The organism is Burkholderia sp. Bp8992, assembly GCF_003853705.1.
Lineage (GTDB): Bacteria > Pseudomonadota > Gammaproteobacteria > Burkholderiales > Burkholderiaceae > Burkholderia.
In genome coordinates, this window is the sequence record NZ_QTQI01000001.1 from 112,502 (window position 1) to 170,172 (window position 57,671).

General features: G+C 66.5%; 44 protein-coding genes and 1 tRNA gene (1 of these 45 cut by a window edge). 19 read left to right on the top strand and 26 right to left on the bottom strand.

Going from position 1 to position 57,671, the window contains the following annotated elements; translation table 11 throughout:
- Window positions 1-660 carry the 5' portion of a phosphatase PAP2 family protein gene (locus DIE03_RS00545; RefSeq protein WP_124446472.1) on the bottom strand. Its footprint begins 42 nt before the window's first position, so only the first 660 of its 702 coding nucleotides appear in the window; its start codon is at window positions 658-660; its stop codon lies off the left edge, out of view.
- Window positions 661-920: 260 nt separating this feature from the next.
- Here DIE03_RS00545 and DIE03_RS00550 point away from each other — a divergent pair, with 260 nt between their 5' ends.
- Window positions 921-2,030, top strand: a complete 1,110-nt coding sequence (locus DIE03_RS00550; RefSeq protein ID WP_124446474.1) for a PHB depolymerase family esterase — start codon at window positions 921-923, stop codon at window positions 2,028-2,030.
- An 81-nt stretch (window positions 2,031-2,111) separates the two neighbouring features.
- Window positions 2,112-2,288, top strand: coding sequence for a DUF3563 family protein (locus tag DIE03_RS00555; RefSeq protein WP_124446476.1), 177 nt, complete (start codon window positions 2,112-2,114; stop codon window positions 2,286-2,288).
- Between the two features lie 108 nt (window positions 2,289-2,396).
- Here the strand turns inward: DIE03_RS00555 and DIE03_RS00560 are convergent, their stop codons facing one another.
- The 5 genes from DIE03_RS00560 to DIE03_RS00580 all read right to left on the bottom strand — a co-directional run bounded on the left by DIE03_RS00560 (window position 2,397) and on the right by DIE03_RS00580 (window position 5,910).
- Complete coding sequence (locus tag DIE03_RS00560; protein ID WP_124446478.1) at window positions 2,397-2,816, bottom strand: organic hydroperoxide resistance protein; 420 nt, start codon at window positions 2,814-2,816, stop codon at window positions 2,397-2,399.
- Window positions 2,817-2,968: 152 nt separating this feature from the next.
- Window positions 2,969-3,421, bottom strand: a complete 453-nt coding sequence (locus tag DIE03_RS00565; protein ID WP_124446480.1) for a MarR family winged helix-turn-helix transcriptional regulator — start codon at window positions 3,419-3,421, stop codon at window positions 2,969-2,971.
- 193 nt (window positions 3,422-3,614) lie between these two features.
- Entirely contained in the window at window positions 3,615-4,424 is an 810-nt protein-coding gene (locus DIE03_RS00570; RefSeq protein ID WP_124446482.1) for a BPSS1780 family membrane protein, read from the bottom strand.
- Window positions 4,415-5,413: a homoserine kinase gene (locus tag DIE03_RS00575; RefSeq protein WP_124446484.1), complete on the bottom strand. Its 999-nt coding sequence runs from the start codon at window positions 5,411-5,413 to the stop codon at window positions 4,415-4,417. Before DIE03_RS00575 ends, DIE03_RS00570 begins: the two co-directional genes overlap by 10 nt.
- A 101-nt stretch (window positions 5,414-5,514) precedes the next feature.
- Entirely contained in the window at window positions 5,515-5,910 is a 396-nt protein-coding gene (locus tag DIE03_RS00580) for a hypothetical protein (RefSeq protein WP_021160838.1), read from the bottom strand.
- Between the two features lie 129 nt (window positions 5,911-6,039).
- On the opposite strand from DIE03_RS00580, the gene DIE03_RS00585 reads away from it, so the two are divergent.
- Window positions 6,040-7,566, top strand: coding sequence for an AMP nucleosidase (locus tag DIE03_RS00585; RefSeq protein WP_124446486.1), 1,527 nt, complete (start codon window positions 6,040-6,042; stop codon window positions 7,564-7,566).
- Between the two features lie 114 nt (window positions 7,567-7,680).
- Here the strand turns inward: DIE03_RS00585 and DIE03_RS00590 are convergent, their stop codons facing one another.
- Both DIE03_RS00590 and DIE03_RS00595 read right to left on the bottom strand, forming a co-directional pair.
- Entirely contained in the window at window positions 7,681-7,971 is a 291-nt protein-coding gene (locus tag DIE03_RS00590; protein WP_124446488.1) for a hypothetical protein, read from the bottom strand.
- 391 nt (window positions 7,972-8,362) lie between these two features.
- The gene (locus DIE03_RS00595; protein ID WP_124446490.1) at window positions 8,363-9,121 is read right to left on the bottom strand and encodes a TIGR00730 family Rossman fold protein; all 759 of its coding nucleotides are present in this window, start codon (window positions 9,119-9,121) and stop codon (window positions 8,363-8,365) included.
- A 1-nt stretch (window position 9,122) separates the two neighbouring features.
- Between DIE03_RS00595 and polA the strand changes: the two genes are divergently transcribed.
- The 3 genes from polA (at window position 9,123) to DIE03_RS00610 (ending at window position 14,713) form a co-directional block, all read left to right on the top strand.
- Complete coding sequence (polA, locus tag DIE03_RS00600) at window positions 9,123-11,876, top strand: DNA polymerase I (RefSeq protein WP_124446492.1); 2,754 nt, start codon at window positions 9,123-9,125, stop codon at window positions 11,874-11,876.
- Between the two features lie 279 nt (window positions 11,877-12,155).
- Complete coding sequence (locus DIE03_RS00605; protein WP_124446494.1) at window positions 12,156-13,499, top strand: NAD(P)/FAD-dependent oxidoreductase; 1,344 nt, start codon at window positions 12,156-12,158, stop codon at window positions 13,497-13,499.
- Window positions 13,500-13,837: 338 nt separating this feature from the next.
- Window positions 13,838-14,713: a dienelactone hydrolase family protein gene (locus DIE03_RS00610; RefSeq protein WP_124446496.1), complete on the top strand. Its 876-nt coding sequence runs from the start codon at window positions 13,838-13,840 to the stop codon at window positions 14,711-14,713.
- Window positions 14,714-14,767: 54 nt separating this feature from the next.
- Here the strand turns inward: DIE03_RS00610 and DIE03_RS00615 are convergent, their stop codons facing one another.
- A complete protein-coding gene (locus DIE03_RS00615; RefSeq protein WP_124446498.1) occupies window positions 14,768-15,637 on the bottom strand; it encodes a sulfurtransferase in 870 nt (289 codons plus the stop codon).
- Window positions 15,638-15,754: 117 nt separating this feature from the next.
- Complete coding sequence (locus DIE03_RS00620; RefSeq protein ID WP_124446500.1) at window positions 15,755-16,861, bottom strand: aromatic ring-hydroxylating dioxygenase subunit alpha; 1,107 nt, start codon at window positions 16,859-16,861, stop codon at window positions 15,755-15,757.
- Between the two features lie 270 nt (window positions 16,862-17,131).
- Here DIE03_RS00620 and DIE03_RS00625 point away from each other — a divergent pair, with 270 nt between their 5' ends.
- The 4 genes from DIE03_RS00625 to folE2 all read left to right on the top strand — a co-directional run bounded on the left by DIE03_RS00625 (window position 17,132) and on the right by folE2 (window position 21,257).
- Window positions 17,132-17,425 carry an exodeoxyribonuclease VII small subunit gene (locus DIE03_RS00625; protein ID WP_040139363.1) on the top strand — a complete coding sequence of 98 codons (294 nt, stop codon included), beginning with the start codon at window positions 17,132-17,134 and terminating at the stop codon, window positions 17,423-17,425.
- Entirely contained in the window at window positions 17,422-18,306 is an 885-nt protein-coding gene (locus DIE03_RS00630; protein WP_006479426.1) for a polyprenyl synthetase family protein, read from the top strand. The genes DIE03_RS00625 and DIE03_RS00630 overlap by 4 nt, the downstream gene beginning before the upstream one ends.
- Before the next feature lie 81 nt (window positions 18,307-18,387).
- Window positions 18,388-20,292 carry a 1-deoxy-D-xylulose-5-phosphate synthase gene (gene dxs / locus DIE03_RS00635; RefSeq protein WP_124446502.1) on the top strand — a complete coding sequence of 635 codons (1,905 nt, stop codon included), beginning with the start codon at window positions 18,388-18,390 and terminating at the stop codon, window positions 20,290-20,292.
- 155 nt (window positions 20,293-20,447) lie between these two features.
- Window positions 20,448-21,257, top strand: a complete 810-nt coding sequence (gene folE2 / locus DIE03_RS00640; RefSeq protein ID WP_124446504.1) for a GTP cyclohydrolase FolE2 — start codon at window positions 20,448-20,450, stop codon at window positions 21,255-21,257.
- Window positions 21,258-21,345: 88 nt separating this feature from the next.
- Here folE2 and tsaD read toward each other — a convergent pair whose 3' ends face one another.
- Window positions 21,346-22,386 carry a tRNA (adenosine(37)-N6)-threonylcarbamoyltransferase complex transferase subunit TsaD gene (tsaD, locus tag DIE03_RS00650; protein WP_124446506.1) on the bottom strand — a complete coding sequence of 347 codons (1,041 nt, stop codon included), beginning with the start codon at window positions 22,384-22,386 and terminating at the stop codon, window positions 21,346-21,348.
- A 130-nt stretch (window positions 22,387-22,516) separates the two neighbouring features.
- Here tsaD and DIE03_RS00655 point away from each other — a divergent pair, with 130 nt between their 5' ends.
- The 7 genes from DIE03_RS00655 (at window position 22,517) to DIE03_RS00685 (ending at window position 31,215) form a co-directional block, all read left to right on the top strand.
- On the top strand, window positions 22,517-23,737 hold the full coding sequence (locus tag DIE03_RS00655) for an NAD(P)/FAD-dependent oxidoreductase (RefSeq protein ID WP_124446508.1): 1,221 nt from the start codon (window positions 22,517-22,519) through the stop codon (window positions 23,735-23,737).
- A gap of 105 nt (window positions 23,738-23,842) precedes the next feature.
- A complete protein-coding gene (gene rpsU, locus DIE03_RS00660) occupies window positions 23,843-24,055 on the top strand; it encodes a 30S ribosomal protein S21 (RefSeq protein WP_006479415.1) in 213 nt (70 codons plus the stop codon).
- Window positions 24,056-24,249: 194 nt separating this feature from the next.
- Entirely contained in the window at window positions 24,250-24,696 is a 447-nt protein-coding gene (locus DIE03_RS00665; protein WP_124446510.1) for a GatB/YqeY domain-containing protein, read from the top strand.
- Between the two features lie 70 nt (window positions 24,697-24,766).
- On the top strand, window positions 24,767-26,641 hold the full coding sequence (gene dnaG / locus DIE03_RS00670; protein ID WP_124446512.1) for a DNA primase: 1,875 nt from the start codon (window positions 24,767-24,769) through the stop codon (window positions 26,639-26,641).
- An 88-nt stretch (window positions 26,642-26,729) separates the two neighbouring features.
- On the top strand, window positions 26,730-29,147 hold the full coding sequence (rpoD, locus tag DIE03_RS00675; protein ID WP_124446514.1) for an RNA polymerase sigma factor RpoD: 2,418 nt from the start codon (window positions 26,730-26,732) through the stop codon (window positions 29,145-29,147).
- A gap of 138 nt (window positions 29,148-29,285) precedes the next feature.
- A tRNA-Ile gene (locus tag DIE03_RS00680) sits at window positions 29,286-29,364 on the top strand.
- Window positions 29,365-29,664: 300 nt separating this feature from the next.
- Window positions 29,665-31,215, top strand: a complete 1,551-nt coding sequence (locus DIE03_RS00685) for a phospholipase D family protein (protein ID WP_124446516.1) — start codon at window positions 29,665-29,667, stop codon at window positions 31,213-31,215.
- 7 nt (window positions 31,216-31,222) lie between these two features.
- Here DIE03_RS00685 and DIE03_RS00690 read toward each other — a convergent pair whose 3' ends face one another.
- Window positions 31,223-32,689 carry a PLP-dependent aminotransferase family protein gene (locus DIE03_RS00690; RefSeq protein ID WP_124446517.1) on the bottom strand — a complete coding sequence of 489 codons (1,467 nt, stop codon included), beginning with the start codon at window positions 32,687-32,689 and terminating at the stop codon, window positions 31,223-31,225.
- Window positions 32,690-32,924: 235 nt separating this feature from the next.
- Here DIE03_RS00690 and DIE03_RS00695 point away from each other — a divergent pair, with 235 nt between their 5' ends.
- Entirely contained in the window at window positions 32,925-33,575 is a 651-nt protein-coding gene (locus DIE03_RS00695) for a pyridoxamine 5'-phosphate oxidase family protein (protein WP_124446519.1), read from the top strand.
- A gap of 52 nt (window positions 33,576-33,627) precedes the next feature.
- On the opposite strand, the gene DIE03_RS00700 is transcribed toward DIE03_RS00695, so the two are convergent.
- From DIE03_RS00700 to DIE03_RS00760, 12 genes are all read right to left on the bottom strand, one after another.
- Entirely contained in the window at window positions 33,628-35,286 is a 1,659-nt protein-coding gene (locus DIE03_RS00700) for a DUF3300 domain-containing protein (RefSeq protein WP_124446521.1), read from the bottom strand.
- A gap of 379 nt (window positions 35,287-35,665) precedes the next feature.
- The gene (locus DIE03_RS00705; protein WP_124446523.1) at window positions 35,666-37,498 is read right to left on the bottom strand and encodes a protease pro-enzyme activation domain-containing protein; all 1,833 of its coding nucleotides are present in this window, start codon (window positions 37,496-37,498) and stop codon (window positions 35,666-35,668) included.
- A 610-nt stretch (window positions 37,499-38,108) separates the two neighbouring features.
- Window positions 38,109-39,131, bottom strand: coding sequence for a HAMP domain-containing sensor histidine kinase (locus tag DIE03_RS38600; RefSeq protein ID WP_260434767.1), 1,023 nt, complete (start codon window positions 39,129-39,131; stop codon window positions 38,109-38,111).
- Window positions 39,128-39,820 (bottom strand): response regulator, encoded by a 693-nt coding sequence (locus tag DIE03_RS00720; RefSeq protein WP_124446525.1) that lies wholly within the window; start codon window positions 39,818-39,820, stop codon window positions 39,128-39,130. The genes DIE03_RS38600 and DIE03_RS00720 overlap by 4 nt, the downstream gene beginning before the upstream one ends.
- 100 nt (window positions 39,821-39,920) lie before the next feature.
- A complete protein-coding gene (locus tag DIE03_RS00725) occupies window positions 39,921-41,351 on the bottom strand; it encodes an efflux transporter outer membrane subunit (protein WP_124446527.1) in 1,431 nt (476 codons plus the stop codon).
- A gap of 4 nt (window positions 41,352-41,355) precedes the next feature.
- The gene (locus tag DIE03_RS00730) at window positions 41,356-44,499 is read right to left on the bottom strand and encodes a multidrug efflux RND transporter permease subunit (RefSeq protein WP_124446529.1); all 3,144 of its coding nucleotides are present in this window, start codon (window positions 44,497-44,499) and stop codon (window positions 41,356-41,358) included.
- Window positions 44,500-44,519: 20 nt separating this feature from the next.
- Window positions 44,520-45,680 carry an efflux RND transporter periplasmic adaptor subunit gene (locus tag DIE03_RS00735; protein WP_124446530.1) on the bottom strand — a complete coding sequence of 387 codons (1,161 nt, stop codon included), beginning with the start codon at window positions 45,678-45,680 and terminating at the stop codon, window positions 44,520-44,522.
- 400 nt (window positions 45,681-46,080) lie between these two features.
- Complete coding sequence (locus DIE03_RS00740; RefSeq protein ID WP_124446533.1) at window positions 46,081-46,692, bottom strand: ankyrin repeat domain-containing protein; 612 nt, start codon at window positions 46,690-46,692, stop codon at window positions 46,081-46,083.
- A gap of 86 nt (window positions 46,693-46,778) precedes the next feature.
- The gene (locus DIE03_RS00745) at window positions 46,779-48,314 is read right to left on the bottom strand and encodes a catalase (RefSeq protein ID WP_124446535.1); all 1,536 of its coding nucleotides are present in this window, start codon (window positions 48,312-48,314) and stop codon (window positions 46,779-46,781) included.
- A 226-nt stretch (window positions 48,315-48,540) separates the two neighbouring features.
- Window positions 48,541-50,028, bottom strand: a complete 1,488-nt coding sequence (locus tag DIE03_RS00750; RefSeq protein WP_124446537.1) for an efflux transporter outer membrane subunit — start codon at window positions 50,026-50,028, stop codon at window positions 48,541-48,543.
- 13 nt (window positions 50,029-50,041) lie between these two features.
- Window positions 50,042-51,628 carry an MDR family MFS transporter gene (locus tag DIE03_RS00755; RefSeq protein ID WP_124446539.1) on the bottom strand — a complete coding sequence of 529 codons (1,587 nt, stop codon included), beginning with the start codon at window positions 51,626-51,628 and terminating at the stop codon, window positions 50,042-50,044.
- The gene (locus DIE03_RS00760) at window positions 51,621-52,745 is read right to left on the bottom strand and encodes an HlyD family secretion protein (RefSeq protein WP_124446541.1); all 1,125 of its coding nucleotides are present in this window, start codon (window positions 52,743-52,745) and stop codon (window positions 51,621-51,623) included. The genes DIE03_RS00755 and DIE03_RS00760 overlap by 8 nt, the downstream gene beginning before the upstream one ends.
- 91 nt (window positions 52,746-52,836) lie before the next feature.
- Here DIE03_RS00760 and DIE03_RS00765 point away from each other — a divergent pair, with 91 nt between their 5' ends.
- A complete protein-coding gene (locus tag DIE03_RS00765; protein ID WP_124446543.1) occupies window positions 52,837-53,673 on the top strand; it encodes a CerR family C-terminal domain-containing protein in 837 nt (278 codons plus the stop codon).
- A 27-nt stretch (window positions 53,674-53,700) separates the two neighbouring features.
- Here the strand turns inward: DIE03_RS00765 and DIE03_RS00770 are convergent, their stop codons facing one another.
- Both DIE03_RS00770 and DIE03_RS00775 read right to left on the bottom strand, forming a co-directional pair.
- On the bottom strand, window positions 53,701-56,166 hold the full coding sequence (locus tag DIE03_RS00770; RefSeq protein ID WP_124446545.1) for a mechanosensitive ion channel family protein: 2,466 nt from the start codon (window positions 56,164-56,166) through the stop codon (window positions 53,701-53,703).
- Between the two features lie 333 nt (window positions 56,167-56,499).
- Complete coding sequence (locus tag DIE03_RS00775; RefSeq protein ID WP_124446547.1) at window positions 56,500-57,459, bottom strand: LLM class oxidoreductase; 960 nt, start codon at window positions 57,457-57,459, stop codon at window positions 56,500-56,502.
- Between the last annotated feature and the right edge of the window lie 212 nt (window positions 57,460-57,671).

The following is a 57,671-nucleotide window of genomic DNA, read 5'->3' on the forward strand; positions in this document are numbered from 1 at the left end:
CAGCGACGACGGCTGCGACGCGGGACGGTAGTTCGGGTTGGCCTTCCAGCGCGCGCGGACGAACGGGCGCTCGTGGCCAGACAGTTCCAGCGCGACCTTGGTGACCCAGCGATGCGACGGCACCGTGATGCCGTGCAGCGCGACGGTGACGATCGCGAGGCTCGCGACGACCGCCGGCACCGACCAGCGGTGCGGCACCGCATGCCACGAGCCGGCGATGAACACGAGTGCGGCGATCGCGCCGACGATGCAGCCGGTGATCGATTCGGATGGCGAATGCGCATCGAGCGCGACGCGCGACACGCCGACCGCGACGCCGGCCGCGAGCCCGAGTGCGATCCCAGCGAGCCGCGCCGGCGTGCGCGTGCGGATCAGCGCAAGGAAGATCGCGACCGGATACACCGACGTCGACAGCATCGCATGGCCGCTGAACCCCGTGAAATCCCACGCGCGGATGCCGATGCCCCAGCCGAGGAACGCGATCTTCGTGAGCGCCACCACGCCGATCGCGGCCGCGAGCACGCCGAGCCACGCGGCCGCGCGCCGCCACGAGTAGCCGAGCGCGAGCCAGACGGCGATCGTGATCGCGAGCGGCAAGGTCAGGCCCGCGCCGCCGAACGCGGTGATCATGATCCACAGGTGAGACGACAGGTCGAACATCGGGAAGGGGACGAACGAAGGCGGGGAGAATGCTCAAATCAACGCGCGAGCCGGGAAGAACGACTACAACGGATACAAGCGGCGAAACTCCAGTATAGCGCCGCATATGCATGAGGCCCGATTTTTGCGCCGCCGGGAACTATCCGCATGCAGGAAAAATCCCAGAAACAATGTTATGGTGCATTGCACAAAGTCGAACGATGCACCCGTTGCGGTGCCTTCATGGCGCCCCTATTTTTTCCTGACTGCGAGCCCGATCGATGACCAAAAGTCTGACCAAGGTGTGGCTGGGCGGCATGAAACGCATGCTGTCTCCGGCCGCCAAGCGCGCGGCGCGCGATGCGCAGCGCATCACTCGCGACGCACTCGAAGCTGCCGCCGCTCCGGCCGCATCCGATCTGTCCCCGCCACGCGAATCGCGCGTGCGTCCGCGCGCTGCCGCATGGGCGGCGGGGGAATGGACGCGCGGCGAACATCCGATGGCCCCCGCACTGGGGCGCCTCGTCCAGAATCTCGCCTACGGCCTGTACGTGCCGCCCGGTCGCCGGCGCGGCGCGATGCCGCTCGTCGTGATGCTGCACGGCTGCCAGCAGTCCGTCGACGAATTCGCGCAGGGCACGCGGATGAACCTGCTGGCCGACCAGCACGGTTTCGCGGTGCTGTATCCGGAGCAGTCGCTGCGCGCACACGCGCATGGTTGCTGGCACTGGTATGAAGATACCGACCGCGCCGGACGCGGCGAGGCGAACACGGTGGCGTCGCTGGTCGACGCGCTCGTCGACGAGCATGGTTTCGATGCGTCGCGTGTCTACGTGGCGGGGCTGTCGGCCGGCGCGGGTCTCGCGTCGCTTCTTGCACTGCACCATCCGGACCGTTTCGCGGCGGTGGCGCTGCATTCGGGTCCCGCGCTCGGCGAGGCGAATTCCGGCATCACCGCGATGGACGTGATGCGGCGCGGCCTGCGGCAGAACCCGGCGGCGCAGGTCGATGCGCTGGCCGATGCGGCTACGTATCCCGGCATGCCGGCGCTGATCGTCCACGGTGACGCCGACCACGTAGTCGCGCCGAAGAATGCCGACCAGCTGACGGTGCAGTTCATGCGCCTGAACGGGCTGGCCGATGCGCGCGGCGCACTGCGCGGCGGCGAACGTGTCGAGACGCGCGAGGCAGGCGCGCAGATCACCGACGTCTGCCGCGACGGCGAGCCGGTCGTGCGGCTTTGCCATGTGAAAGGGCTCGCTCATGCGTGGGCCGGCGGCGACGAAGCCGTGCCGTTTCATGCGGCGGCCGGCCCCGATGCGAGTGCGATGATCTGGGCCTTTTTCGAGGCGAATCAACGCACTGTGGCGACGGAACGACGCACCGTCTGATCAACGCTGGCCAAAGCCTAGGGTTTTCCCTATAATTCGGGAAAACCCTAGTCAAAGAACCTTTGGATTGCGAGATCGAACATGTACCTGCTGAGCCACCTCTTCCTGATGCTGACCAAGAACGCTGAAAAGGCCTCGAAAGAGCGCGCGGACGCGTACCTGGCCGATGCCACCGACATCTACGATCTCGAATTCCGCATGCGCAAGATCGATCGCGAAGCGGCGATGAACCGCCCGTATTCGTTCGGCTCGCGCTAAGCAGCGCAGGCGGGCACGCTGGCCCGCCGCTTCGACGAATCGCGCAAAAGGGGCGCGTGCGGCACCATGCCGCACGCGCCCTTTTTGTATTGGCGGTCCAGCGTCGCGTCAGACGACCGTCAGGCGCACCGGCACGTTGTTACGAGTGGCGTTCGAATACGGGCACACGTGGTGGGCCTTTTCGACCAGCGCTTGCGCGTCGGCTTTGTCGAGCCCCGGCAGCGACACGCGCAGCTCGATGTCGAGCCCGAAGCCGCCTGCGTCGTTCGGGCCGATACCCACTTCCGCCGTGACCTGCGTATCGGCCGGCAGCGCCTGCTTGTTCTGGCCGGCGACGAATTTCATCGCGCTCAGGAAACAGGCCGAGTAACCTGCGGCAAACAGCTGCTCCGGATTCGTGCCTTCCGCGCCCGTGCCGCCGAGTTCACGCGGTGCGGCCAGCTTCACTTCCAGCTTGCCGTCGGCGGAAACTGCGCGGCCGTCGCGGCCGCCCGTGCTCGTGGCGCTGGTCTTGTACAGAATGTTCATCGTGCAGCTCCTGTCGGGAAAAGGGGAAAAGCGGTCCGGTCAAACGGGATGTCGCCGGCCACGTAGAAAATATAGAACACAAATAATTAGTGTGCAAATGAAATTTGCAAGAAAAAGCCCGGCAGCACCGGGCTGGTCGATCGGCGCGCGCGTCAGCGTTCGTTGGCCGCCGACAGCGCGTCGCGCAACTGCTGGAGATCGGCACGCAGCCTGATCAGGAAGTCGGGTGTCTGCTGCATCGCGCAGAAGAGATCGGCGGGCACCGAGCGCGCGCGATCCTTCAGCGCGCGGCCTTCCGGCGTGACGAGCACGTTCACGACGCGTTCATCGGCCGCGCTGCGCACGCGTTCGACGTAACCGAGTGCTTCCAGCCGCTTGAGCAGCGGCGTGACGGTGGCCGGGTCGAGATCGAGCCGCGCGGCGATGTCCTTCACCGCGATGTCGTCGCGTTCCCACAGCACGAGCATCGCGAGATATTGGGGATAGGTCAGCGACAGCTTGTCGAGTAGCGGCTTGTACGCCTTCGTCATCGCGTGCGAAGTCGAATAGAGCGCGAAGCACAGTTGCTCGTCGAGCGTCTGGGGCAGTGCGGGTGGGCGGTCCATGATTCGGGTGGCGCGGCGGACGCGCGAACAATTTGTACGCAAATTATTTTGCGCGCAAAAGATCGGATTGAACAGGGGCACCCGGCGCGGGTTGCCGGCGGTCGATGCGGGAAAGGGGGGCAGAAGCGCGCCGGGGGCAACCCGGCGCGGTGAGCGGCGTGACGGCCGGCGGTGTGCGCCGGCCGGGGAAGCTTCAGCGGCCCGACGTGGCCGTCGGTGCGCCCGGTTCCTGGACGCCGAAGCAGCCGCGATAGGTCGCGTAGAACGAGCAGTACAGCATCGTGACGATGATGATCGTCACCGGCATCATGATCGTCAGCGCATACGCGCCGGCGCCGAGCGCCTGCAGCAGCAGCGACAGCGCGAGCGACGTGCCGAGCGCGACGGCGAACCACAGCACGCCGTACACGACGAACGCGCCGCGATTGCGCCAGCAGCTGACGACGCTGAAGAACAGCGCCTTCGCGGGCGGCACGTCATGCCACGCGACCAGCACCGGCGCGAACCAGAACAGCATCGCGATCGGCAGATAGAGCAGCGTCGCGAAGAACAGTGCGCCAAGCGTGCCCTGCGCGGCCAGCGCTTCCGGCGTCGTGCTCGCTTCGTCGGCCGCGCCCATCATCGCGTGGAACAGCGCGCCGCCGTCGACGAACGACGAAGCGGCGAACACCAGCACCATCGCCGCGACGTAGATCACGCCGAGCACCAGCAGCCGCTGGGTCGCGACGGTGCCGTAAGAGCGGAAGCCGTCGACGAGGATCGTCGGCATCACGGGCTTGCCGGCCACCGTGTCGCGGCACGCGGCCATGAAGCCGACCGCGACGCCGGGAATGAACACCAGCGGCAGCGCCGAGCCGATCACGGGCACCATCGACACCAGCGTGATCGCCAGCAGGTACGTGAAGAACAGCGTGATGAACGCGAGCGGATTCCGGCGGAACAGCCAGACGCCTTGACGGAACCAGACATAGCCCGTTTTGGCGGGCACTTCGATCAGTTGCATGCGGTTTGGATCTCGGGAAGCGCGGGCGCATGCGCGATACGCTCGCGCAGGATGCGTTCGAAATGGCCGGGGTCGTGCGGCTTGAGCATCTCGGCCGCACGCGGCAGGTAGAAGTCGTACAGGCGCGACACCCAGAAGCGGTACGCGCCCGCGCGCAGCATGTCGCTCCAGTGACGGCGCTCCTCGGCCGTGAACGGGCGAACCGTCTGGTACGCGCGCAGCAGCGCATCGGCGCGCGCGACGTCGAGCACGCCGGTCGCGAGGTCGACGCACCAGTCGTTGACCGTCACCGCGACGTCGAACAGCCACTTGTCGCAGCCCGCGAAATAGAAGTCGAAGAAACCGCCCAGCCGCACGTCGTGGCCGGTGCCGGGCGCCGCGTGCGCGAACAGCACGTTGTCGCGGAACAGGTCGCAATGGCACGGCCCGGCCGGCAGCGCCGCGTAGTCGTCCGACGCGAAGAAGGCCGCCTGGTGCGCGAGTTCGCCTTCGAGCAGCGCGCGTTGCGCGTCGGTGATGAATGGCACGATCGCCGGCACGTTCTCCTGCCACCATGGCAGGCTGCGCAGGTTCGGCTGGTTGCGCGGATAGTCGCGCCCCGCGAGGTGCAGGCGCGCGAGCATCTGCCCGACCTCGATGCAGTGTTCGACCCCCGGCGCGAGTTCGGCCGCGCCGTCGAGCTTCGTGACGATCGCGGCCGGCTTGCCGTGCAGCTCGCCGAACAGCGCGCCGTCGTCACGCGGGACCGGATCCGGCACCGGCACGCCGTGGCCGGCCAGATGACGCATCAGGTCGAGGTAGAACGGCAGCTGCTGCGCCGAGAGCTTTTCGAAGATCGTGAGGACGTACTCGCCGCGCGTCGTCGTCAGGAAGAAATTGCTGTTTTCGATACCGGACGGAATGCCGCGGAACGCAAGCACGTCGCCCAGTTCGTAGTGGCGCATCCATTGCGCGAGATCGGAGTCGGAAACAGCAGTGAAAACGGCCATGCGGGATGCGTCAGGTCAGGGTGTCGGCACGCGGGCGGCGTGCGTCGCGACAGCAGGTGAAGGGAGGCGGCGCGCCGCGAACGATGCGGCGCGCCACGGAATCAGTAGCGCAGGTTCAGCGACGGCAGCCGCGTGATCGGGATGCCCGCGTCGTGCGGCTTCGGCGACGTGTCCGGCGTCGAGCTCATCTGGTAGCGCGTGCCGAAGTTCGACTTCACGTCGATCTCGACCGGCTTGCCGCGATCGCGGTACTCGGTGACCTCGGTGCCGTTCTTGCTCTTTTCGTGGAAGCTCGGCGTGCGGCGGATGTCCGCGAAGTCCACTTTCGACGTGACTTCGGCGCCCGGCCGGTTGATCTTGCGGAGATCGGGCAGGCCGGCGGCCTCGTTGGCCTCGGCCCGGGCCTGCGCGTCGGCGTCAGGCGTGCCGCCGGCGGCGTAAGCGGCGCTGGCGGCGGCAAACGCGGCGGCAGCGACGACGAGAATGAGCGGCTTCATGATGAGTCTCCAGTGAACCTACCGATTTTAGCAAATACTGCGCGCCATCCGGCCCTGACGTGCGCAGGGGCGGCCATAAGCGTGACCGGGTTCCGTGGTAATGTCGTCCGATCAGACGAGGTGATGAAAATGAAGAACGATTTGAGCCGCCGGCACCGTGTGCTGACGCCCGAAAGCCCGTCCGTCGAGGCTTTCGACGATCCGATCGCCGCCGTCGCGCGGCTGTCCGCCATTTACGACACGAATGCGGGTTTCCTGCGCGACGCGTTTGCGCGCTATCGCCGCCACGAACCGATCACCGAGCACGTGCGCGCGTGCTATCCGTTCGTGCGGATCCGCACCGACGTCAACACGCACGTCGATTCGCGCCGCTCGTACGGTTTCGTCGCCGGCCCCGGCGTGTTCGAGACGACGGTCACGCGCCCCGATCTCTTCGCGAACTACTATCGCGAGCAGTTGCGCCTGCTGTCGAAGAACCACCATGTCAAGATCGAGATCGGCGTGTCGTCGCAGCCGATTCCGATTCATTTCGCGTTTCCGGAAGGCATCCATCTCGAGGGCGAGCTCGACCGCGACCGCCTGCTCGCGATGCGCGACATCTTCGACACGCCCGACCTGTCGTATCTCGACGACCGCATCGTCAACGGCACGTTCGAGCCGGCGGCGGGCGAGCCGCATCCGCTCGCGCTGTTCACGGCCGCGCGCGTCGACTTCTCGCTACACCGGCTGCGCCACTACACGGCGACGTCGCCCACGCATTTCCAGAACTACGTGCTCTACACGAACTACCAGTTCTACATCGACGAATTCGTGAAGCTCGGCCGCACGGTGATGACGGAGAGCGACGATCCCGAGGTGCGCGCCTACCGCAGCCAGTACAGTTCGTTCGTCGAACCGGGCGATGTCGTCACGTACAACGCCAACCTCGGCAGCGAGCCGTCCGAGGGCGCCGCGCCGCCGCGCCTGCCGCAGATGCCCGCATATCACCTGAAGCGCGCGGACGGCAGCGGGATCACGATGGTCAACATCGGCGTCGGCCCGTCGAACGCGAAGACGATCACCGATCACATCGCCGTGCTGCGCCCGCACGCGTGGGTGATGCTCGGCCACTGCGCGGGGCTGCGCAACACGCAGCGTCTCGGCGACTACGTGCTTGCGCACGGTTACGTGCGCGAGGATCACGTGCTCGACGACGACCTGCCGCTGTGGGTGCCGATCCCGGCGCTGGCAGAAGTACAGCTCGCGCTCGAGCGCGCGGTGGCCGACGTCACGCGCCTGGAGGGCGCGGAGCTGAAGCGCGTGATGCGTACGGGCACGGTCGCGAGCGTCGACAACCGCAACTGGGAACTGCGCGATCATCGCGAGCCCGTGCAGCGGCTGTCGCAGAGCCGCGCGATTGCACTCGACATGGAAAGCGCGACGATCGCCGCGAACGGTTTCCGCTTCCGCGTGCCGTACGGCACGCTGCTGTGCGTGTCGGACAAGCCGCTGCACGGCGAGCTGAAACTGCCCGGCATGGCCGACACGTTCTATCGCGGGCAGGTCGACCAGCATCTGCAGATCGGCGTGAGGGCGATGGAGATCCTGCGCACGAACGGGCTCGACAAGCTGCATAGCCGCAAGCTGCGGAGCTTTGCGGAAGTGGCGTTCCAGTAACGGCGCCGCGTAGCGGCGCCCGTAACGACAAAGGCCTCGCGCGAACCTGCGTTCGCGCGAGGCCTTCGTCTTTCCGCTTCAGCGCCAGGGCCCGACGGCCCGGCAGTCAAGTGCTCAGCACTCACCCTTCTTCGCGTGTCCCGGCGGGCAGTGATAGCCGCCATGACCGTGATGACGCTCGTGATCTTCCCACTCGCGGCGTTCCCAGTAGCGGCGGCCGTCCCAGTAGCGGTCGCCGTGCCAGCCGACGATGACGGCCGGCGCGGGGGCGACCACGACGGGCGCAGGCGCGACGATGACCGGTGCGGGTGTGCCGATGTTGACGTCGACGTTGACGGCATGAGCGAGGCCGGACAGCGAGAGGCCGAGGCCGGCGAAAGCGAGGGCGATCAGCGAGCGTTGCATGTTCTTTTCCGTGATGTCGTTGTATGAGGCCGGCACGACGCGATGGAAGCGAGGGGGACCGTTCCACCGGGGGAACGCCGCGCCGACACGATGGAGTGTGCGGGCACGTGACGGAAAAGGCTAGGCAGGTTTATTACGGAGGGTTGCCGGCCGGCCAATGCAGGAAGCCGGTACGGGCCCGCGCCATTTGACAATGGCGGGCCGCGGGGGCCGATAGTGACTCCGCCTCATGCAGCGCGGGCTGTGCGCATTTGACATTCGACGGTGCGTGGCCGCGAAGCGGGATTAACGGTGCGTTACAAAGTCATGTGCGGCAGGCTGCAGCAGTCGCACCGGCTGCCGCACATCAAGCAGCACGCCGGCCGTCGGGCCGGCGGCTGCCACGGATGCGTTACAGATAGAACATCCGGTCTTCTTCAGGCCGCGGCGGATGATCGTCGTCGTCCGAACCTTCTTCTTCGCCGCTGTCCTCGTAGAACGCGAGCACGGCGTCGAGCACCTGGTCGGGATCGTCGATCACCTGCATCAGATCCATGTCGTCCGGATTGATCAGGCCCATCGGGATCAGCTGGTCGCGGAACCACTGCAGCAGCCCCTGCCAGAATTCGCTGCCGACGAGAATGATCGGCACGAGGCGCGACTTCTTCGTCTGGATCAGCGTGAGGACTTCGGACAGCTCGTCGAGCGTGCCGAAGCCGCCCGGCATCACGATCACCGCATCCGAGTTCTTCACGAACGTGACCTTGCGCGTGAAGAAATGGCGGAAGCGCAGCGAGATGTCCTGGTAGTGGTTGCCGGCCTGCTCGTGCGGCAGCTCGATGTTCAGGCCGACCGACGGCGCCTTGCCGGCGTGCGCGCCCTTGTTCGCGGCTTCCATGATGCCGGGGCCGCCGCCGGAGATCACGGCGAAGCCGGCGTCGGACAGCTTGCGCGCGATCTGCACGGCGAGCTTGTAGTGCGGCGTGTCGGGTTTGAGGCGGGCAGAGCCGTAGATGCTGACAGCCGGGCGGATCTCCGACAGGTACTCGGTCGCCTCGATAAACTCTGCCATAATCGTGAACATCTGCCACGATGCGCGCGCCTTCTTGGCCGTCGCGCGTTCTTGATCTGCGAGCGAACGCAGACTCGGAATCACTTTTCTCTTGTTCATAATGCCTGAAGAACGAAATCTGGAAGGTAAGACCCTGCTATTGGTTGACGGTTCGAGCTATCTCTATCGGGCTTACCATGCGATGCCTGATTTGCGTGGCCCTGGCGGGGAGCCGACCGGAGCGCTCTACGGAATCATCAACATGCTGCGCCGTATGCGCAAGGAAGTCAGTGCAGAGTATAGCGCTTGCGTGTTTGATGCAAAGGGCAAGACGTTCCGTGACGACCTTTATGCCGACTATAAGGCAAACCGTCCGTCGATGCCGCCTGATCTCGCATTGCAGGTCGAACCGATCCACGGCGCCGTGCGCGCGCTCGGCTGGCCGCTGCTGATGGTCGAAGGCGTCGAGGCCGACGACGTGATCGGCACGCTCGCGCGCGAAGCCGAACGGCACGGGATGAACGTGATCGTGTCGACCGGCGACAAGGATCTCGCGCAGCTCGTGACCGACCACGTCATGCTCGTCAACACGATGACCAACGAGACGCTCGACCGCGACGGCGTGATCGCGAAGTTCGGCGTGCCGCCCGAGCGCATCATCGATTACCTCGCGCTGATCGGCGATACCGTCGACAACGTGCCGGGCGTCGAGAAATGCGGGCCGAAGACAGCCGTGAAATGGCTCGCGCAATACGACAGCCTCGACGGCGTGATCGAACACGCGGGCGAGATCAAGGGTGTGGTCGGCGACAACCTGCGCCGCGCACTCGACTTCCTGCCGCTCGGCCGCCAGCTCGTGACCGTCGACACGGCATGCGATCTCGCACCGCATCTCGAATCGATCGAGGCGTCGCTGAAGAGCGACGGCGAGGCGCGCGACCTGCTGCGCGACATCTTCGCGCGGTACGGCTTCAAGACGTGGCTGCGCGAAGTCGAGAGCGCACCGGCCGAAGGCAACGGCGCCGATGCGCCGGAAGGCGAGCCGGCCCCGGTGATCGCGGCCGACGTCGTGCGCGAATACGACACGATCCAGACCTGGGAACAGTTCGACGCATGGTTCGCGAAGATCGATGCGGCCGCACTGACCGCGTTCGACACCGAAACCACCGCGCTCGACCCGATGCTCGCACGGCTCGTCGGCCTGTCGTTCTCGGTCGAGCCGGGCAAGGCGGCGTACCTGCCGGTCGCGCACCGCGGCCCCGACATGCCCGAGCAGCTGCCGATCGACGAAGTGCTCGCCCGCCTGAAGCCGTGGCTCGAATCGGCCGATCGCAAGAAGGTCGGCCAGCACCTGAAGTACGACGCGCAGGTGCTCGCGAACTACGACATCGCGCTGAACGGCATCGAGCACGACACGCTGCTCGAATCGTACGTGGTCGAATCGCACCGCACGCACGACATGGACAGCCTCGCGCTGCGTCATCTGGGCGTCAAGACGATCAAGTACGAAGACGTCGCGGGCAAGGGCGCGAAGCAGATCGGTTTCGACGAAGTGGCGCTCGCGCAGGCCGCCGAATACGCGGCCGAAGACGCGGACATCACGTTGCAGCTTCATCACGCGCTGTATCCGCAGGTCGCGCGCGAGCCGGGCCTCGAGCGCGTGTACCGTGAGATCGAGATGCCGGTGTCGCTCGTGCTGCGCAAGATGGAGCGTACGGGCGTGCTGATCGACGATGCGCGCCTGCAGGCGCAAAGCACCGAGATCGCGACGCGCCTGATCGAGCTCGAAGCGCAGGCGTACGAACTGGCGGGCGGCGAATTCAATCTCGGCTCGCCGAAGCAGATCGGGCAGATCTTCTTCGAGAAGCTGCAGTTGCCGGTCGTGAAGAAGACGCCGAGCGGCGCGCCGTCGACCGACGAAGAGGTGCTGCAGAAGCTGGCGGAGGACTACCCGCTGCCGAAGCTGCTGCTCGAGCATCGCGGGCTGTCGAAGCTGAAGTCGACCTATACCGACAAGCTGCCGCGCATGGTGAACCCGTCGACGGGCCGCGTGCACACGAACTATGCGCAGGCCGTCGCGGTGACGGGCCGCCTCGCATCGAACGATCCGAATCTTCAGAACATTCCGGTGCGCACGGCCGAAGGCAGGCGCATCCGCGAGGCGTTCATCGCGTCGCCGGGCCACCGGATCGTGTCGGCCGACTATTCGCAGATCGAACTGCGGATCATGGCGCACATCTCGGGCGACGCGTCGCTGCTGCGCGCGTTCTCGCAGGGCGAGGACATTCACCGCGCGACGGCCGCCGAAGTGTTCGGCGTGACGCCGCTGGAGGTCAATTCCGACCAGCGCCGGATCGCGAAGGTGATCAACTTCGGGCTCATCTACGGGATGAGCGCGTTCGGCCTCGCGTCGAACCTCGGCATCACGCGCGATGCGGCGAAGCTCTATATCGACCGCTATTTCGCCCGCTACCCGGGCGTCGCGCAGTACATGGAAGACACGCGCTCGCTGGCGAAGGAGAAGGGCTACGTCGAAACCGTTTTCGGCCGCCGCCTGTGGCTGCCGGAGATCAACGGCGGCAACGGCCCGCGCCGCCAGGCGGCCGAGCGCGCGGCCATCAATGCGCCGATGCAGGGCACGGCGGCCGACCTGATCAAGCTGTCGATGATCGCGGTGGACGACTGGCTCACGCGCGACAAGCTCGCGTCGCGGATGATCATGCAGGTGCACGATGAACTGGTACTCGAGGTGCCCGACGACGAGCTGTCGCTGGTGCGCGAGAAACTGCCGGAAATGATGTGCGGCGTCGCGAAGCTGAAAGTGCCGCTCGTCGCCGAAGTGGGGGCCGGCGCGAACTGGGAAGAGGCACACTGACGCACCCCCGTGCGGTTCGCGTTCCCCGCGGCATATTGTTGCAGGGATGCTGAATATCGAGATGGTTTGCTTGTGGTCAACGCGCAAGCTCCCGGACAATGCATGTCAGTCATGTCATTGACGTGGGGCGGCGCGCCCCGCGTTCCGGGGCCGGACGCATCGAAGTGTTTCGAACTGCACAACGATGATGTCCGAACCGGTTAATCCACCGGGCGGCGCGAACGGATCGCGTTTGCTTCGTCCGGCGGCAGCAGTATCGAATCGCAAAGGGGGAATCAGATGCATCGGATCATCATCGTAGGCGGAGGCGCGGGCGGCCTGGAACTGGCGACGCGGCTCGGCGACCGTTACGGCGCGCGCGGCAATCGTCCCGCGCGTGCACTCGTCACGCTCGTCGACCGCAATCCGACCCACATCTGGAAACCGCTGCTGCACGAAGTCGCGGCCGGCAGCATGGACCCGTTCACGCAGGAGCTCGAATATGCGGCGCAGGCGCGCTGGCACGGCTTCGAGTTCCAGCAGGGCGGCCTGAGCGGGCTCGACCGCACCGCGAAACGCATCACGATCGCGCCGGTCAGCGACAGCGACGGCGAGGAACTGCTGCCGGCGCGCGAGCTGGAATACGACACGCTCGTGATCGCGATCGGCAGCACGACCCACTTCTTCGGCGTGCAGGGCGCAGCGGAAAACGCGATCGCGCTCGATACGGTTGGTGAGGCCGAGCGTTTCCGCAAGCGGCTGATCGCCGCGTGCATGCGTGCCGAGCACCAGAGCCCGGCGCCGGCTGTATCGGGCGCACCGGGCGAAGCGGCAGAGCCGCGCATCCAGGTTGCGATCGTCGGCGGCGGCGCCACCGGCGTCGAGCTGTCCGCCGAGCTGCGCAACACCGCGCAAGTGTTGTCGGTCTACGGGCTGCACAAGCTCGATCCGCGGCACGACGTCGGCATCGTGCTGATCGAATCGGGGCCGCGGATCCTCCCGGCGTTGCCGGAGCGCGTGTCGTCGGCGACGGCCGAACTGCTCGAAAAGATCGGCGTGCGGCTGATGCTCTCCGAGCGCGTGACGGAGGTGGCGCCCGGGGCCGTCCACACGGCGAGCGGCAAGACGATACGTGCCGACCTGACGGTCTGGGCTGCCGGCATCAAGGCGCCGTCCGTGCTCGCGAATCTCGATGGACTCCAGGTCAACAAGCTTGGCCAGCTCGACGTGCGCCGCACGCTGCAGACTTTCACCGACGACAACATCTTCGCGCTCGGCGATTGCGCGGCATGCGCGTGGCCCGGCAACGAGCGCAACGTGCCGCCGCGCGCGCAGGCCGCGCACCAGCAGGCGAGCTTCCTGCTGAAGGCGATCGGCTGCCGGCTCGAAGGGCGTCCGCTGCCGGAATTCACGTATCGCGACCTGGGCTCGCTCGTGTCGCTCGGCCATTTCAGCGCAGTGGGCAACCTGATGGGCGGGCTGATCGGCGGCAACATGCTGATCGAAGGGCTGTTCGCACGCTTCATGTACATGTCGCTGTACCGGATGCACATCGCCGCGCTGCACGGCTATCCGCGGATGATGCTCGATACGGTCGCGCACTGGCTGCGGCGTACGACGCTGCCGCGCGTCAAGCTGCACTGATTGCGCGTTCGCGGGCAAGGCGGGCGGGGAGTGCGCAGGTCGCGCGTATTCTCCGCCCGTCGTTGTTTGCAGATAGAGACCATTTTGCCCGCGCGTCTTTCGTTTCAGTCCGCGAGCATCAGGCCGAGTCGCGGCGATCGACGGGGTCGGCGCAACGCGCCGTAATCGAGTCTTACATATCTGACAGTTGACGCGACAACGGATAATTGGGCATCGTGTCCGGGTTTCCGTTTGCGGCAGGGTGCCAACCGCCGCGACATCCGCGCCGCGTGCCGGCGCGATGCCCCGTCATACGCATCCAGAATCGTGGCGGCGGCGCTCAATCGAGGAGTGCATTCATGTTGAAACCCGAAGTCGACAGCCTGGTTCCCCACGTTCCGTTCTCGCGCCGCAAGTTCATGCAGGCCGCGCTGGGTGGCACTTTCGCGGCGGCCGTGCTGCCCGTTTCGGCGCAGACGGTCACGACCGACAGCGCCGGGCTGGACGTCGACACCATCGAGATCCGCTCGGGCGACGCGAGCGTGCCGGCCTATCGTGCGCAGCCGGCCGGCAAGACGAACCTGCCGGTCGTCATCGTGATTCACGAGATCTTTGGCGTGCACGCGCATATCGCCGACGTCTGCCGCCGCTTCGCGAAGCTCGGCTATCTCGCGATTGCGCCCGACCTGTTCGCGCGGCAGGGCAATGCGGCCAAGTATCCGACGATCCAGGCGCTCGTCGAAAACATCGTCAGCAAGGTGCCGGACCGACAGGTCACCGAGGATCTCGATGCAACGGTCGCATGGGCCGGCAAGAACGGCGGCGACCTGTCTCGCCTCGGCGTGACGGGGTTCTGCTGGGGCGGCCGCCAGGCGTGGCTGTATGCGGAACACAACTCGCACGTGCGTGCGGCCGTGGCCTGGTACGGGTTCGTCGAAGGCAAGACCGACGAGATGACGCCGTTCAATCCGGTCGATCATGCGTCGTCGCTGAAGGTGCCCGTGCTCGGGCTGTACGGCGAGAAGGATCAGAACATCACGCAGGCGTCGCTCGCGGACATGCGCAAGGCGATCCAGGCGAGCGATTCGAAGCTCGCGCGCGAATCGGAGATCGTCGTGTATCCGGATGCCGGTCACGCATTCTTCGCCGACTACCGGCCGAGCTATGTGAAGGCCGATGCCGAGGACGGCTGGAAGCGCGCGATCGAGTGGTTCCACAAGTTCGGCGTGATGTAAACGACAAGCGGCGGCCCATGCCGCCGCTTCGTCACTGCTGCGCGGTGCCGGCGCTTACGGCGTCGGGCCGGTTGCGATCGGCCGCGACGGATCGGCGCTCCATTCGCTCCACGAGCCCGGGTACAGCGATGCGCCGTGCAGGCCCGCCACTTCCATCGCCAGCGCGTTGTGGCACGCGGTCACGCCGGAGCCGCATTGCAGGATCACGCGGTTCGGCTCGGTGCCGGCCAGCACGGTCGAGAACGCCTCACGCAGTTCGTGGCCGGTCTTGAAGCGGCCGTCGGCGTTCAGGTTGTCCTTGAAGAAACGGTTGCGTGCGCCGGGGATGTGGCCGCCGACACGATCGATCGTTTCGTTTTCGCCGCGGTAGCGATCCGGTGCGCGTGCATCGATCACGACGCGCGTGGGCGACGTCACGTTCGCGAGCACGGCCGCCGCGTCGACCGTCGACTCGAGCGGCGCGGCCGCGCGGAAATCGCCTGCGGCCGGTTGCGGCACGTCGGCCGTCAGCGGCTGGCCGGCCGCTTCCCAGGCCTGCAGGCCGCCGTCGAGCACGGCGACCGAATCATGGCCGAGCCAGCGCAGCAGCCACCACAGGCGTGCCGCATACGCGCCGCCTTGCGCGTCGTATGCCACGACCTGCTGGCCCTGCTTGAGGCCGCGGCTGGCGAGCAGCGTCGCGAATGCGTCGCGGGTCGGCAGCGGATGGCGGCCGTTGGTGCCGGTCTTGCGGCCCGACAGGTCGCGGTCGAGATGAAGGTACTGTGCGCCGGGGAGATGGCCGGCCGCATAGGCCGCTTCCCCGGCGCCGGGATCGGCGAGATCGAAGCGGCAGTCGAACAGGACGACGCTGCCGGGCGCCGCGGCCAGGCGCTCGGCGAGATTGGCGGCGGAGATGAGCGTGGTGTAATGAGTGTGTGGCATGACGACTCCCTGGAGTGCAATGGGCCTGACACTCCAAGTCTAAACAAAAAAAGACGGGCCGAAGCCCGTCTTTTCGTATGCGCTATGCCGCACGGCGTCAAAGCGCCGCACCGGGTGTCAGAGGTCGCCGAGGTGGCGGCGCAGGAACTCGTGGAAGTGCTGCATGCCGTCTTCCATCGGGCTCTGGTACGGGCCGACCTGCGACTCGCCGCGGGCCATCAGTGCACGGCGGCCTGCGTCCATCCGCATCGCGATCTCGTCGTCCTCGACGGCCGTTTCCATATAGGCGGCGCGCTCGGCCTCGACGAATTCGCGTTCGAACAGCGCGATTTCCTCGGGGTAATAGAACTCGACGATGTTGGTCGTCTTCTGCGGGCCGCGCGGGATCAGCCACGACACGACGAGCACGTGCGGATACCACTCGATCATCAGGCCCGGGTAGTAGACCATCCAGATCGCGCCGAACTCCGGCGGTACGCCGTTGCGGAACTTCAGCACCTGCTCGTGCCATTTCTGGTAAGTCGCGCTGCCCGGCTTCGCGAGGGCGTTGTGCACGCCGACCGTCTGCACGCTGTACCAGTCGCCGAACTCCCACTTGAGGTCGTCGCACGACACGAAGCTGCCGAGGCCCGGATGGAACGGGACGACGTGGTAATCCTCGAGGTAGACCTCGATGAACGTCTTCCAGTTGTAGTCGCACTCGTGCACTTCGACGTGATCGAAGTGGTACTCGGAGAAGTCGAAGTGATGCTTCGTGCCGAGGTTGGCGAGATCGCGCGCGACATGGCGGCCTTCAGCCTCGAACAGCAGCCCCTGCCAGTTTTGCAGCGGGCTCTTGCCGAGGTTCAGGCACGGCTTGTCGGGGAAGTGCGGCGCGCCGAGCAACTCGCCTTCCAGGTCGTACGTCCAGCGGTGCAGCGGGCACACGATATTCTGTGTGTGGCCGCGCCCGTTGAGCATGATTGCCTGCCGGTGACGGCAGACGTTCGACAGCAGTTCGATCTGGTTCGTCTGGTTGCGGACCAGCACGCGGCCTTCCTTCTCGGACGGCAGCGCAAAATAATCCCCCGCCTCGGGCACCATCAACTCGTGCCCGACGTAACGAGGTCCTTTCTTGAAGAGGGTTTCGATCTCGCGCTCGAGTAGCGCCTCATCGAAATATGCAGTGACTGGAAGCTGGCTGTGAGCCGACTTCAACTGAAGCGCGTCGCTCAGATTGGACATTCCCACTCCCGGTGTTAGCGTGAAAGCAGTGAACAACCCAACCATCGAAAAATCGATTTAGGGAAACGGAGAATTATACCCGGTTCGCCTCGCAAGGCTAGGATTAAGTGCCTGATTTGTGTCAATTTTTTGTCCGCGAGCCATCGAAAGGCGCACACTGTGCATGGGAGATGGGGCCGGAATTGTGTCCGGGTGCCCACGACGGCAGGTCGGAAAATTCTCTTTTGCCGTAGAATGTCCGACTTGTTTTGAAATTTGACACCCTCGTCCATGGCGAAAACCGCATCCCCAGGCGCCACGCCGCCCGGCAATGGCACCGAACCGTTGCCGGACAATTACGAGACGGCGCTCGCGGAACTCGAGACGCTGGTTGCCCGGATGGAAGGCGGCGCGTTGAGCCTCGAGGATTCGCTGGCGGCGTATCGCCGCGGTGCGACCCTCGTTGCGTTTTGCCAACAGCAGCTTGAGAAAGTGGAGCAGCAGGTCCGCGTGCTCGACGGCGCGACGCTGAAGCCGCTTTCGTCCGGAACGGCCGCCACGGACGGCGAAGACGACGATCTATGACATTCGAACAATGGATGCGGTCTGTGCTTGACCGTGTCGAAGACGCACTCGGCCACTATCTGCCCGCTGAAACCGCGATGCCCGCGAAGCTCCACGAGGCGATGCGCTACGCGGTCCTCGGTGGCGGCAAGCGTGTTCGCCCGCTGCTGTGCCATGCAGCAGGCGAACTGACCGGCGCGACGGAAGCGGCACGCAACGCGGCAGCGGCGGCGCTGGAGATGATCCACGTCTACTCGCTCGTGCACGACGACATGCCGTGCATGGACGACGACGCATTGCGCCGCGGCAAGCCGACCGTGCACGTGCAGTACGACGAGCCGACGGCACTGCTGGTCGGCGATGCGCTGCAGTCGCAGGCATTCGTTGCGCTGACCGACGCCGATGCGCTGTCGCCGGTGCAGCAGGCTGCGCTCGTGCGCGAACTGGCGCTCGCGAGCGGCTCGATCGGCATGGCCGGCGGGCAGGCGATCGACCTGGCGAGCGTCGGCCTCAAGCTGACGCGCGAACAGCTCGAGACGATGCACCGGATGAAGACCGGCGCACTGCTGCGCGCGGCCGTCCGGATGGGTGCGCTGGCCGGCGAGACGCCTTCGGCGGAAACGATGGCGGCGCTCGACGTCTATGCGGGGGCCGTGGGTCTGGCCTTCCAGGTCGTCGACGACATTCTCGACGTCACGACCGATTCGGCGACGCTCGGCAAGACGGCCGGCAAGGATGCGGCGAACGACAAGCCGACCTACGTATCGATCCTCGGCCTGGAGGCGTCGCGCGAGTTGGCCGCGCAGTTGCGCGCCGAAGCGCACGACGCGCTGAAACCGTTCGGCGCACGCGCACAGCGTCTCGCCGAACTTGCCGACCTGGTAGTGAACCGGGTCAGCTGACGCGAAAGCCCGCCGCCGCGCACACGCTACGGTGCGTGCAACAGAATGCGGGCGCGTTTGATTTCCTACAATGGAACGACGATGTACGACTTGCTGAAAACCATCGACGACCCGGCGGATTTGCGCCGCCTCGATCGTCGCCAACTGCAACCGCTCGCGGATGAACTGCGCGCGTTCGTGCTCGACAGCGTGTCGAAGACGGGCGGCCATTTGTCGTCCAATCTCGGGACGGTCGAGCTGACGATCGCGTTGCACTACGTGTTCAACACGCCGAACGATCGCATCGTCTGGGACGTGGGCCACCAGACCTACCCGCACAAGATCCTGACGGGCCGCCGCGACCAGATGCATTCGCTGCGTCAGCAGGACGGCATCTCGGGCTTCCCGCGCCGCAGCGAGTCCGAATACGACACGTTCGGCACCGCGCACTCGAGCACGTCGATCTCGGCCGCGCTCGGCATGGCGATCGGCAGCCAGCTGAACGGCGACGACCGCTTCTCGATCGCCGTGATCGGCGACGGCGCGATGACGGCCGGCATGGCGTTCGAGGCGATGAACAACGCGGGCGTGTCGGAAGACGCGAAGGTGCTCGTGATCCTGAACGACAACGACATGTCGATCTCGCCGCCGGTCGGCGCGCTGAATCGCCATCTCGCCCGCCTGATGTCGGGCCGCTTCTATGCGGCTGCGCGTGCAGGTGTCGAGCGCGTGCTGAGCGTGGCGCCGCCGGTGCTCGAACTCGCGCGCAAGCTCGAGGAGCACGCGAAGGGCATGGTCGTGCCGGCCACGCTGTTCGAGGAGTTCGGCTTCAACTACATCGGCCCGATCGACGGTCACGATCTCGATTCGCTGATCCCGACGCTGCAGAACATCCGCGAACTGCGCGGTCCGCAGTTCCTGCACGTGGTGACGAAGAAAGGCCAGGGCTACAAGCTCGCCGAAGCCGATCCCGTGCTCTATCACGGCCCCGGCAAGTTCAATCCGGCCGAGGGCATCAAGCCGTCGACCACGCCCGCGAAGAAGACGTACACGCAGGTGTTCGGCGAGTGGCTGTGCGATGAAGCCGAGCGCGATACGCGCGTCGTCGGCATCACGCCCGCCATGCGCGAAGGCTCGGGCATGGTCGAGTTCGAGAAGCGCTTCAAGGATCGCTACTACGACGTCGGCATCGCCGAGCAGCACGCGGTGACGTTCGCGGGCGGCCTCGCGACCGAAGGGCTGAAGCCCGTCGTCGCGATCTACTCGACGTTCCTGCAGCGTGCATACGACCAGCTGATCCACGACGTCGCGCTGCAGAACCTGCCGGTCGTGTTCGCGATCGACCGCGCGGGCCTCGTCGGCGCGGACGGCGCGACGCACGCCGGTGCATACGATCTCGCGTTCATGCGCTGCATCCCGAACATGACGATCATGGCCGCATCCGACGAGAACGAATGCCGTCAGATGCTGCACACGGCGCTGCAGCAGCCGAACCCGACGGCGGTGCGCTATCCGCGCGGCGCGGGCACGGGCGTGGCGACGGTGAAGGAATTCACCGAGATCCCGCTCGGCAAGGGTGAAGTGCGCCGCCGGACGTCGCAGCCGGAAGGCAAGCGCGTCGCGATCCTCGCATTCGGCACGATGGTCGCACCGTCGCTGGCTGCGGGCGAGGAACTCGACGCAACGGTCGCGAACATGCGTTTCGTGAAGCCGGTCGACGCCGCGCTCGTGCGCGAACTCGCCAAAACGCACGACTACCTCGTCACCGTCGAGGAAGGCTGCGTGATGGGTGGTGCGGGCTCGGCCTGCGTGGAAGCCCTGATGGAGAGTGGGGTTATCCGACCCGTACTACAATTGGGCCTCCCTGACCTGTTCATCGATCACGGCGATCCCGCGAAGCTGCTGTCGCAATGCGGCCTCGACGGCGCGGGCATCGCGAAATCGATTCGCGAACGCTTTCTGAACCCGGCGGCCGATGTCGCCGGTCAGGCGAAGCGCGTCGCATAAGCTGGTGCCGCCTGCGGGCGGTGCCGGTGCGACTGGCGCAACCGGTCTTCATTGATGCGGAAAACATGGGCCTGCGGGCCCATGTTGCTTTTCCGGCTGCCGCGTGACGCGGCGTGCGCGTCGTCGAACGCGCGGCTTACAAGGATTGAACAAAGATGAACCAGATGAATCCCGCCTTCGTGATGCCCGACGTGCAGAGCACGGTGGATACCCGTCAGATCCCGATTCAGCGCGTGGGCGTGAAGGCGGTCCGGCATCCGTTGACGGTGTGCACCGAAAGCGGCGACGTGCAGCCGAGCGTCGGTGTCTGGAACCTCGACGTCCGCCTGCCTGCCGACCAGAAGGGTACGCACATGTCGCGCTTCGTCGCGCTGCTCGAGGAGAATCGCGCACCGCTGACGGTCGAGCGCTTCCGCGCGATGCTCGCGTCGATGCTTGAGAAGCTCGAAGCCGAAGCCGGCCGCATCGAGGTCACGTTCCCGTATTTCGTGAACAAGACGGCGCCGGTGTCGGGCGTGCAGAGCCTGCTCGACTATGAAGTGACGCTCGCGGGCGAAAGCCGCAACGGCGACACGCGCCTGTTCCTGAAGGTGCTCGTGCCGGTGACGAGCCTGTGCCCGTGCTCGAAGAAGATCTCGCAGTACGGCGCGCACAATCAGCGCTCGCACGTGACGATCGATGCCGAACTCGCGGCCGACCTGCCGGTCGAGGCGCTGATCCGCATCGCGGAAGAGGAAGCGTCGTGCGAACTGTGGGGCCTGCTGAAGCGCCCGGACGAGAAGTTCGTCACCGAGCGTGCATACGAGAATCCGAAGTTCGTGGAGGATCTCGTGCGCGACGTCGCGCAGCGTCTCGATGCGGACGAGCGCGTGGTTGCCTACGTGCTCGAAGCCGAGAACTTCGAGTCGATCCACAATCACAGCGCGTATGCGCTGATCGAGCGCGACAAGCGCCTCGCTGCATGACACTGCGTTTTTCGCCGCGCCCATGAAGAAGGCCGCTCGAACCGAGCGGCCTTTTTGTTTTCCCGCTTGCGGTGTTGCGCTGCGCGGTTCAGCGTGCGAGCGACGCGAGATCCCAGCGCGGCTTCACCGTGAACGCGTAGTCGGCATTGGCCTGCTCGGGCCAGCGGCCGAGCCGCAGTGCGCCTGCGAGCGCGATCATTGCGCCGTTGTCGGTGCAGAGCGCGAGATCGGGGTAGTGCACGTCGAAGCCGCGCTTGGCGGCGGCGGCCGACAGTGCCGCGCGCAACTGACGGTTCGCACCGACGCCGCCCGCGACCACGAGGCGCTTGAGCCTGGTCTTCTTCAGCGCGGCGAGCGATTTCGCGACGAGCACGTCGACGGCCGCGTCGACGAAGCCGCGCGCGAGGTCGGCTTTCGCGCGGTCGAGCGCTTCGCCTTCCAGCTTCGCCGCTTCGAACTTCTTCATCTGCGTGAGCACGGCCGTCTTGAGGCCGCTGAAGCTGAAGTCGAGATCGCCCGAGTGCAGCATGGGGCGCGGCAGCACGACTGCACCCGGCGTGCCCGTCTCGGCGAGCTTCGACACTTCCGGGCCGCCCGGATAGCCGAGGCCGATCAGTTTCGCCGTCTTGTCGAACGCTTCACCGGCTGCGTCGTCGAGCGTTTCGCCGAGCGTCTCGTACACGCCGACGTCGGTCACGCGCATCAGTTGCGTATGGCCGCCGGACACCAGCAGCGCGATGAACGGAAACGGCGGCGGCTCGTCGACGAGCAGCGGCGACAGCAGGTGGCCTTCGAGGTGATGGATGCCGACGGTCGGCTTGTTCCATGCGAGGGCGAGCGCATTGGCGATGCTCGCGCCGACCAGCAGCGCGCCGGCCAGGCCGGGGCCCTGCGTAAAGGCGATCGCGTCGATGTCGTCGCGGCGCGTGCCGCTTTGGGCCATCACTTCCTCGAGCAGCGGCAGCGCGCGGCGGATGTGGTCGCGCGACGCGAGCTCGGGCACGACGCCGCCGTAGTCGCGGTGCATGGCGATCTGCGAATGGAGCGCGTGCGCGAGCAGGCCGCGCTGCGTGTCGTAGAGCGCGAGGCCGGTTTCGTCGCAGGAGCTTTCGATGCCGAGAACGAGCATGGGTACGGGCAGGGCGCGCCGTGTCGGGCGCACCGCAGGAAGGTCAACGTAACCGGAAATTATAGCAGGCGAGGGCTGGCCGCCACTGGCGGCGGCCCGGGCTCGATGCCGGGCAGGTACAATCCGCGCCATGGAAACTTATGACATCGCCGTGATCGGCGCGGGCGCCGCCGGGATGATGAGCGCCGCGGTCGCCGGGCAGCTCGGCCGCCGCGTCGTGCTGATCGATCACGCGCCGCGGCTCGCCGAGAAGATCCGCATCTCGGGCGGCGGCCGCTGCAACTTCACGAACCTGTACGCGGGCCCCGACAACTATCTGTCGTCGAATCCGCATTTCGCACGCTCGGCACTGGCGCGCTATACGCCGCGCGACTTCCTCGGGCTGCTCAAGCGCCATCACGTGACCTGGCACGAAAAGCACAAGGGTCAGCTTTTTTGCGACCACGGCAGCGACGCGATCATCGACGTGCTGAAGCACGAGTGCGACGCGGGCGGCATCGCGTGGCGCCGGCCCGTCGTCGTCGACGCGGTGCGCCACGCGCCGGCCGACGGCTTCGTGCTCGACACGCAGCAGGCGGGGGCGATCGGTGCGCGCGCACTGATCATCGCGACGGGCGGCCTGTCGATCCCGAAGATCGGCGCGACCGACTTCGGCTACCGGCTGGCGAAGCAGTTCGGCCACAAGCTCGTCGATACGCGGCCCGCGCTCGTGCCGCTGACGTTCGCGCAGCAGGACTGGGAGCCGTTCGCGGCGCTGTCGGGCGTGTCGCTGGAGGTGCGCGTGTCGACGGGCGACAAGAAGCGCGGCGGCGAATTCGTCGAGGACCTGCTGCTGACCCATCGCGGCCTGTCCGGGCCCGGCATCCTGCAGATCTCGAGCTACTGGCAGCCCGGCGACCCGATCCGCGTCGACCTGCTGCCGCAGCGCGACACGGTGGCCGACCTGCTCGACGCGAAGCGTACGTCGAAGCGCCAGATCGGTTCGCTGCTCGCCGACTGGGTGCCGTCGCGCCTCGCCCATGCGTGGCTCGACACGCATTGCGTCGCGGCCGACGCGCGGCTCGCGGACCTGCCCGACAAGACGCTGCGCCAGATCGGCGAGGCGCTGTCTGGCTGGACGCTGACGCCGAACGGCACCGAGGGCTACAAGAAGGCCGAAGTGACGAAGGGCGGGGTCGATACGCGGGAGCTGTCGTCGGCGACGATGATGAGCGCGCGCGTGCCGGGGCTGTTCTTCGTCGGCGAGGCGGTGGACGTGACGGGCTGGCTCGGCGGCTACAACTTCCAGTGGGCGTGGGCGTCCGGCACGGCGGCCGGGCAGGCCGCGGCGGAGTATTCGCGGGGCGCCTGACGGCCCGGCCCGTTTAAGCGGACCCGGCCCCCGCGCCTTTGGACAATCCAATCGCTCTGCTATACTCGGTAGTCTTTCCCTGCAAACCTTTATTCGTGTCGGATCATGACGATCATTCGCGTTAAAGAGAACGAGCCGTTCGAAGTTGCAATGCGTCGCTTCAAGCGCACGATCGAGAAGAACGGTCTGCTGACCGAACTTCGCGCGCGCGAGTTTTACGAGAAGCCGACCGCGGAGCGCAAGCGCAAGAAGGCCGCTGCAGTGAAGCGTCATTACAAGCGGATTCGCAGCCAGACGTTGCCGAAGAAGCTGTACTGAACGATTGGGCGCCGCGCGGTTCGCTGAGCGGCGCACCGGCGACTCCGCGCGATCGGGTACGATCGCGCAGCCGATCAGGCGGCGAGTCGCCGATGCCGGATTCGAGCAACCCGCTTGAGACACTGTCCCAAGCGGGTTTTTGTGTTGACGCCCATTCGCGGGCGTCGGATTCACGTTTCCATTCCGGGTGAAAGATGAGTTTGAAAGAGCAGATCAGCGAAGACATGAAGGCCGCGATGCGCGCGAAGGAAAGCGAGCGCCTGGCGACGATTCGCCTGCTGATGGCCGCGATCAAGCAGCGCGAGGTCGATGATCGTGTCACGCTCGACGACGCGGGCATCACGGCCGTGATCGACAAGATGATCAAGCAGCGCAAGGATTCGATCAGCCAGTTCCAGGCTGCCGGCCGCGACGACCTCGTCGCGAAGGAGCAGGCCGAGCTGACCGTGCTGGGCGGCTACATGCCCGCGCAACTGTCGGACGCCGAAGTGGCGGCCGAAATCCAGGCGGCGGTCGCGCAAACCGGCGCAGCCGGCCCGCAGGACATGGGCAAGGTGATGGGCGTGCTGAAGGGCAAGCTCGCCGGCCGTGCCGACATGACGGCCGTTTCCGCGCAGGTCAAGGCCGCGCTCACGAAGTAAAACCCGTTCCCGGTGCGCCCAGCGATGCGCGCGCCGGGCGTCGTATTGTCTTTTTTCGCTCGATCCCACGGTGATTCCGCATTCTTTCCTGCAGGACTTGCTGAACCGCGTCGATATCGTCGACGTGGTGGGCCGGTACGTGCAGCTCAAGAAGGGCGGCGCCAACTTCATGGGGTTGTGCCCGTTCCATAACGAGAAGAGCCCGTCGTTTACCGTCAGTCCGACCAAACAGTTCTATCACTGCTTCGGTTGCGGCGCGCACGGCACGGCGATCGGCTTCCTGATGGAGCACGCGGGGCTCACGTTCCCGGAAGCCGTGCAGGAACTCGCGCAGTCCGTCGGGCTGACCGTGCCGCACGAACCGTCGATGCGCGGCGGTGGGGGCGGAGGCGGTGGCGGCGACTATCCGGCGCCGGTGTCGAAATCGGTCGCGACCGCACTGTCCGACGCGATGACGGCCGCATGCGACTACTACCGCAAGCAGTTGCGCGGCGCGACGGTTGCGATCCAGTATCTGAAGAACCGGGGCCTGACCGGCGAGATCGCCGCGCGCTTCGGTCTCGGCTATGCGCCGGACGGCTGGCAGAACCTCGAAGCCGCGTTCCCGGACTATCACGACGAATCGCTCGTCGAGTCGGGGCTCGTGATCGTCAGCGAGAAGACCGACGCGCAGGGCGTCGCGCGCCGCTACGACCGGTTCCGCGAGCGGATCATGTTCCCGATCCGCAACGTGAAGGGGCAGGTGATCGGCTTCGGCGGCCGCGTGCTCGGCAGCGGCGAACCGAAGTACCTGAACTCGCCCGAAACGCCGCTGTTCAACAAGGGCAGCGAGCTGTACGGGCTGTTCGAGGCGCGGCTCGCGATTCGCGAGCGCAAGTACGTGCTGGTCGTCGAAGGCTACATGGACGTCGTCGCGCTCGCGCAGCTCGGGTTTCCGAACGCGGTCGCGACGCTCGGCACCGCGTGCACGCCGATTCACGTGCAGAAGCTGCTGCGCCAGACCGACACGGTCATTTTCAGTTTCGACGGCGATTCGGCCGGGCGGCGGGCGGCGCGGCGCGCGCTCGAGGCCTGCCTGCCGCATGCGGGCGACAATCGCACGATCCGGTTCCTTTTTCTGCCGACCGAGCATGATCCGGACAGCTATGTACGCGAGTTCGGCGCGGACGCGTTCTCCGAGCAGGTCGAGCGCGCGATGCCGCTGTCGCAATTTCTGTTGAACGAAGCGATTGCCGGCAAGGCGCTCGATCAGCCGGAAGGGCGCGCGAAGGCGCTGTTCGATGCGAAGCCGCTGTTGCAGGCGCTGCCCGCGAACGCGTTGCGTGCACAGATCATGCACATGTTCGCGGACCGCCTCGACATCCCGTTCGAAGAGGTCGCGGGGCTGTCCGACGTCGACACGCGGATCGCTGCGCCGCCGCGCCAGGCGCCCCCGCGCAGCGAGCGCCGACGCGTGACGGACAGCGAAAAGCGCGCGTTGCGCACGCTGGTGATGCATCCGCGCATCGCGTCGCAGCTCGACGACGAACAGATTGCGACCCTGCGCGCGTTGCCGCGCATCGGCGAACTGTTCGCGGAAGTCGTCGACCATGCGCGCGCGCTGGGCGATGGCGCGGAGTTCCGGCTGCTGTCGGATGTCCTGCGGACGTCCTCGAACGGGGCGACTTACGAGGAAATCTTCCGCGAAATTCTGGACTATGATGAAAACGTCCGCGATTTGCTGTTACAGAATCCGGAAGACGAGACGGTGCCCGAGCGGCAGCGTGAGCAGGAACGCATCGCGGGGGAGGAGCTGCAGGCGGCGGTGCTCAAGATGCGCTACGACGCCTGCTGCGACCGGCTTGACCGGCTGGCGCGGCAGTCCGCCTTCACCCCCGAGGAATTGGCTGAATTGACGGAATTGAACCAGCAGCGAACCGACATGAAACGTCGGCTCGGGCTGTAGGCGGCCGGGGCGCTTAGAGAGGGCGCCCCAGCGTGCTATAATATAAGGTTTCCAGCGGTTTGTTTTCCAAGCAAAGGCGAGAATCGCGATGGCAAAGACGACAGGCGGAAAGAAAGCAGCAGGCAAGGGCTCGACGGAGCCGACCAAGAAGGTCACAGCGGCCAAGTCTGCTTCTTCCACCAGGACAACGTCTTCAGCCACGTCAGCCCCAGCAGGAAAGAAAACCGCGGCCGGCACTGCTCAGGCTGCGCCGGCGCCGGCAGCCAGAACACGGGCTGCCGCCAGACCCGACTCCGGGCCGGCCAAGCCGGCGGCGAAGCGGGCAAGTGCGAAAAGCGCAAGGGACACGACTGCCGACGCGGACGAAACGGCAGTACGTACTACTCATGCACCCACGGTTCAACCGGCTGTCGTCCAGCAGCCGCGAGTCGATATAGCCGGTACGGCGAACTCCATGACCAAAAAGCTGAACGAAGTATCCGTCGAAGACGACGCAAATCAGAGCGACGAGCAGCCCGCAGCCGCGGCTGCTCCGGGCAAATCCAAGGTGCGCGATCGTCGCGCCAAGGAAAAGGCGCTGCTGAAGGAAGCGTTCGCGACGAGCACGCCGGGCACGGCCGAGGAGCTCGAAGAGCGCCGCGTGAAACTGCGCGCGCTGATCAAGCTCGGCAAGGAGCGCGGCTTCCTGACGTACGCCGAAATCAACGACCACCTGCCGGACAACTTCACCGAGACCGAAGCCCTCGAAGGCATCATCGGCACGTTCAACGACATGGGCGTGGCGGTTTACGAGCAGGCGCCGGACGCGGAAACGCTGCTCCTGAACGACAACGCGCCCGCCGCGTCGTCGGACGATGAAGTCGAGGAGGAAGCGGAAGTCGCGCTGTCCACCGTCGATTCGGAATTCGGCCGCACGACCGATCCGGTCCGGATGTACATGCGCGAAATGGGCACGGTCGAGCTGCTCACGCGCGAAGGCGAAATCGAGATCGCGAAGCGGATCGAGGACGGCCTGCGCCACATGGTGATGGCCATCTCCGCGTGCCCGACGACGATCGCCGACATCCTCGCGATGGCCGAACGCGTCGCGAACGAAGAGATCCGCGTCGACGAGCTCGTCGACGGCCTGCTCGATCCGAATGCTTCGGACTCCGCCGATACCGACGGCTTCTCCGCGAAGGAAGCGGAAGCCATCGAGAACGAGGACGAGGAAGCCGAAGAGGAAGAGGAAGAAGAGGAAGAGGAGGAAGACGACGGTGCCGCGCAGGCATCGGCGAACGCCGCCCAGCTCGAAGCCCTCAAGCGTGCGTCGCTCGAGAAGTTCTCGCAGATCAGCGAGTGGTTCGACAAGATGCGCCGCGCGTTCGAAAAGGAAGGCTACAAGTCGAAGGCCTACCTGAAGGCGCAGGAAACGATCCAGTCCGAACTGATGACGATCCGCTTCACCGCGCGTACCGTCGAACGCCTGTGCGACACGCTGCGTGCGCAGGTGGACGAAGTGCGTCAGGTCGAGCGCCAGATCCTGCACATCGTCGTCGACAAGTGCGGCATGCCGCGCTCGGAATTCATCGCGCGCTTCCCGGGCAGCGAGACCGATCTCGACTGGGCCGAGAAGATCACTGCAGAAGGCCATTCGTACAGCGCGGTGCTGTCGCGTAACGTTCCGGCGATCCGCGAACAGCAGCAGCGCCTGCTCGACCTGCAGGCGCGCGTCGTGCTGCCGCTGAAGGACCTGAAGGAAACCAACCGCCAGATGGCGGCCGGCGAACTGAAGGCACGCCAGGCGAAGCGTGAAATGACCGAGGCGAACCTGCGTCTCGTGATCTCGATCGCGAAGAAGTACACGAACCGCGGCCTGCAGTTCCTCGACCTGATCCAGGAAGGCAACATCGGCCTGATGAAGGCGGTGGACAAGTTCGAATACCGTCGCGGCTACAAGTTCTCGACCTACGCGACGTGGTGGATCCGTCAGGCCATCACGCGTTCGATCGCGGACCAGGCGCGCACGATCCGTATTCCGGTTCACATGATCGAGACGATCAACAAGATGAACCGCATCTCGCGGCAGATCCTGCAGGAAACCGGTCTCGAGCCGGATCCGGCAACGCTCGCCGAGAAGATGGAGATGCCGGAAGACAAGATCCGCAAGATCATGAAGATCGCGAAGGAGCCGATCTCGATGGAAACGCCGATCGGCGACGACGACGATTCCCATCTCGGCGACTTCATCGAGGACAACAACACGGTCGCGCCGGCGGATGCAGCGCTGCATGCCAGCATGCGCGACGTCGTGAAGGACGTGCTCGATTCGCTGACGCCGCGTGAGGCGAAGGTGCTGCGGATGCGTTTCGGTATCGAGATGAGCACTGACCACACGCTCGAGGAAGTCGGCAAGCAGTTCGACGTCACGCGCGAGCGGATCCGTCAGATCGAGGCCAAGGCGCTGCGCAAGCTGCGTCACCCGAGCCGTTCCGACAAGCTGAAGTCGTTCCTCGAAGGGAACTGATTTCCAGCGTCTCTGCCACGAACGCCGCCGGTATCCGCATGATGCCGGTGGCGTTTGTTCCCTTTGTCGTCTTTGTTGTTACAATGCCGGCCCGGCCTCGTTGCCGGGACAGCGTGTAGCACGCTTTGCTTCTCGTCTGGGCCCCTAGCTCATGCTTGGTTAGAGCAGCGAACTCATAATTCGTTGGTGCCGGGTTCGACTCCCGGGGGGCCCACCAGGTTCGCTTCCACGGTTGTCCGGGGAAGCCGCGAAACCCGCGATGCCGCACGGCGTCGCGGGTTTTTCTTTGGTGCGCGGTCGAGCGTATTGAGCGCGTTCGCGCCGGCGCCGCATGTCGCGTCTTCGCCACCGCGGAAACGCCGAAAGCGTGCCGACCCGATATCAATCGAAGTATGCTGTGGCGCGATCCGGTCGCATGCTGCTCCATCGCGCGCACCGGGGACCGGCGCCGCGCTCCGTCCGGCAGCCAGCCAGAACAAACACAATCCGACTTCGCCCGACAATGGGGGCGGCCAACATGATCATGCTGCGTTCGTGGGGTGCGGTTCTGTCGTTGCTGATGCTTGCTGCGTGCGCGAGCCTGCCGCCGCAGGCCGACCGCACGCCGACGCATGCATTCACCGATACCGACAATACGCGCCTCGGTGTGGCATTTCGCCAGCAGGCCGCCGCGCATCCCGGGCTGGACGCGTTCCATTTGCTGACCGATCCGGTCGACGCGCTGGATGCGCGCGTGCTGCTCGCCGACCGCGCCGACCGGTCGCTCGACCTTCAGTACTACATCTGGCACGACGACCTGACCGGGCACGAACTGGCCGATGCGGTCATCCGCGCGGCCGATCGCGGCGTGCGCGTGCGCGCGCTGCTCGACGATCTCGGCACCAACGCGGACGACCGCAAGCTGCTCGAGATCAGCGCGCACCCGAACATCGAGATCCGGCTGTTCAATCCGGTGGCCACTCGCCGGTTCAAGAAGATCGGCACGGTATTCGAGTTCGCGCGCGTCAACCGGCGCATGCACAACAAGGCGATGATCGCGGACAACCAGGCGGCGATCGTCGGTGGCCGCAATATCGGCGACGAGTACTTCGGTGCGTCTTCGATGCTGGAGTTCGGCGATCTCGATGTCGTCGTTCACGGCCCGGCGGTGAAGGCCATCTCGACCGAATTCGATACGTTCTGGAATTCTCCGTACGCGTATCCGATCGACGTGCTGGTCGGGCACGATGCGGCGCCGGGCGGGCTCGATCGCGAGCGCGAACGGTTGCGCGACTACCTGAGAGCCATGGAGGACAATCCGTATGTGCTCGAGGCCCGGCAGCGGCTCGATCGGATCGTGCATGGGCAGGGTACCGAATTGTCGTGGGGGCGCGCGACGGTGCTGTACGACGATCCGTCGAAGATCGCGCACGCGCCGAAGGACGCCGACGGGCACCTGACGCCGCAATTGCGCGCGCTTGCGTTGCAGCCCCAGCACGACCTGCTGATCGTGTCGCCGTATTTCGTGCCGGGCAAGGACGTCGTCGAGCGGCTGCGTGCGCTCACGGCGCGCGGCGTGCGCGTGACGGTGCTGACCAACTCGCTCGCGTCGACCGACGTGGCGGCCGTGCATGCCGGCTACCGGCATTATCGAAGCGACCTGGTGAATGCCGGCGTGCGGCTTTACGAACGGCGGCCGTCGGGCGACAAGAGCATTTCGAAGCAGGTCATCATCGGCTCGTCACGCGCGTCGCTGCACGCGAAGACCTACGTGTTCGATCACCAGAGCATTTTCATCGGGTCGATGAATCTCGATCCGCGCTCGCTGAACCTCAATACGGAGATCGGCGTGTATTGCGAAAGTCCGGCAATTGCGTCGCAGGTGGCGAACGATCTCGAGGCGCGGCTCGACCGGATCGCGTGGCGTGTCGAGGCGACGACCGATGCGGCCGGGAAAGGGCGGCTCGTGTGGATTCAGACCGATGCGGACGGGAAGGTCACCGAAATCGATCACGAACCGGAAGTGTCGCCCGCACGGCGGATGGAGGTCTGGTTTCTGGGGCTGTTTCCGATCGAGTCGCAACTGTGAGCGACGCTCAGCGGCGCGTGCGGCCGAGTCGTTCGATGACGGCCGCGAACTGCGTCGTTGCTGAGTCGATCGTCGCGTCGTCCAGCCCGGAATAGCCGAGCACGAAGCCGTTGTACGTGCGGCCGTCGCCGACGCGGTAGCTGCTCAGCGGCTGCAGCAGCAGGCCCTGCGCGGCCGCGGCGCGCGCGACGTCGGTGTCGTGCAGCGGCACCGTGAGATCCGCCGACAGATGCATGCCGCCCGGACTGTCACGCACGCTCAATGCGGTGCCGAGGTGGCGCGCGAGGGCGGCTTCGAGGCTGCTGCGCCGCTCGGCATAGAGCGACCTCATCCTGCGCAGGTGCCGTGCAAAGAGGCCGGTGTCGATGAATTCGGCCATCGCGAGCTGGTCGGCCGAATGACCGCGATGGACGAGTTCGCGCAGCGTTCGCGTGAAGCGATCGACGAGAATCGGCGGCACCACCATGAAGCCGAGCCGAAGCGCGGGAAACATCGTCTTGCTGAAGGTGCCGAGATAGCAGACCGGCGCGTCGGGATGCAGGCCCTGGATCGCGGGCAACGGCTGGCCGTCGTGACGGAACTCGCTGTCGTAATCGTCCTCGACGATCCACGCACCGCACGCGAGCGCACGCTCGACGAGCGCTGCGCGCCGTGCCGGGCTCATCAGTGCGCCGAGCGGATATTGGTGCGATGGCGTCGTATAGATCAGCCGGGGCGGCTGGCTACGCCACTGTGCGTCGGTAGGCGCCATCCCTTCGTGATCGACCTCGATCGGCACGAGATTCAGGCCGGTCGATCGGAAGGCTGTCCGCGCGCCGTTGTAGCAGGGATTCTCGAGCCAGCCGTATTCGCCGGGATTCGCGAGCATGCGCGCACACAGCTCGAGGCTGCCTTGCGTGCCGTCGGTGATGAATACCTGGCCCGTGTCGCAGCGCACGCCTCGCGACACGCGGATGTACGCGGCCACCGCGCGCCTGAGCTCGGGCAGCCCTTCGACCGGCCCATACGCGAGCTGGGCGGGCTTGATGGTTTTCCATGCACGCTCGATGCAGCGGCGCCACTGCGCCACGGGGAATTCGTCGAGTGACGGGAGGCCGGGGACGAACGGCAGCATGCGTTCGGGCTCGGGATCGGCGTTCTCCAGCCCTTGCACGCGCGCCGACAGCCGAACCGCGGGCGGCCCGTCTTCATTCGCGGCGCTCGCGCGGCTGCATCCGTCCCATCGCGTGATCGTGCCGTTGCGCGTGGCGGCTACGAAGCCTTCTTCCGCCAGCCGCTCGTACGCATAGACCGCCGAGTTGCGTGCAATACCCAGCTCGGCCGCGAGCACGCGCGTCGACACGAGCCGCGTGCCGGGCGGAAGGTGCCCGTCGAGCAGCAGCGTGCGCAGGCTCCGGTACAGCGCTTCTTGCTGGCTGTGTCGGGTCGTGCCGTCCTGTCGGGCAAGCGACGAGATGAGCAGCGCGAAATCCATAGGCTGGTTCCAGAAATTTTCGTTGTGCTGGTTCTTTTGAAGATGCCGCGCGCATCGTATCGTTCACGTTCTCGCGGTGCAGACCGGCGCGCAAGCCGTGCCGGCGATCGCCGCGGCCTGCTGCACGTCGGTATTCTGATCGATTTGACATGCGACTGTCGACGAGCCCGGCGACGGGCAATTCGGCCGTGAATACGGCGCGCTACCGATTCAATTCACTTCGTAGTCCAGACATATGAAAGACCAGACCGCCATCGCTCCCACACCGCGTACGACCATTCGCCGCCTGCCCGAGCTGGCCAGTCACGATCGCGCGATGCTCCACCGCATCGTGGACGAGGCCTACGTCTGTCACATCGCGTTCGGCGACGGGCAGGACACGCACTGTATTCCGACCGCGCACTGGAGGCGCGGTGACGATCTCCATATCCACGGATCCAACGGCAGCCGGATGATCAGGGCGCTGTCGGCGGGTGCGCAGGCTTGCGTCGCGATCACGTTGCTGGACGGTCTCGTACTGGCCAGGTCGGCCTTCAACCATTCGATGAATTACCGATCGGCGGTGATCTACGGGCAGTTCGAGGTGGTGGAGGGCGGTGCGGAAAAGCTCGCGGCACTGGATGCGTTGATGGACAAGATTGCGCCGGGCCGCAGGCATGAAGCGCGGCCGGGCAATGCGAAGGAAATCAACGCGACCAGCGTGCTGCGGATTTCCATGGACGAAGCGGCCGTGAAAATCAGCGATTCGCTGCCGTCCGACAAGGACGAAGATCTGGCGCTTGCCGTCTGGACCGGAATCCTGCCGCTGAAGACGGCACGCGGTACGCCGGTGCATGCCGACGGCAACGTGCCCGTGCCGGACTACGTGCGGAACTGGGCCGATTGAGGAGGGCGATCGCCGGACGGCAGCGCGGCATTCACGCTGACGTCGGCGGGACTTACCCCGGATGATGCTCGTGCGACTCGTGCTGCGGGTGCGGCTCGGGCGGGTGCGGATGCGGAGCCGCCGCGTGCTCGGTTGCCGGTTGCCGAGGCCGCGGTGCCGCGTGTTCCTGCGGCGGTGCTTCGGCGTGCGGCTGCATCTCCTTGCGTTGTTGCTGCTGGGCCTCACTGCGTTGCTGGGCTTCCGCTCGTTGCTGCTGCGCTTCGTTACGCTGCTGGGCCTGCGCGCGGCCCTGTTGTTGCGCTTCGTTGCGTTGCTGCATCGCTTCGCGTTGTTGCGCCGTATTGTGCTGCTGCATGTCCTCGCGTTGCTGTTGTTGCTGTGCCGCCGCACGATTTTCCTGCGCGGTTGCGCGCTCCTGCTGCATCGCCTGCTGCCGCTCGTCGTGCGTCGCGCCGGGCGGATGCTGCGCCGGCGCCACGGCATGCGGCGCGTTCGCATGGTTCTGCGCGAATGCTTCCGGCGCGGGCCGCGTGCCGGGACGTGCGTCGTTTGCGCCGAAGTGCGGCATCGTCATCGGCGCGGCGCGCTCGCGCTGCTCCATGGCCTGTCCGCGCATCGGTTCGGCACCGGGCTGTACGGCATTGCGCTCGATCGTCGTGTTGTTGGTGGTGACGTTGCCGCCGTAGTTGTTCGTGATGCGCGTGTTGCGGATGTTGGTGATGTTGTTGATCACGGTAGTCGACTTCGTCACGTACGTGGTGTGGTTGTACACCACGGCGGGGCGCTGCCAGCCATCGTGCCACCCCGGGCCTTCCGGACGCGGCGCCCCCCAGTTCATGCCCCATGCGTGCCAGCCCCAGTCGTGGTGCCCGAAGATCGCGGCGCCGACGGCGATGCCGACGCCGAACGTGATCACGCTGGCCGCAACGACTTCGCCGGTGCTGTATGCGGGCGGCCGGTACACGTAGCCAGGGTAGGCCGACACCGGTTCGCCGTAGACGACGGTCGGGTTGTAAGACGGCACGTACACGACATCCGGCTGCGCGGACTCGATCTCGATGGCCTGCGGCGGCGGCGGCACGATCGCGGGCCCGGCATATACGACCGGCGCGTCGGGGGCGGGCGTGTAGCCGGCCGGCGCGGCCTGCGCGACTTGCGTGACGCGCATCTGGCTGCCCGAACGGAGATGGCCGGACGTCTGCGCGCGCTGGCGCATCACCTGGATCGCGTTCATCACGTCGGTCGGGTCGTTGTAGTACGCCTGGCCGAGCGACGTGGTCCAGGCCGGGTTCGACGCCATTTGCGACAGCACCGCGGGGAAGGCGGTCAGCGCCTTGACGGACGGGTCCCATGGCTGCGCGTCGGCGGCGCTCGCGAGTGCCTGCCCCTCCAAGGCCGGATTCTGCGTGACCCAGTTGTTGGCGGCCGTCACCTGGTCCGGATACGTTGCGCCCGCAAGCACCAGCGCGACGAGTTTGTCGGGGAACAGCGCGATCGGCGCGACCATCTGGTAGAGCTGGTCGGCGCTCGGCGGCGTGTAGGCGACGGGCGTCGAGGCCGGCTGTGCCGCGGCGGCCGCGCTCGCATCGCTCGCCGGGGCGGCGGGGCTGTTGTCGCTATTCTTGTTGCAGGCCGACAGGCCGAGCAGCGACACGATGAGGGACGACGCGATCAGCGTTCTAACAGGGCGGTGTGCACGTGTGTCGTTCATGTTGTTCATTCGGTGTGGAGGCAGCGTTGGCAGGCACGCGGGCTGCGCGATCGTGTTCGCATGGCGGAAGTCCCGCGACGAATCGTCATATTCAGTTAAACGCACGACACGCGCGGAAGTTGTCGGCGTGTTGTGTAACAGTGTGTACCTTGCAGTCCGTAAGCGGGCGGGCGCCCGGCGGGTAATCGTTCTGAAAGTTGCTGGCGCAACGATTGCAAGGTCGGCGTGCGTACCGTCGCGCCGGATGCTGTTCTGCGAGATCGCGCGGAATGCAGAAAACCCGCGACGGCTTGCGCCTGTCGCGGGCTGTTACGCGGTTGCGTGCGGTTCCGTGTGCAACCGACGACGCACACCCGGAACCGGGTCGATCATCGGTTCATCAGCGCGCGAAATCCGACGTGCTCTGGATGAACGCGTTCAGCTTCGAGATGTTCACGCTGCCGAAGCCCGTCGTCGCGTCCCAGCCGGCCTTCGCCTTGTAGCCGTACGTGCCGCTGCCGTTGTTGCCGGACGTGACGTCGTGCAGCAGCGCCGCGTTGGACGGGAAGTACTTGTAGATGCTCGACGCGGGGAAGCCGAGCGCATTGTTGTTGGCCGACTGCAGCCGCGCCCAGATGCCCGTGAAGATCGGCGCGGCGAGGCTCGTGCCGCCTTCGTTGTTCAGGTAGCCCGAGCCCCACAGCGTGTCGGACGTCTGGCCGTTCACGACGAGAATCGCGCCGGTGCGCAGGTCGGCGTCGAAGCCGACGTCGGGCAGTGCGCGCTTGGTCGATCCGGTCAGCGTCGACGACTGCCACGTCGGCGCGGCTTCGTACTTGCTGTACCCGCCGCCCGTCGACCACACGGTGCCCGCCTGCCAGCTCGGATCGTTCCAGACGATCTCGCTGTTGTACGCGTTGGTCGACGTATTCGTGAACAGCGTCGTGCCGCCTACCGCGATCACGTACGGCGACGTGGCCGGTTCGCTCACCGTGTAGGTCGAGCGCGACGGCGTGCCGCTCGCGCATTCGTACGCACCGTGATCGCCGGCCGAGACCGAGAAGGTCTGCCCCTGCGCGACCGCCTGCTTGAAGATGGTGTCGTCGGTTGCCTGCGAGCCGGTGCTGTTCGCGGACGATTCGCACACGCCGAGCGAGACGTTGATCACTTTCGCGACGTTGTCGGTTACCGCCTTGTTGTATGCGGCGGTGATCGCCGTGAGCGTCATCGACGGTGCCGCGTAGAACACGACCTGCTTCACGCTGCCGCCGGCCGTGCCGACGATCGACTGGCTGTCGAGATTCCACTCGACGGTACCGGACGTATCGGTGTACGAACTACCTGCCGGGCCCGTCTGCACGACGGTGCTGCTGATCGTGCCGAGGCCGTTGTTCGCGGCGAACGTATTGAGGTCGCTTACCGTCTGCGACAGGTCGCCTTCGGAGATGATGCCGACCGTGGTCTGCGAGGCAGTCGGCGTGCCGTCGCCGCCGTAGATCGACGAGAACTCGGTCGGGTTGTGCGGCACTGCCGACGCGCCGGCCGGGATCGTCAGGTTGCTGGTGTTGCCTTGCGGCTTGCTGCCCGCACCGGTATGCATCAGCTCGACGTTCTGCAGCCCGAGCACCGCGCCGACGATGCCGCCGATCGCGTTCGGCACTTGCGCGGCGTCGGTATTCGCATAGACGCTGCGGCCGTTGTGCGTGAAGCGCTTGAGCGTCGTGCGGAACGCGGACTTGATGGTCGCCGCGGTGCCGGACGCCGATACCAGCAGGCGGTTCGGCGCGACCACGATGTTCACGAAGCCTTCCTTGCGCAGGTGCGCGACGACGGACGCGACCTGCTGGTCGGTCGGCGCATATTGCGCGGCGAACTGCGCCGGCGTGAGGAACTGCTTGTAGTGCGGCGAGCCGGGCGTATGCAGGTCGCGCAGGTACTGGTCGAGTTGCGCCTCGTTGCGCAGGTTCAGCCCGAGCACGATGTCCACCGATTCGCCGGGCGCGAGCTCGACGGCCGCCGATGCCGCGGCCGCCGTGCTCGCGGCGGGCGCGCCGGCCGTACCGGCTTCGCTCTGCTGCACGAGCGGCAGGAACCCCTTGGTGTGGGTTTCCGTCCAGCCGGCCGCCGGCGCGGCATGGGCGGTCGCCATGCCGAACGACGCAACGGCTGCGGCGGCGGATGCGAGCTTGACGATGCGAATGTGCTTTTGTTTCTTGTCTGCAACCTGATTCATTTCAAATACCCCTCCGGTTGAACATCGAACGGCACGAACAACAACGGTCGACAGCGATGCGGGTCATGCATCGCCGTGTTCTGTCGCATGCGTGCGGATGGCACGGACGCGACAGGGCCTTTCGCCCGATCCGGAGAGATGGGTTTGCTCCGGGGGCGAAATTCGGAAAACGCGATAAAGGAAAAGCGGCGCCGGACTCGGCACGGGCGGGATTGCTAGAGCAACAGTTTCGTTGTCCTGCTCATTTGATTCGATCCTTCGGCCCGCTGCCGGATGACAGCTGTCCAATGAGATGCATCGGGATATTGCATGCGCCGGTGCGCGAACGAATCAGCCGGCGGCGAGCACTGCGGTGCAGCGGAAGCGAAAAAACGTGGAGCGGAATCGATTGCGTGGTGAGCAATTCGTCAGATTGCTTGCATCGGACGGTATCAAGAACGAAAGCAGAGTGTCAAACTTTTTTTGATTATATGAAACAAAATTAAATCGAATAAAGTGCAATGATTTTGAAAAGATCGACGGCATTTTGTAATGCTCGAAACCGGCGGGAAAGGTAATGCCGGAGTCGGTTCGCCGATCATTTCCGATTCGTTTTGTAATGGGTCGGTTGCTATCGAGGAAACACTCGAATCGCCGGCGCGTGCCGCGGGATGTCGAACTCGAGAACGGCAGCGCCGCCAGGCGATGCGAGATGGCGGACCTGCCCGCCGTGCGCCTCGACGACCGCGCGCGCGACGGACAGGCCGAGACCGGTTTCGACGAAGTGTCGTGAACCTTCGTTTTCGATCCGGACGACGGCGCCCGCAGCGCGGTTTTCGACGAAAAGCCTCAGCGTGGCCGGCGCGGAATGGCGCCGCAAGTCGTCGAGCAACGCGAGAACGGCTTGCCGGATGCGCGCGCAGTCGCAGGTCACGACGGCCGCGTCGGTCGCCAGGTCGATGACGAACCCCGCTTCACGAAATGCTTCGCGAACCGAATCGACGGCGCCGGCGATTTCGCGGTCGAGCGCCGTCGGGCTCAGGTCGAGTGTCAGTGCCTCCGGCCGTTCGGCAACCTCAAGGTCGTCGACGAACCGGAACAGGTCGTCGACCTGGTGAAGCAGCGCGTCGCGCGACGAAGTGCCGTCTTCGTGGGCGAGCGCCTTGATGGCTTCGAGCCGGGTTTCGAGTTCCGCGAGCGGCGTGCGCATCGAGCGACTGTTGCTTTCGGCGACGGCTGCCGGATGGGAAGGAATCCGATATTTCAATTGATGGGTCATCGCATTGAAGTCCTCGATGAAGCGCGACAGGTCGGCCATGCAGCCGTCGCGGGAAACGACGCGCGCCGACAAGTCGCCGGCGACGATGCGGCCGGTGTGGTCGACAACCGCATCGAGCGCCGCGAGCGTGCGGCGCATCTGCCGGAACAGGTCGAACGCGGTTGCCAGCAGGCACACGAACAGCACCGTCGCGAGCACCAGGTAAGGGGATGCATCGTGGATCATCGCGTCGGCCGTTGCGTCGTGCGGCAACGCAACCGGGTGACGCAACGCGTAGAGGAGGAATGCAGCGGTGCAGGCGATCAATGCGGCGACGATGGCGCCCAGGCCGATCGCCTGCCCGATTTGCCGGCCGGGCTTCGCCGGCAGCGTCACTGCGCGCCCCGCAGCCGGTAGCCGACACCGCGCATCACTTCGGGCATGCCCGGTGCACCGGCCTGTTCGAGCTTCTTGCGCAGCCTGCAGATGTGGCTGTCGACCGTGCGCTCCAGCGCGCTCACGTCGGCCATGCACGCATCGAGCAGCTCGCCGCGCGTGAACACGCGGCTCGGCGATCGCGCCATGTGTGCGAGCAGCCGGAATTCGGTCAGCGTCAGCGTGATCGGGATCTCGGCAGAATCCGTCCGCACGCGGGCCAGATAGCTGTCGGTGTCGATCTCCAGGTCGCCGACGCGCAGCATGCGCGTGGCCGGCGGCGCGGCCGAGCGGCGCAGGATCGCGCGCAGCCGCGCGACGACCTCGGCCGGGTTGAACGGCTTGACGATGTAGTCGTCCGCGCCGGCGTGCAGCGCCTGCAGCCGGTCGAGGTCGCGGTCGAATGCCGTGAGGACGACGACGGGCGTATTGCCGCGCCGCCGCAGCTCGGTGAGCACCTCCCAGCCGTTCTTCTGCGGCATCTTCACGTCGAGCAGGATCAGGTCGGGCTTCAGGTGCGGCTGCACGTCGAGCACCGCTTGCCCGTCGGCGACGCGGTAGGTGCGAAAGCCGTCGTGCGTCAGGTACGCGTCGAGGATGTCCGAGATGTCGGGCTCGTCTTCTGCAATCAGTATCAGGGAATGGGTCATGGAGTGTGCCGTGCGATGTCGAACAATCGGGGCAGCCCGTTGCCGGGCTGAATCGCGCCGTCCCGATCTGCTGCTGTACGGGCGGAACGGCGCCGTTCGTTCAGTTCTGCACCTCGCTCTGCGACGGCGCGACGTCCTTGTCGGTCAGGCCGCCACCGAGCGCCTTGTACAGCGCAACGGCGTTGCCGAGCTCGCTGCGGCGCAGGTCGAGCAGCGCCTGCCGCGCCGAGTAGAGCTGCCGCTGCGAATCGAGCAGTTCCAGCCGCCCCTCGACGCCCGCGCGATAACGCAGGTTCGACAGGTCGGTGCGGCGTTCGGCCGAGCCGACCACGCGCGTCTGCGCTTCGATCTGGCGGCCGAAGGTTTCGCGCCCGGCGAGACCGTCGGCCACTTCGCGAAACGCGGTCTGGATCGAGCGTTCGTATTCGACGACCGCGCTGGACTTGCGCACTTCGGCGAGTCGCAGCTCGGAGCGCAGCCGGCCGCCCTGGAAGATCGGCACCGTGACCTGCGGCGCGAAGCTCCACGTGCGCTGGCCGCCGTCGAACAGGCTGCCCATCGCCGGGCTGAGGAAACCGATCGACGACGTCAGCGACAGGCGCGGGAAGAACGCGGCGCGCGCGGCGCCGATATCGGCATTCGCGGCGACGAGGTTCTGTTCGGCCTGCCGGATATCCGGGCGACGGAACAGCAGTTCGGAGGGCAGGCCGGCCGGCAGTTGCGTCATCACCGGTTGCTGCTGAAGCGGCAGCGGCTCGGGCAGATCCTTCGGCAGCTCGGTGCCGACCAGCAGGCGCAACGCATTGCGTGCCTGCTCGACGGCGCGCGTGCGCGCTTCGAGATCGGCCGTGGCGCTTGCGACCTGGCCTTCGGCTTGTGCGATGTCGACGCCGCTCGCCTGATGCGCATCCTTCAGGCGGCGTGCGAGATCGAGCGACTGCTGCCAGTCGGCGAGTGTGCGCTCGGACAACTGACGCTGCTCCTGCGCGAGGCGTTCCGCGAAGTACGCGTCCGCGACGCCGCCGACCAGCGAGATCTGCACCGCGCGGCGGCCGTGATCGGTCGCGAGGTAGCGCGCGAACGCCGCATCCGACATCGATTTCACGCGGCCGAACAGGTCGATCTCGAACGCGCTGATGCCGAGGTTCACGCCGTACTGGCTCTGCGTCGTGCCGAACAGCGGCGGGCTCGACTGCGTGTCGTCCGACGTGCGCTGGCGCGTGAAGTTCGCGCCGGCGCCGATCGACGGCAGGCGCGCGGAACGCTGGATGCCGTACTGCGCTTCGGCGGCCTCGACGTTCAGCGCCGCGAGGCGCAGGTCGCGGTTGTTTTCGAGCGCGAGCTCGATCAGGCGCTGCAGGCGGCGATCGCCGAACATCGTGCGCCAGCCGAGATCGGCCGCGTTGGCCTTGAGGTCGGCGGCCGCGGCGGCCGTGTAGGCCGTCGGCACCGGCATCGAGGGCTTGACCAGCGTCGGCGCGAGCGAGCAGGCCGACAGGGCGAGGACGAGGGGAAGAATAAGCAATCGCATGGCATCAACCTTCCTGTCCGTGAGTCGGGGCGGCCGGCTGCTTGCGGGAAGCCCGCCATGCGCCGATGCGCTCCTGGATGCTCATCACGAACACAAAGAAAACGGGGACGAAGAAAATGGCCAGTACCGTGGCGGTCACCATGCCGCCGAACACGCCGGTACCGATCGCGTGCTGCGTTTCGGCGCTGGCGCCGGTCGCGATCATCAGCGGCACGACACCGAGGCCGAACGCGAGCGAGGTCATCAGGATCGGACGCAGGCGCAGCTTCGACGCCTGCACGGCCGCTTCAATGAGTCCTTTGCCTTCCTCGCGCAACTGCTTCGCGAATTCGACGATCAGGATCGCGTTCTTCGCGGACAAGCCGATCACGGTGATCATCCCGACCTTGAAGAACACGTCGTTCGGCATGCCGCGCAGCAGCACCGCGCCGATCGCGCCGATCAGGCCGAGCGGCACCACCAGCATCACCGACAGCGGGATCGACCAGCTTTCGTACAGCGCGGCGAGCACCAGGAACACGACGATCATCGACAGCGCCATCAGCATCGGCGCCTGCGACGCCGACTGGCGTTCCTGCAGCGACTGGCCGGTCCACTCGACCGCGAAGCCCGGCGGCAGCTGCGCGGCAAGCCGCTCCATCTCGGCCATGGCCGCGCCGCTCGACTGGCCCGGCGCGGCGGTGCCCGAGATGCGCGCGGACGGGTAGCCCTTGAAACGCACCATCTGCAGCGGCGTCTCGGCCCATACCGGGCGAACCACTTCGGACATCGGCACCATGCCGCCGGCCGCGTTGCGCACGTACAGCTTCATCACGTTGTCGATCTGCATGCGTGCCGGCGCATCGGCCTGGATGATCACCTGCTGCATGCGGCCCGCGTTCGGGAAGTCGTTCACGTAGGTCGAACCCATCGCGGTCGACAGCGTGTCGCTGAGCGTCGTGAACGACACGCCGAGCGCCTGCGCCTTCGCGCGATCGATCTCGAGGCGGATGCTCGTGCCGGCGGGCAGGCTGTCCGGGTACACGCCGGTCACGACCTTGCTTTGCGCGGCGAGTTCGAGCAGCTTCGCTTCCGCTGCCTTGAGCGCCGCGGTGCCCTGGTTGGCGCGGTCTTCCAGGCGCATCGAGAAGCCCGAGCTGTTGCCGAGTTCGTCGATGGCCGGCGGCAGCAGGCTCATCACCGTGCCTTCGGTCACGCCGGCCATCGCCTGCTGCGCGAGCATGCCTTCCTCGATCGTCGACGAGCCGCCGCGGTTCTTCCAGTCCTTCATCACGGACCAGTTGATCGCCGCGTTCGAACCCTGGCCCGAGAAGCCGTAGCCGATCACGGAAATGCTCGACTGGATTGCCGGACGCGAAGCAAGATGCTTCTCCAGCGTCTTGACCACGTCATGCGTGCGCTCGGCGGTAGCGTCTGCGGGCAGCAGAAAGCTGGTGATGAAGTAGCCCTGGTCTTCGTCCGGCAGGAACGACGACGGCAGGCTGCGGAAGCCGAACACCAGTGCGCCCGAGATCGCGACGAACACCAGCATCACGCGGCCCGTGCGGCCGACCAGGCGGCCGACGCGCGTCTCGTACCATTTCGTCAGGATATCGAAGCGGCGGTTGAACCAGCCGAAGAAGCCGCGTTTTTCGTGGTGGCCCGGTTCGAGCGGCTCGAGCATCGTCGCGCACAGGGCCGGCGTGAGCGTCAGTGCCAGCAGCGCCGAGAACAGGATCGACACGGCCATCGACATCGTGAACTGCTTGTAGATCACGCCGACCGAGCCGCTCGCCATCGCCATCGGCAGGAACACCGCGGTCAGCACCAGCGTGACGCCGATGATCGCGCCGGTGATCTCCTTCATCGCCTTCGACGTCGCGTCCTTCGGCGACAGTCCTTCCTCGGCCATCAGGCGCTCGACGTTCTCGACGACGACGATTGCATCATCGACGATGATGCCGATCGCGAGCACCATGCCGAACATCGTCAGCACGTTGATCGAGAAGCCGGTCAGCAGCATCACCGTGAACGTGCCGAGCATCGCGACCGGCGCGACGATGGCCGGGATCAGCGTGTAGCGCACGTTCTGCAGGAACAGGTACATCACGAGGAACACGAGCACCATCGCTTCGAGCAGCGTGTGCAGCACCTTCTCGATCGAGATCTTCACGAACGGCGACGTGTCGAGCGGAATCGAGTAGGTCATGCCGGACGGCATCGACTTGCTCAGTTCGGCCATGCGCGTACGAATCGCATCGGCGGTCTTCACCGCGTTCGCGCCCGGTGCGAGCTGCACGCCGGCGAGGGTGGCAGGCTTGTTGTTCTCGCGGCTCACGAACGTGTAGTTCTGCGAGCCGAGTTCGACGCGCGCGACGTCGCCGAGCACGACCTTCGAGCCGTCCGCGTTCGCGCGCAGCACGACCTTCGCGAACTCTTCCGGCGTCGTGAGCTGGCCCTGCGCGGTGAGCGGCACGGTCACGCGCTGGCCCGCCAGCGCGGGCAGCGCACCGAGGCTGCCCGGTGCGATCTGCACGTTCTGCTGGCCGATCGCGGTGGTCAGGTCGCTCATCGACAGGCCGAAATTGATCAGCTTCTGCGGATCGACCCAGATGCGCATCGCGCGTTCGGAGCCGAACTGCAGCACGCGGCCGACGCCGTCGATTCGCCGCAGTTCCTCGGAGACGCTGCGCGCCATGTAGTCGGCGAGCGCGCCTTCGTCGAAGCGGCCGTTGTCGGAACGCAGGCCGACGATCATCAGGAAGCCGGACGATGCGGATTCGACGATCAGCCCGTTCTGGCGCACGGCTGCGGGCAGGCGCGGCTCGACCGACTTGATCTTGTTCTGCACGTCGACCTGCGCCATCTCCGGATTGGTGCCGGGCTTGAACGTCACGGTGATCTGTGCGGCGCCGGACGTATCGGCCGACGATTCGAAGGACAGCAGGTTCTTGACGCCGGACAGTTCGCGCTCGATGAGGCTCAGCACGCCGTCGTTCATCGTCTGCGGCGTGGCGCCCGGATAGGTCGCGGTGATCGTGACGGACGGCGGTGCGACCGACGGGTAGCGCGCGACCGGCAGTTGCGGGATCGCGATCAGCCCCGTCAGGATGATGAAGAGCGCGATCACCCACGCAAACACCGGGCGTCGGATAAAGAATTCAGCCATGGCTGGAGGCTCCTCGTGATTCAGTGCGCGGACGCGGTGGCGGCCGCGTCAGGCGACTTCCAGTCGGTCGCGGCGGCCGGCGCGCCGTCGACCAGGCGTTCCATCCCTTCGACGACGACCTTCTGGCCGGCCTGCAGGCCCGACTTGATGCGATAGCTGCGGTTCGTCAGTTCGCCGACCTCGACAGCCTTCAGATGCGCGGTGCCCTTCGCGTCGAGCACCCACACCTGCGGCTTGCCGCCGGCGCGCACGACGGCCTGTTGCGGCACCGTCACCGCGTTGGCGTAGTGCGCGCGCGGAATGCGGGCACGCACATACATGCCCGGCAGCAACTGTCGCTTCGGGTTGTCGACCAGCACGCGCAGCAGCACGTCGCCGGTGCCCGGATCGACGTTGACGCCCGAGAACAGCATGCGGCCCTTGACGTCGTAACGCGTGTCGTCGTCGCGCAGCACGTCGACCGGCAGGCCGTTGCTGTCCGACGCTTGCGGCTGCGAGGCGAGCGCGCCGCGCAGCGCTTCGAGCGAAGCAGCCGGCTGGCGCACGTCCACGTAGACCTGGTCGATCTGCTGGATGCGCGCCATCGGCTGGCTGTCGCCGCTCGACACCAGCGCGCCTTCGGTCACGAGCGCCTGGTCGATGCGGCCGGCGATCGGCGCTTCAACGGTCGCGAATTTCAGGTCGAGCTGGCGGCGCGCGAGCGTCGCGCGGGCCTGCGCGACATCGGCGGCGGCCTGGTCGCGTTGCGACACCGCGTCGTCGTACACCTGGCGGCTGATCGCATCGGCTTCGACGAGCGGCTTGAAGCGGGCCGTCTGCACCTTCGCGCGTTCGAGCGCGGCCTGCGCACGCTGCAGCGATGCGGCGGCGGTGTCCATCTCGGCCTTGAACGGTGCTGGATTGATCTGGAACAGCGGCTGGCCCATGCGCACTTCGGTGCCTTGCTCGAACAGCCGGCGCTGCACGATGCCGCTCACCTGCGGCCGGATCTCGGCCACCCGCACGGCCGCGACGCGGCCCGGCAGGTCCTCGGTGACGTCGAGGCGCGTGGCGGCCACGGTCATGGCCGCGACCGGCGTGGCCGGTGCGGCGGCCTGCTGTTCGGCGGGCCGGCAACCCGCCAGCATTGCCGCCACCAGCGCGCATACCGCGCTGTAGCAGCATCGTTTCTGATTCTTCATAGCGACTCCAGGAAACGCAGGCAGCCCACTGCCTGCTTTGACGGGCTGGAGTTTGCTTGGGTTAGTTGGGGGCTTTTATGCGGAAAGATGGAGATTCGATGGAGCCCGCGAAAGGAAGCGAAAAGCGGGGCGGCGGGTGTCGCAATGGTCGGACGAATGGGCGTGGCGCCGTGTCATGCGTGCGGTGTCGTCGGCATTCCGCCGGTCGGTCCGGTCGACGAGGATCGACCGCGACGTGATCGATGACGACCCGCTCGGCAACGAAGTGCCGGCGACGACGGGGGCCGAGGGGGGGCTGCTGGGCGCGGTACGGAATCGGGCATCCCGATCTGGAGCGGATCAGCTTCTGCCGGCTGCTCGACGCGTTCGCATCGTTCGGACGGTTGATCCGTAGCGCGTGCTACTGCGTGGCTCCGGCTTGCCGCAGCGCATCCGCAGCGTAGGTGTTGTCGTGTGTCAGTGCGAGCTGAAGCAGCGACTGCCCGCGCCGATCGACATGGTTCGGATTCGCGCCGTGCGCGACGAGCAGCGGAATCAGTTCGAAGCGATTGAACAGCGTCGCGAACCCCAGCGCGGTTTCGCCGGCGCCGTTCGTCTGGTCGATCGGGCAGCGCGTGTCGATCAGGCGGCGTGCGATGTCGGGTTCGTTCTTGAAGAGCGCACCCATCAGCGCCGTGTTGCCGTGGCGGTCGCCAACACATGCATCGGCGCCGGCCGACAACAGGTAGTCGAGCGCGGCAGGCTGGCCGTCGTAGGACGCGAGAATCACGGCCGTGTAGCCGTGGCTGTCGGCGGCGTCGACGGGATACCCGGCGTCATGCAGTGCGCGCAGGATGTCGACGCGGCCGACGCGTGCGGCGTCGAACCAGTCGCCGTCATAGCGGCGCAGTGCGGCAGGATCGGCCTTGCCGTAAGCAGGCTGGTCGGGCAGGTGCGCGCAGCCGGCGAGCGCGGCCAGCGCCACGGTCATGGCGGCCGCGCGGATCGTGTGCGTGAAGCGTTCGGGGCGCATGGGGATGTCCTGATGAAAATGTCGGGCCGACGTGCGTGGCACCACTACGCACACTACGCACGTCGGCAGCGACCGATGTCGCGGGATCAGTTCTCGCTCAGCTTCGCCGCGAGCGACTGCACTTGCTGTACGTTCGCGTGAACGGCCTGCGCGAGACGCGTGCCGTAGTCGGCATCGGCCTTGTAGAAGTACGACAGCATCGCGTACTGGTTTTGCGCGTTCTTCACCTGGCCGAGATCGCCGGACAGTGCGGTGACGAGGTCGTCCTTGTCCTGCTGCGACAGGCTGCGGTAGTACTCGCCGGCCTGTCGGAACAGCAGCTTCTTGCGGATCGCTTCCTGTTGCGTCGTGCCGTTGAGCGCCATGCGCACGGACTTGTACTGCGGATCCTGCGCGAGCTCGTGCTGCGTCGACGGCTCGTAGTTCACCTCGCCCTTGCGGTCGCCCGCGTTCATCTTGCCGTCCTGGTTGTTGTTGACCACCGGCACGACAGGGCGGTTGATCGGCAGGTCCATGTAGTTCGCGCCGAGGCGGTACATCTGCGTGTCGGCATACGCGAACAGGCGATCCTGCAGCATCCGGTCTTCGGACGGCTCGATGCCCGGCACGAGCCGCGACGGCGCGAACGCCGACTCCTCGGTCGACTGGAAGTAGTTGTCGGGCACGCGATTGAGCGTCATCGTGCCGATCTTGCGTTCAGGTACGCCGGTCCACACCTTCGTATCGTCCAGCGCGTCGAAGTCGAAGCGGTTCAGGTCCTTGGGCGTGAGCACCTGCACGTACAGATCCCATTTCGGGAAATCGCCTTGCTTCAGTGCGCCGTACAGGTCGTTCGTCATCAGGTTCCAGTCGCGGCCGATCGACGCGGCGATCTCTTGCGGACGCAGGCCGTGCACGCCTTGCTGGCTCTTCCAGTGGAACTTCACGTAGTGCACGTCGCCTTGTGCATTGACGAACTTGAACGCGTGCACCGCGAAGCCGTCCATGTGGCGATACGAATCGGGCATGCCCTCGTTCGTGTACAGCCTCGTCAGCATGTGGGTCGCTTCGGGCGTGTGCGCGAAGAAGTCGAATGCGAGGTTCGGGTCCTGCACGCCGGTCACGGCGCTCGGCTTGTTCGCGTGGACGAAGTCGGGGAACTTGATGCCGTCGCGAATGAAGAACACGGGCCAGTTGATGCCGACCATGTCCCAGTTGCCCTGCTGCGTATAGAACTTCACCGCGAAGCCGCGCGGATCGCGCGCCTGTTCGGGCGAGCCGCGATAGCCCATCACGGTCGAGAAGCGCACGAACACCGGCGTGCGGGTGCCCGGCGTGAAGACTTTCGCTTTCGTCAGGTCGGAGATGTCGGCGCTCGGCACGAACTCGCCGAATGCACCGGTGCCGCGCGCATGCACGACGCGTTCCGGAATGCGCTCGCGATCGAAGCGCTGCAGTTTCTCGATGAGCGCGGAGTCCTGCAGCAGCACGGGGCCGGCGGGGCCGGCCGTCTGCGAATTCTGGTTGTCGCCGACGGGCGCGCCCGTGTCGCGCGTGAGTTCGGCGGCGTACGGGGAAGCGGAGAAGGCAACGCAGATCGCGGCGACTGCGTGCCGCAGCACGCGATGGGAGGATGAGGACATGACGATGGAACTCCTTGAATCCGATCGGTGGTGGGGAAGCCGACTGAATTAGAAGAGATCGTCAGATGATTGGCTAATTGATATTCGATATGTTTTCGATAGCCGAGGTATCGACGCGGCGCCGGCCCGCTCGTTGCGGACGAAATGAACCAGTATTGTTGTGCGCGCAATGAGTTGTTGCGGCGCGCGTGATACACCGATCGTGCATCGTGCGCGCCGGCACCGGTTACCCGGCGTTCGCCTGCCAGCCGAGCCCGAGGCTTTTCTGCACGGACACGTAGTCCTTGATCAGCTCGGCTTGCCCGGCGATCACGTTCTGTTGCGCGGACAGCGCTTCGCGTTGCGTGTCGAGCAGGTCGATCATCGACGCGACGCCCGCGCGATAGCGCTCGTCCATCAGCGAGCGCGCATGCACGGCCGACGTCTGCACCTTCGTCAACGCGACGACGTGCTCGCGCTGGTGCCCGTAACGCTGCAATGCGGTGTTGGCATCCTGTAATGCACCGAGCACGGCCTTCTGGTAATTCGCTTCCGCTTCGTCACGCGACGCTTCGGCCGCGCGTACCGCGCCGCGCGTGCGCCCGAAGTCGAGGATGTTCCATTGCAGGTACGGTGCACCGACCCACGTGAAATTCTGCTTGCGGAACAGGTGGCCGGGGTCCGTCGCGCTGAAGCCGAGATCGCCGAGCAGCGTCACCTTCGGGAAATAGTCGGCCACGTGCTCGCCGATCTGCGCGTTGCTCGATGCGAGCCGGCGCTCGGCCGCGCGAATGTCGGGGCGCTGCTTCAGCAGCGCGGCCGGATCGCCGATCGCGACGTCGCCGGGCAACGTCGGCAGCGGGGCGTCCGCGGTCGACAATGCGGCATCCAGCGCGCCCGGCGCACGCCCCGTCAGGATCGCGAGCCGGTCGAGCGATTCCGTCACCTGCGCGTCGAGCGGGATCAGCGACGCCCGCGTGGTCTCGACCTGCGTCGTCAGGCGCTCGATGTCCACATCGGCCGCGACGCCGCGTGCGCGGCGCTGTTGCGTGAGTTCGAGCATCTTCTGCTGCAACCCGGCCGTGCGCTGCGACAGCGCGAGCCGTTGCTGCTGGTCGCGCAGGTCGACATAGGCGTTCGCGACTTCGGCGGCGATCGACACCTGCGTATCGGCGAGATCGGCGTCGACGGCTTCGGCCTGTGCGGATGCCGCTTCGACTGCACGACGCGTGCCGCCGAACAGGTCGATTTCCCAGGTCGCGTCGAAACCGGCCGAATAGAGTTGCAGCGGTCCCGAGCCGCCCAGCGACGGCGACGTGCCGCCCGACTGGTTCGAGCCGTTCGACGGCAGCAGCGAACCGAGCGCGCTGACGTCCGGTTCGCGCATGCGGATGGCCGCGACGGTGGCCGACGCTTTCGGCAACTGCGCCGCGCGCTGTTGCGAGAGCTGCGCGCGCGACGCGCGCAAGCGCGCCTGCGCCGCGTGAAGGTCGGGGTTGTACACGAGTGCGGCGGTGATCAGGTCGTCGAGCTGGCGATCGTGCAGTGCGAGCCACCACGCGCTCGGTGCCGGCGCGGTGGTGTCGATGCCGGAGGCCGGCGCGCGCACGAAGGTCGGCGCATCGGGTGCGGCGGGCGCGCCGCGATAGTCGGGGCCGACCGTGCAGCCGGCGAGCAGGCACGCGACTGCACACAGCGTGAGCGCAGGGCGGCGGGGCAGGGAGAAGGGTTTCATCACGTAAGACGGTTCAATGGCCGGACGACATCGGCTGCGGGCCGCGCGGCGTTCTCAGCATCAGGGCGAGCGGTACGCAGGCGAGCAGCGCGAGGCCCAGCAGATAAAAGGTTTCGGAGTAGGTCATCACGACGGCCTGGATCTGGATCTGCTGCGCCAGCTGCCCGAGCGCGCGCATGTTCGAATACGCGAGGTCGCCGGTGTGTGAAAACCAGTTGGCCGCATAGGCCGACAGCCGGTCCTGCCCGATCAGCGAGTTCGCGGTCACCGATTCGCGCAGCGCGGCCGTATGGAAGGTCGTGCGCCGGTCGATCACGGTGCCGATGATCGCGAGCCCGATCGAGCCGCCGAGGTTACGCGCCATGTTGTAGAGCCCGGCCGCATCGCCCGAGTCTTCACGCGCGACGGCCGCCATCGACGCCTGGTTGAGCGGCATCATCGCGAGCATCTGCGCAACGCCGCGGATCAGTTGCGACCACACGAAGTCATGGCCGACGCTCTGCGCGGTCAGGCCGATGTCGAGCATGCAGCTCAGGCAGAACAGCAGCAGCCCCGAGATCACGAGGATGCGGAAATCGACCTTGCCGAGCAGGCGCGGCAGGATCGGCATCACGAGGAAGGCCGGCAGACCCGACAACAGCATGATCGCGCCGGCCTGTTCCGCGTTGTAGCCGGCGACGATCGCGAGGAACTGCGGCAGCAGGTAGGACACGCCGTACAGCCCCGCGCCGACCGCGGACACGATCACGATCACGCTCGCATAGCGCGGGTTGCGCATCAGCGACAGCCGCATGATCGGCCGCTTCGCGAAGCGCTGCGACAGCGCGATCAGGACCATCCCGGCAAACGACACGATGCTCAGCGTGACGATCATCTGCGATTCGAACCAGCGCTCGCGCTGGCCTTCCTCGAGCACGACGGTGAGCGAGCTCAGGCCGATCGCGAGGCCGAAGATGCCGAGCCAGTCCGCGTTGAAGAACGCGTGCCATTGAGGGCGGTCCGACGGCAGCCCGAACACCAGCAGCGCCATCAGCAGCAGGCACACGGGCAGGTTCAGGAAGAAGCACCAGCTCCAGTTCACGTTCTCCGCGAGCCAGCCGCCGAGCACGGGGCCGAACAGCGGCCCGAGCAGCACGATCAGGCCGAACAGCGTCATCCCGACCGGCAGTTGCGACAGCGGCAACCGCGTGCGGATGATCGTCTGCGCGGTCGGGATCAACGCGCCGCCCGTGAAGCCCTGGCCGATCCGGCCGGCAATCATCATCGGCAGCGAATGCGACCAGCCGCACATCATCGAGAATGCGATGAACAGCGCGGAGTTCGTCAGCAGGAAGTTGCGCAGCCCGAACACGCGCGTGAGCCAGGCGGCGAGCGGGATCATCACGATTTCCGACATCAGGTAGCCGGTCGAGATCCACGTGCCTTCGGTGCCGGTCGCGCCGATTTCGCCCTGGATCTGCGGCAGTGCGGAGTTCGTGATCGAGATGTCGAGCGTCGCCATCAGCGCGCCGAGCGCGCCGGCCGCGACCGCGATCCAGTCGGTGACGCTCGCGCGGCCCTCGTGCGGCGGCACGGGCATCGTGGCGGACGTATCAGCCATGGCGTTTCTCGTCGCGGGCCGAACGCGTGTCGACGTCGACCGTCACCGACAGCCCCGGCAGCAGCATGCGTTGTGCGCGCGCGTTCGAATCGAGGCGGATGCGCACGGGCACGCGCTGGACGATCTTCGTGAAGTTGCCGGTGGCGTTTTCGGGCGGCAGCAGCGCGAACTGCGCGCCGGTGCCGGGCGCGAAGCTGTCGACGACGCCGGTCAGCGCGCCGTCCGGCAGCGCATCGACATGCAGCTCGACGGGCTGGCCGATGCGCATGTTGCCGATCTGCGTTTCCTTGAAGTTCGCGACGAGATAGATCGAGTCGACCGGCACGACGGTCAGCAGCCGCGTGCCGGGCTGCACGTACTGGCCGACGCGCACCGTGCGATCGCCGACGCGGCCGGCGAGCGTGCTGCGCACGATCGTGTTGTCGAGATCGAGCTGCGATTGCGCGGCGCTGGCCTGGGCGGCCTCGAGCTGCGCGCGTGCCTGCTGGAGCTGCGCGGTGAACGACGCGATCTGCGTGCGCGCGGCGGCGATCGACGCGTTGTTCGCGGCCAGCGTCGCGGCTGCCTGGTCGCGCGTGCTCTTCAGGTCGGCCACACGTTCGTGCGTTTCCGCACCGGTCGCCGCGAGCGGTGCATAGCGCGCGTACTCGTCGCTGGCGTGCTGCGCGTTGATGCGCGACACCTTCGCCTGTGCATCGGCCTGTTCCAGATTCGCGTGCTGCTGGCTGATGTCGGCTTCGGCGCGCGCGATATCCGCACGGCGGGCGTCGACGGTCGCCAGGGCCTGCGCGAGCGCGACCTGGTACTGGCGGACATCGAGCCGCACGAGCGGATCGCCGGCCTTCACGGCCTGGTTGTCGTGCACGTAGACGTCGGTCACGTAGCCGGCGACCTTCGGCGCGGCGGCCATGCTGTCCGCCTGCAGGTACGCATCGTTGGTGCTTTCGATGAAGCGGCCGACCGTCCACCAGCGGCCGAGCCAGACGGCGCCGCCGATGGCCGCGAGCACGGCGACGGCAAGCAGGATGCGCCGCTTCGATCCGCCGCGTCCGTTACGCGGTGTTGTTCCGTTTTCCTGACGATCTACTTTCTGTGTCGGGTCTTGCAGCGTCGACATACGGGATCCAATTTATTCCAAGTGGAAGAATTATTCCAGTTGCTAAAATTGTGTCAAGTAGAATGTCGATCGATCGAATGACGAGGCAGGCATGAACGAAGCGAAGAAGCTGCGCCGTACGTCGGCGGGCGGCTACGCGCGCGGCGACGAAACGCGCCAGCGGATCATCGAGGCGGCAATCGAACTGTTCGGCGAACGCGGGTTCGCGGGCGCGTCGACGCGCGAGATCGCCGCGATGGCGGGCGTGAACGCGCCGGCGCTCCAGTACTACTTCGAGAACAAGGAAGGCGTGTACCGCGCGTGCGTCGAAACGATCGCCGAGAACGGCTGGCAGGTGTTCGCGCCGGCGGTCGGCCATGCGCGGGCGATGCTCGATGGCCAGGCGAGCGTCGACGCGCTGATCGATGCATTCATCGGGCTGCTGCGTGCGCTGTCGGACCGGATGTTCACCGCGCCGAAGACGATGAACCAGCGGATGTTCTTCGCGCGCGAGCAGGGCGGCCAGGAACCGGCGAGCGCGAGCGAAATCCTGATGACGCGCATGCGCAAGCCGCTGAACGACGTGAGCGCCGAGCTGATCGGCCGTATTTCGGGGCGACCGGCCGACGATCCCGTCACGCGGTTGCGCGCGCTGAGCCTGTTCGGGCAGCTGACGGTATTCCACATCGCGCAGCGTTCGGCGTTGCAGTTGCTCGAATGGGAGGCATTCGACGGCGAGCGTGCGGCGCTGGTGACCGACACGATTGCCGACCAGACGCGCGTGCTGCTCGAGCAATGGCATGCGCAGCGCGACGCGTTGGCGGCCGGTGCGCAAAGCGCGGTGAAGCGCGGGCAGGGTGCCGCCGCGTCGAAACGCGCGGCGAAACCGGGGACGGCAACCCCCGCGGCGAAAGGCACGGCACGCGCAAGGAAACCCGCCGCGCGTTGAGCACGGCGCGTCACGCGCGTCGAACCGTCAGCCCGGCTTGCGCTCCCCGTTGCCGGGCGACGGCGGCCGGGCTGCCGTTTCGGGCGCGTTGCCGTTGCCGTTGTCGGTGGTGTTGTCGCCTTCACCGATTCCTGTGGGCCGCGATCCGTCCGCATAGGCAACGACGCTGCGCTGCGGATTCGCGATCCGGATGCCGCGTTCGCGGAACGTTTCCGCGATCCGCCGGTTGAATTCCCGCTGCACGCTCCAGCGCGTCGAGTCCGTGCACTGCATCTGTCCGGCCAGCGCGAGCGCTGCGCCGTCGACCTGGTCGATCCCCCAGTAGCTGAAGTCCGACAGGATGCCGTCGTGATACTTCGGATCGTCGCGCAACGCGGCGCCGATTTCCTTCAGTGTCGCGATCGCGCGATCGATGTCCTCGCCGTACGCGATGCTGACCTTGACGGCCGCGTTGCCGAGCCCGCGATTCGTATTGTTGACGGTCGTCACCGAGCTGAACGGGATCGTATACAGCGACCCGTCGCCCGCGCGCAGCCGCACGGTGCGGATCGACAGGTATTCGACCGTGCCCGACACGCCGGCAAGCGTGACCCAGTCGCCGACCTGCATCGCGTTTTCCATCAGCAGGAAGATTCCGGTGATGAAATCCTGCACGAGCTTCTGCGAGCCGAAGCCGAGCGCGACGCCGAAGATGCTCGCGCCGGCCAGCAGCGGGCCGACGTTCACGCCGAGCTGGCTGAGGCCCGTCAGTACGACGACGAGCGCGATCATCACGAACAGCAGCGAACGCAGCATCGGCAGCAGCGTGCGCAGCCGCGCGGCGCGCACCAGGTTGCCTTCGCGCGTCCAGCGCTGCAGGCGGCGCTCGATCGCGATGTTCGCGGCTTCCCACACGACGAGCGCGACGAGTGCCGCGATCGCGATCGTCACCAATGCCGACGCGAGCCGGTGGCCGATCGTGCCGGTCTCGAACGCGCGGAAGACCGGCACCCCCCAGGTCTGCAGCAGCAGCACGAAGGTCACGATGCCGATCGCGCCCGATACGATCTGGCGCAACAGCGGGTAATAGCGGTACGCGTGCAGATGAACGAGCGTGCGGTCTTCATCGCGGCCCTGGAACAGCCGCGCGAGTGCGCCGAACACGACGATCGACACCATCCGCATGCCGATCATCACGGCGATCGAGCGGCCGCCGAGCGTGATCAGCACGCGATAGCCGTTGTGGACGTCGAGCGCCCACACGAACCACAGCGCCATCACGACGAAGACCGACACGGGCGCCCACGCGTCCGCGAGCGCATTGCCGATCATGGCGAAGGCCGGACGGTCCGCGCCGGCCGCGCGAATCCGCGCGGCGACGGGCTGGCGGCACCGCAGGATCAGCGCCGAGATCATCACGTGCCCGACGAGCGCGACGGCTTTCAGCAGTGCGACGTGGCCGGCTTCGCTGAGGCCGAAGCTGGCGGCGATCTCGACCGCGGCCGTGCACGCACCGACCACGATCACGATCCGCGCGATCGAGCGCTGCGCGAAATCGGCCCATGCATCGCTGATATGCAGCAGCCGCAACTGCCGCGCATCGGGCTGGAAGAACAGCCGGCTGACGATCGTGACGAGCCGGCAGATCACGTAGATGTCGATCAGCGCTTCGAGCGCGGATTCGATCGGCGTGCCCGTGTCGCCGATCAGCGACATCGTCAGGCTCGCGACGCCGACGAACACGAGCAGCGGCACCGCGCGCAGCGCGAGGCTGACGAGCGCGCGCGGCATCCGGTACAGCAGCGTGGAGTGACGTCGCGCGTGGCCGCGGCTTTGCGACGCGGCGGGCGCAGCTTCGGCAGCGTCGGTGGCGCCGGGCGGGTCGGATGTGTCGGGCGGCGCGTGGTCGTCGTCGGAGGTGGCGGAATCGGGCGCGGCGGGGCGCGATGCATCGGCGCGTCGTGCGGCTACCGCGGCCAGCGCGCGTCGCAGCAGCCGCTTCGCGAACCATTCGACGACAAGTGCGGGCACGAGCACGGTGAGGATGATCCAGATCGCGTGCGTGAGATCGGCGCGCTCGTCGGCGCGTACCAGCCTGTCATGCCACCAGTTGCCGACCGAGCCGACATCGAGCAGCGAGCGCAGCGATTCCTTCAGCGCGCTGCCGATTTCGACAGCCCAGCGCGACCCCTGGCGGACGAGCATCGACGCAAGCCCGTTCGACGTGAGCGCAGTCGGGGCCGCGGCCGCCGATGCGCCGCTGGCTGCGGCCGCTTCGCTGGCGGCGACCGCGGGCGCACTCAATACGCCGACGGCCGCGATCGCGCGCAGCGTCGTTTCGACTTGCGCGCGATCGCGCGGGTTTTCGAGCACATTGAGTGCCTGCCGGGCCTGTTGCGGCGTCAGCGCGGGCGCGGTGCCGGAGGCGGCCGGCGCAGCGGTTGGGGTGGGCGTGGCCGCATGGGCGGCCGACACGACGGCGGCAAGCAGCCAGCCGAGGAGGAAATGTCGCATGGAGTAGGCATGGGGGTGCGCATCGGCGCGCGGCCCGCCGGGCTGAACGATGGACGGAAGTTAACATGATCGCGACCGGAGCCGAATAGTTCCGTCGACGACCATTCGAATCGGGCATGGGCGAGGTGGCACGGGCGTTCGCGGCGCGTTCGCGCAGGCAAATGACTGATGCAGGCTTCAGAGGGGCCAACAGAACAGCGGGGAGGAAGGCTAGCGGTCGAATCGTAAGGCAATGGTAATGCTCGTTTCCCGTCGGAGCAGAGCTGTGCATTGCAACGTGAGCATTCGCCCGATCGTGCACGACGCGCGGGATGCCTTCGGATTCCTGATGAATCACCGATATTCGTCGTGAAATATCGGCAGCACATGTTCGGCGATTTCCTCGACGACCTCGCGTACCGGCCGGTCGGATCCCGGGTTCAGCGTGACATGATGCGTGCCCGCCGCACGCATGTCCTGCAGGATGTCGACCAACGCGCGGCGCCCGGTTGCGTAGCCGAGCGACAGCGCGATGGCCGATGCGTCGGGGTCCGCGGCGAGGTCGAGTCGCATCGACACGCCGAACGCACGAAATTCCGGCGCCGGAAGCCGGTCGACCGCCGCGCGCCACATCGAATGGCGTGCGCGCTGTGTGTCCGGATCGCGGTGGTACGTCATCCAGCCGATCGAGCGCCGCGCGATCCAGTCGACGCTTTGTCCGCCCGATCCGACCGCGAGCATCGGCACCGCGTCGCTGCCGCGCGGCAGCAGCATGAATTCGGGGGCGTCGGGCGGTGCTTCATCGGGCAGCACGCGGGACGGCACGCCCAGCGCGGCCGCGACGACATCCCAGTGTGCGCGGTAGCGGTCGCGCCGCGTTTCCGCATCGACGCCGAACGCCGCATATTCGGGCGGCCGGTCGCCGGAGCCGAGCCCGAGAATGAAGCGTCCGCCGGACAGCGTCGCGACCGACAGCGCACCTTTCGCGATATGCAGCGGATGACGCAGCGGCAGGACGATCGCGCCGCTCGCCAGCGCGATCCGCTGCGTGCGCGACGCCAGTGCGCCGAGCAGCACCCACGGGTCGAGATGGCCGACCGGGTCCGGGTAATCGGCGCTGTTCAACGGCACGTCGCGAATCCACAGCGCGCGAAAGCCGAGCGTATCGGCCAGTTCGGCGAGTTCGAGTTGCTCGTTGAAGTCGGCGACGATGTGGCCGCTGCGCAGCAGCGGCAGCGTGAGGCCGATCGACAGCTGTCCGTCCGAAAAGACGCGGCGGGCGACGTCAAGGCGGGCAGGGGCGGGCGTGGTCATGTCGGATCCTTGGAGGCGATGCAAGCGGATGCGCGGTGTTTCGTGTCCGAATGCTAGCGTGTTTGCGCACGGCGTGAGCCGCGCCGCATGCGTCGTCCCCGGCCCTACGCGATTCGCGGCGCCACGCCGCACAGCGTGAGGCCGGGTTCCGCGCCGGCATCGGCGGGCCGCTGCCGCTCGACGGCACGCATGGCCGGCCATCGTCGTGCCGG

Coding starts and splice junctions, on each gene's coding strand:
- DIE03_RS00585 (WP_124446486.1), top strand. CDS start 6,040: ATGAAGAACGATTTGAGCCGCCGGCACCGTGTGCTGACGCCCGAAAGC.
- DIE03_RS00735 (WP_124446530.1), bottom strand. CDS start 45,680: ATGAAGAATCAGAAACGATGCTGCTACAGCGCGGTATGCGCGCTGGTG.
- rpoD (WP_124446514.1), top strand. CDS start 26,730: ATGGCAAAGACGACAGGCGGAAAGAAAGCAGCAGGCAAGGGCTCGACG.
- DIE03_RS00580 (WP_021160838.1), bottom strand. CDS start 5,910: ATGAAGCCGCTCATTCTCGTCGTCGCTGCCGCCGCGTTTGCCGCCGCC.
- DIE03_RS00685 (WP_124446516.1), top strand. CDS start 29,665: ATGATCATGCTGCGTTCGTGGGGTGCGGTTCTGTCGTTGCTGATGCTT.
- DIE03_RS00615 (WP_124446498.1), bottom strand. CDS start 15,637: ATGCCACACACTCATTACACCACGCTCATCTCCGCCGCCAATCTCGCC.
- DIE03_RS00705 (WP_124446523.1), bottom strand. CDS start 37,498: ATGAATCAGGTTGCAGACAAGAAACAAAAGCACATTCGCATCGTCAAG.
- DIE03_RS00610 (WP_124446496.1), top strand. CDS start 13,838: ATGTTGAAACCCGAAGTCGACAGCCTGGTTCCCCACGTTCCGTTCTCG.
- DIE03_RS00690 (WP_124446517.1), bottom strand. CDS start 32,689: ATGGATTTCGCGCTGCTCATCTCGTCGCTTGCCCGACAGGACGGCACG.
- DIE03_RS00560 (WP_124446478.1), bottom strand. CDS start 2,816: ATGAACATTCTGTACAAGACCAGCGCCACGAGCACGGGCGGCCGCGAC.
- DIE03_RS00770 (WP_124446545.1), bottom strand. CDS start 56,166: ATGCGACATTTCCTCCTCGGCTGGCTGCTTGCCGCCGTCGTGTCGGCC.
- DIE03_RS00720 (WP_124446525.1), bottom strand. CDS start 39,820: ATGACCCATTCCCTGATACTGATTGCAGAAGACGAGCCCGACATCTCG.
- DIE03_RS00550 (WP_124446474.1), top strand. CDS start 921: ATGACCAAAAGTCTGACCAAGGTGTGGCTGGGCGGCATGAAACGCATG.
- folE2 (WP_124446504.1), top strand. CDS start 20,448: ATGAACCAGATGAATCCCGCCTTCGTGATGCCCGACGTGCAGAGCACG.
- DIE03_RS00700 (WP_124446521.1), bottom strand. CDS start 35,286: ATGAACGACACACGTGCACACCGCCCTGTTAGAACGCTGATCGCGTCG.
- rpsU (WP_006479415.1), top strand. CDS start 23,843: ATGACGATCATTCGCGTTAAAGAGAACGAGCCGTTCGAAGTTGCAATG.
- DIE03_RS00620 (WP_124446500.1), bottom strand. CDS start 16,861: ATGTCCAATCTGAGCGACGCGCTTCAGTTGAAGTCGGCTCACAGCCAG.
- DIE03_RS00655 (WP_124446508.1), top strand. CDS start 22,517: ATGGAAACTTATGACATCGCCGTGATCGGCGCGGGCGCCGCCGGGATG.
- DIE03_RS00755 (WP_124446539.1), bottom strand. CDS start 51,628: ATGGCTGATACGTCCGCCACGATGCCCGTGCCGCCGCACGAGGGCCGC.
- DIE03_RS00570 (WP_124446482.1), bottom strand. CDS start 4,424: ATGCAACTGATCGAAGTGCCCGCCAAAACGGGCTATGTCTGGTTCCGT.
- DIE03_RS00725 (WP_124446527.1), bottom strand. CDS start 41,351: ATGCGATTGCTTATTCTTCCCCTCGTCCTCGCCCTGTCGGCCTGCTCG.
- DIE03_RS00555 (WP_124446476.1), top strand. CDS start 2,112: ATGTACCTGCTGAGCCACCTCTTCCTGATGCTGACCAAGAACGCTGAA.
- DIE03_RS00590 (WP_124446488.1), bottom strand. CDS start 7,971: ATGCAACGCTCGCTGATCGCCCTCGCTTTCGCCGGCCTCGGCCTCTCG.
- DIE03_RS00730 (WP_124446529.1), bottom strand. CDS start 44,499: ATGGCTGAATTCTTTATCCGACGCCCGGTGTTTGCGTGGGTGATCGCG.
- tsaD (WP_124446506.1), bottom strand. CDS start 22,386: ATGCTCGTTCTCGGCATCGAAAGCTCCTGCGACGAAACCGGCCTCGCG.
- DIE03_RS00605 (WP_124446494.1), top strand. CDS start 12,156: ATGCATCGGATCATCATCGTAGGCGGAGGCGCGGGCGGCCTGGAACTG.
- DIE03_RS00695 (WP_124446519.1), top strand. CDS start 32,925: ATGAAAGACCAGACCGCCATCGCTCCCACACCGCGTACGACCATTCGC.
- DIE03_RS00565 (WP_124446480.1), bottom strand. CDS start 3,421: ATGGACCGCCCACCCGCACTGCCCCAGACGCTCGACGAGCAACTGTGC.
- DIE03_RS00760 (WP_124446541.1), bottom strand. CDS start 52,745: ATGTCGACGCTGCAAGACCCGACACAGAAAGTAGATCGTCAGGAAAAC.
- DIE03_RS00630 (WP_006479426.1), top strand. CDS start 17,422: ATGACATTCGAACAATGGATGCGGTCTGTGCTTGACCGTGTCGAAGAC.
- polA (WP_124446492.1), top strand. CDS start 9,123: ATGCCTGAAGAACGAAATCTGGAAGGTAAGACCCTGCTATTGGTTGAC.
- DIE03_RS00665 (WP_124446510.1), top strand. CDS start 24,250: ATGAGTTTGAAAGAGCAGATCAGCGAAGACATGAAGGCCGCGATGCGC.
- DIE03_RS00745 (WP_124446535.1), bottom strand. CDS start 48,314: ATGTCCTCATCCTCCCATCGCGTGCTGCGGCACGCAGTCGCCGCGATC.
- DIE03_RS00625 (WP_040139363.1), top strand. CDS start 17,132: ATGGCGAAAACCGCATCCCCAGGCGCCACGCCGCCCGGCAATGGCACC.
- DIE03_RS00775 (WP_124446547.1), bottom strand. CDS start 57,459: ATGACCACGCCCGCCCCTGCCCGCCTTGACGTCGCCCGCCGCGTCTTT.
- dxs (WP_124446502.1), top strand. CDS start 18,388: ATGTACGACTTGCTGAAAACCATCGACGACCCGGCGGATTTGCGCCGC.
- DIE03_RS00750 (WP_124446537.1), bottom strand. CDS start 50,028: ATGAAACCCTTCTCCCTGCCCCGCCGCCCTGCGCTCACGCTGTGTGCA.
- DIE03_RS00595 (WP_124446490.1), bottom strand. CDS start 9,121: ATGAACAAGAGAAAAGTGATTCCGAGTCTGCGTTCGCTCGCAGATCAA.
- DIE03_RS00575 (WP_124446484.1), bottom strand. CDS start 5,413: ATGGCCGTTTTCACTGCTGTTTCCGACTCCGATCTCGCGCAATGGATG.
- DIE03_RS00740 (WP_124446533.1), bottom strand. CDS start 46,692: ATGCGCCCCGAACGCTTCACGCACACGATCCGCGCGGCCGCCATGACC.
- DIE03_RS00765 (WP_124446543.1), top strand. CDS start 52,837: ATGAACGAAGCGAAGAAGCTGCGCCGTACGTCGGCGGGCGGCTACGCG.